Here is a 56,335-nt window from a genome sequence, read left to right on the forward strand (position 1 = left end):
CGCTGTTCGTGAATCCCGGATTCACCTCGCACATCGAGGGTGTCTCGGACGCGGAGAGCCGGGGACTGCTCGACGCCTTCTACGCGCATCTGACCAAGCCCGAACACATCGTTCGGCATCGGTGGCGTCTCGGCGACGTGGTGCTGTGGGACAACCGCTCGACCGCTCATTACGCGAACCGCGACTACACCGAACGACGACGGATGCACCGGGTGACGTTGCGTGGCGACGTACCGGTCGGGGTGTGCTGACTGCGAGTGCGGCGAGTCGAGACCTCCGACGGGAGGTCGGGTATTCAACCAAGTGGTTGACAAGGGCGCGACAACGGCGTGTACTTGTAATCAACCATTTGGTTGAATACGGAGGTGGGCGCAGATGTCCGACGAGCTGTCGATGGTGTTCTCGGCGTTGGCCGACCCGACGCGGCGGGACATCGTCGCACGGCTGGCGGTCGCCGACGCGACCGTCGGCGAGCTCGCCGAACCGTACGACGTCAGCGTTCAAGCGGTCTCCAAGCACCTGAAGGTGCTGGAGGACGCCGGCCTCGTGACCCGGTCGCGCGACGCCCAGCGGCGTCCGGTGCACCTGGAGGCCGAGGTCTTCGACCTGATGACCAAATGGATCGAGCGATACCGACGCCGTGCCGAGGCGCGGTATCAACGGCTCGACGCGGTCCTCGCGCAGATGACCGACGACGAGACCGCGACAGTCATCGAGTCAGAAGGGAACGCATCATGAACACCGACACCTATGCCGAGGCCACGATCGAAGCAGACCCGGCGCTACCGATCATCCGTATCGTCCGCGACTTCCGCGCGACGCCCGCCCAATTGGCGAAGGCGCACCTCGACCCGGATCTGTTCATGCGCTGGGTCGGTCCCGACGCGATCACCTCGCGCAGCCTCGTGTGGGACGCGCGGAGCGGCGGCGAATGGCGCTACGTGTCCGAGCACGACGGCCAGGAGTTCGGCTTCCGCGGCTGCTTCCACACGGTCGCCGACGACCGCATCGTGCAGACGTTCACATTCGAGGGGATGCCCGACGACGTCTCGCTCGAGACTCTGCGGTTCGTCGATCTCGGCGACGGCCGCACTCGGCTCGAGGCGCAGTCGCTGTGCGACTCGATCGAGTCGCGGGACGCCTGGCTGCGGTCGGGGATGGAGGTCGGGGTCCACGAGGGCTACGCCAAACTCGACCGCCTGCTGGCCGACGGCGAGGTCGCGGCATGACCGGATTGGCGGCGCTCGCGCCGGGCCGCAGACACCAGGTCATCGCGGCCGGGTTCGCGGGCGAGGTGACCGCGACCCCCGACTGGGACGCGCCCGCACCGGTCGACGGCTGGACTGCGCGCGATGTGGTCGCGCACCTGGTCCAGTGGTTTCCGGCGTTCCTGTCCGACGGCGGGGTGAGATTCGAGCCGGTCACCATCGGGTCTGATCCGGTCGCGGCCTGGGCCGCGCATTCCGACCGGGTGCAAGGTCTGTTCGACCGGGGCGACGCCGAGTTCTCCCACCCGATGGTCGGGACGATGCCGCTCGCCGACGCGGTCGACCGGTTCTACACGTCCGACGTCTTCATGCACACGTGGGATCTCGCGCAGGCGAGCGGCCGACGTCCGCCGCTGGATCCCGAGTACGCCGAGCAGTTGCTCGGCGGGCTCGCCGGGATGGAGGACATCCTGCGATCGTCGGGCCAGTACGGTCCGGCCTTTCCCGCGCCGGCGGACGCCGACTCCGTCGTCCGTCTCGCCGCCTTCATCGGCCGAGATCCGGCGTTTGGAGCGGAGCGACAGGTCGAGCCGACGTCCGAGGCCGAAGGCCGAGGCGTCGGTCGAGACCAGGTGACGTGACGCCCCAGTCAGGTTGAGCGTCGTAGGTCTCGATGCGCCTCGTCACTGAAGTTCCTCGCCTTACTCGACCAGCCTGAAAACCTGAAAAGACTCCTCTCGCCGCTGCATTCCTCGGCTCAGCCGAGTGTCAGTCCGCCGCCCACTCCGGGTCCCGCCCCGCCCAGCCGATGAGGCGCGTCGTCGCGTCGCCGCCTTCGGGCACGCTCACAGCGGCGGCGAAGACGCCGGGACGGCGCGTCACCTCGTCCGGGACGCCGTCGAACACGCCGTTGATGAAGACGATCGCGTCGTCGGGAAAGCCGACCGTCCGACCGGTCGCCGCGGCGATGTCCCAGCCGTGCAGATACAGGTCGACCGCCGGGAACGACAATCCGTCGCGCACGGTGCGACGACCGGCGGGACTGTCGACCTCTCGGTCGAGATCGGTGGCACCGGTGAGCGCATCGCGCGCCTCCGTCGCTCTGGCAGACCACCAGGCCGCCGGGTCGCCCTCGACCGCCGACGACGGCGGATCGTGCCGGGTGAAATCGAGCTCGCCGCCGCGCAGGATCCGGGCGCCGACCGATGCCGCCTCGCCGACGTGGCCGAGGACGTCGAGCGCGGTCCAGCCGTCGCACGGCGACGGTGCGGCCCAGCGGTCCGCGGGTACCGCCTCGACGATCTCCGAGAAGAAGGACAGTCCGTTGTCGTAGGCGTCGAGTGCGTTCCAAGTCATCACGGTGCTCCAATCCGAAGGTGTGGAGTCGACGTTAGAGGCGGGCTATGACAATTCGTCGCGGTTCCACAGCCGTCTCCCTATTCCAGGTAGCGTGGAACACGTGGCTGTCACCGATATCGACACTCCTGCACCGGCTCTCAAGACCGTCGGCGAACTGCGCGCCTCCGGACATGTGGAACGCGAGATCCGCGACGAGATCCGCAACAATCTGCTCGCCGCCCTCCGCGCGGGCGACGATCCGTGGGCCGGCATCGTCGGCTTCGACGACACCGTGATCCCGCAGCTCGAACGGGCTCTCATCGCCGGACACGACGTGGTGATGCTCGGTGAACGAGGCCAGGGCAAGACCCGGCTGCTGCGGACCCTCGCCGGACTGCTCGATGAGTGGACTCCGGTGATCGACGGCTCGGAGCTCGACGAGCACCCGTACAACCCGATCCTGCCCGCGTCGATCCGGCGGGCCGCCGAACTCGGCGACGACCTGCCGATCGGATGGCGGCACCGCAGTGAACGGTACAGCGAGAAGCTCGCGACCCCCGACACCTCGGTGGCCGACCTGGTCGGCGACATCGATCCGATGAAGGTCGCCGAGGGTCGGAGCCTCGGCGACCCCGAGACCATCGCGTTCGGTCTCATCCCGCGGGCGCATCGCGGGATCATCGCGATCAACGAGCTGCCCGACCTCGCCGAACGCATCCAGGTGTCGATGCTGAACGTGATGGAGGAGCGCGACATCCAGGTCCGCGGCTACAGCCTCCGACTGCCGCTCGACGTCCTCGTCGCAGCGAGCGCGAATCCCGAGGACTACACCAACCGCGGCCGGATCATCACCCCGCTCAAGGACCGCTTCGGTGCCGAGATCCGCACGCACTATCCGCTCGATCTCGAGGACGAGGTGGACGTCATCGAGCAGGAGGCCGACCTGGTCGCGTCGGTGCCGTCGTACCTGATCGAGGTGCTGGCCCGGTTCACCCGATACGCCCGCGAGCACCCGTCGATCGACCAGCGCTCGGGCGTCTCCGCACGCTTCTCCATCGCGGGAGCGGAGACGGTCGCCGCGGCCGCCCTGCACCGGTCCGCGGTGGCGGGGGAAGAGTTCCCCGTCGCTCGGCCGGTCGACCTGCAGTCGGTCATCGAGGTGCTGCGCGGCAAGATCGAGTTCGAGTCCGGTGAAGAGGGTCGCGAGCTGGAGATCCTCGACTATCTGCTGCGCAAGTCCGTCGCCGACACCGTGCGCGCTCACCTCGGCGGTGTCGACATGCGACCGCTCGTCACCGCACTGGAGGCGGGCGAGGAGGTGCTGACCGGCGATCGCGTCCCGGCCGGCGACGTGCTGACCGCGCTCGGCGACGACGGCGACGTCTCCGACGTCATCGACGACATCGCCGACCGGCTGGACGCGACCGAGGATGCCGAACGCGCGAGCGCCGCCGAACTCGCGCTCGAGGGTCTGTACCTCGCACGCCGGATCGGCAAGGACACCGACGAGTACGGCCGCACCACATATCTCGTGGAACAAGCCGAAGACGATGACGCGTAGGCGCTTTCACCGTTCCTCCTACCGGCGCTACACCGGCGGGCCGGATCCGCTCGCGCCGCCGGTCGACCTCCGCGAGGCGTTGGAGGCCATCGGCGACGACGTGATGTCGGGGTCGTCGCCCGATCGTGCGCTGCGCGAGTTCCTGCGCCGCGGCAGCGAGAACATGCGCGGCCTCGACCGGTTGGCCGAGATGGCGAATCGGCGACGTCGCGAACTGCTCCGCAACCGGAACCTCGACGGCACGTTCGACGAGATCCGCGAACTGCTCGACTCCGCGGTCCTCAACGAGCGCAAGCAACTCGCGCGAGACCTCGACGACGACGCACGCTTCGCCGAGATGCAGATCGAGAACCTGCCGCCGTCGACCGCCCAGGCGGTCCGTGAACTGGCCGATTACGACTGGCGCAGCCCAGACGCGCGCGCCGACTACGAGAAGATCTCCGACCTGCTGGGCCGTGAGGTCCTCGATCAACGGTTCGCCGGGATGAAGGAGGCACTCGAAGGCGCCACCGATGAGGACCGGCAGCGCATCTCCGAGATGCTCGACGACCTCAACGACCTCCTCGCCGCCCACAACCGCGGCGAGGACACCACCGATCAGTTCGCCGAGTTCATGGACAAGCACGGGGAGTTCTTCCCGGAGAACCCGCAGAACACCGAGGAGCTCGTCGATTCGCTCGCGCAGCGGTCCGCGGCCGCACAGCAGTTCTTCAACTCGCTGACGCCGGAGCAGCAGGCCGAGCTCGCGGAGCTCTCACAGCAGGCCTTCGGTTCGCCTCAACTGATGTCGCAGCTGTCGCAGATGGACGACGCGCTGCGTCAGGCCCGGCCCGATCTGGACTGGAACGGGGGACAGGAGTTCTCCGGCGGTCAGCCGATGGGTCTCGGCGAGGGCGCGGCCGCGCTGCGCGACATCGCCGAGCTCGAGAACCTGGCCGAGCAGCTGTCGCAGGGCTACGCCGGAGCCCAGCTCGAGGATGTCGACATCGACGCCCTGGCCCGACAGCTCGGCGACGAGGCGGCGGCCGACGCCCGCACGCTCGCCGAACTGGATCGCGCGATGCGCGAGGAGGGCTTCTTCGACCGCACGCCCGACGGCCAGACCCGCCTCAGTCCCAAGGCGATGCGCAGGCTCGGTCAGGCGATCCTGCGGGACATCGCTCAGCAATTGTCGTCGCGCGGCGGCGACCGCCAGACCGACCTCGCGGGACGGTTGGGTGAGCCGACCGGCAGCAGCCGCGAATGGCAGTTCGGCGACACGCAGCCCTGGAACGTCACCCGCACCGTCACCAATGCCGTGCTCCGGACCGTCGCGGAGGATCCGTCCGCGGCGGCCGGTCTGGCCGCGGGATCCGGCGTGCGTATCGACGTCGGGGACATCGAGGTCATCGAGACCGAGGCGCGGACCCAGGCCGCTGTGGTCCTGCTCGTCGACACCTCCTTCTCGATGGTGATGGAGGGGCGCTGGACGCCGATGAAGCGGACCGCACTGGCGTTGAACCAGCTGATCGCGACGCGGTTCCGGGCCGACGAACTGCACCTCATCGAGTTCGGCAGGCTGGCCCGCGACACCACCGTCGACAAGCTCACGGCTCTGGAGCCGCGGATGGAGCAGGGCACCAACCTGCATCACGCGCTCCTGTTGGCGCAGCGACACCTGCGTCGATTCCCGAATGCGCAGCCGGTGGTCCTGATCGTGACGGACGGTGAGCCGACCGCGCACCTGGAGTCCGACGGTGAGGAGTTCTTCTTCTACCCGCCGCATCCGCGGACCATCGGCCTCACCGTCTCCGAGCTCGATCACCTCTCGCGGATGGGAACTCAGATCACCTTCTTCCGCCTCGGCGAGGACCCCGGGCTGGCCCGGTTCATCGATCAGATCGCACGGCGGATCGGCGGCCGCGTCGTCGCGCCTGAGCTCGACGGCCTCGGTGCCGCGGTCGTCGGTGACTACCTGCGGGCACGACGCGCGAGGTGAGCGACGCCCTTCGCCGTACCGGGGTCGTCGTCGGCACGGTCGCGCTGGTCGGCGCGGTCGGTGCTCTCGCGATGCGTTACTGGCCGGGTTCGCACACGGTCACGATCGCCGCGGCATCGGTGTCGCCGATCGTGCTGCTGGTCGGGTGTGCGGTGGCCGTCACGGCGTTCGCGGCGGTGCGCGCGTGGATCGGATTCGGCGTCGCGGTCGTGGTCGCCGCGGCGGGCGTCGCAGTCCAGGCGCCTCTCTACCTCGCCGACGACCGGTCGATCGAGCGGCCGCTGACCGTGGTCAGCGCCAACATCCAACTCGGCACCGGAGACGTCGACGACCTCGCGGAGCTCGTCCGCACGAGGGACGTCGACGTGCTGGCCGTTCAGGAGATCACGCCGGAGGCCGCCCTCCGGATCCGGCAGACGTCGATCGCGGAGGACCTGCCCCACGACTTCGTCCGACCGGCCGCACTCGCGTACGGCACCGCCGTCTACAGCAGGCATCCGTTGTCGCAGACGGCCGTCCTGGAGGGCTTCGCACTCACCACGCTGACCGCCGTCGCGACCGTCCCCGGGCACGGCGAGGTCCAGGTGTTCGCCGTGCATCCGGTGCCGCCCACACACCCTGAGGACTGGGCTGAGGAACTCGACCGCATCGGGGCCGCCCTGTCGTCGGTGCCGTCGACTCGATCGGTGGTCGCGCTCGGTGACTTCAACGCCACCACCGACCACGTCCAGTTCCGTCGTCTGCTGTCCGGCGGATACCGCGACGCGGGCGAAGCCGCGGGCGCCGGGTGGCTGCCGACCTATCCGACCGACAAGCGGTATCCGCCGCTGGTCGGCATCGACCACATCGTCGTGCGGGGCCTGACGGCGACCGAGGTCAGCTCGCACGAGATCTCAGGCGCCGATCATCGCGCGATCCTCGCCGAGATCGGGTGACGCGGCGATGGGTTTCACGCGCGACGAATTGCTGAGCTTCACCGACGCCACGGTCCCCGACCTGATCGGGCACGACTGCCGGCTGCTGATCTCCGGAATCAACCCCGGACTGTGGACGGCGGCGACCGGAGCGCATTTCGCCAGACCCGGGAACCGCTTCTATCCGGCGCTGTTCGCCGCGGGCGTCACCGACCACCTGATCGACGCGTCGGGCGGGATGGCGGACGTCGATCGGCAGGCGTTGTTCGACGCCGGCGTCGGAATCACCAACGTCGTCGCCCGGGCCACCGCCAAGGCGTCGGATCTGACTCGCGACGAACTGCTCCGGGGCGGCGTCGAACTCGAGAGGACGGTGAACCGGGTGCGTCCGCGCGTCCTCGCGATCCTCGGCGTCACCGCGTATCGAGCGGCGTTCGGCCGCCGGACCGCGACCGTCGGCCCGCAGCCCGAGAAGCTCGGCGGTGCCGAACTGTGGGTGCTGCCCAACCCGAGCGGGCTCAACGCGCACGAGACGGTCGAAACACTGGCCGCCGCGTACCGGCGCGCCGCCGACGCCGCCGGAGTGCCGGATCTGCGTCGCCGGTGAGATGCCGCATCTTTCACTACTCTTGTGCAGATGAGCGACATCGAGCCCAGTTCGTCCCGTTCGCCGCGGCCCGCCGCGGGCGACGCCGCCGCGATCCTGGTCAGCGACGCCGACCGCGAGCGCACCCATTCGTATCTGTCGGCGGCGATGACGATGGGCGTCCTGACGCCCGAGGAGTACAGCCATCGCGCGGGCGACGCCTCGGTCGCGCGGACCCGATCCGACCTCGACGCGCTGACTCGCGATCTGCCGCTGGACCAACTCCGGTCCGTGGCCGCCGACGCGGAGTTCGGGGAGACGACGGTCAGCGAGTCGGGCGCCCAGCCGGTCACCGGCGCGTCCGGCTTCTTCGGTGGCACGGAAGTCGGCGGCGGTGCGGTGGTCGGCGACCGGCTGAAGGCCACCGCGCTGATGGGCGGGGTGGCGCTCGACTTGCGCAACGTCGAATACACGGCACCGGTGCTGACCATCAAGTGCAAGGCGATCATGGGCGGCATCGACATCACCGTTCCGCCGGACGTGACGGTCGAGGTGCACGGCCGCGGCGTGTTCGGCGGCTTCGACGGCAGCGCGGCCGGTTCCGGCGGCGAGGGTGCGCCGCGTGTGGTGATCAAGGGCTTCTCGCTGATGGGCGGCGTGCACGTCCAGCGTCGGGGCCGTGCTGAGAGCCTGGGGCCGCGCCGGGCGCGTTAGCGTGGGCGCCCGACCCGCTTATGCCAGTGTCGCCGCCACCAGCGCGATCACCGGGATCGAGAGCAGCGTGGTGATCAGCGCGGAGTCACGGGCCAGCACCTCGCCGCGCTGATATCTCGTCGCGTAGACCAGGACGTTCTGGGCCGTCGGGAGCGCGGCGATCACCACCTGCGCGAACAGTGCGTGCCCGGTCATGCCGAACCCCCACCGGGCGAGCGCATACGCGACGGCCGGCATCACTGCCATCTTCATCACCGAGGCGAGGGCGATGTCGCGCCGGGGGCTCTCGCCCTTCTTGAACACCGCGACGCCGGTCAACGTGAGGCCGAAGGTCAGCAGCGCCAGCGGCACCGACGCCTGGCCGAGCATGTCCAGCGGTTCCATCACCGCCTGCGGCGGGGTCCAGCCGACGAGGGAGATCACGAGTCCGATCACGCCGCCGACCAGAATCGGGTTCTTGAGCGGGGTCAGCACGGTCCGCAGGGTCGACGTGCGGCGCGGGCCCGACAGCGCCGTCAGATCGAGGGTGGCCAGGGCGACGGGGGAGTAGAAGACGATCTGGAACAGCAGGAGCGGCGCGATGAACGACGCGTCGTCGAGCACGAAGATCGCGATCGGCAGACCCAGGTTCACGCTGTTGACGTACGACGACGAGAGTGCCCCGATCACGATCTCCGGAATGCCGCGGCGCAGCCACAGCCAGGCGATGAGTGCGTACGCTCCGCCGACGATGAGCGCCGAGGCAGAGGCCACCGCGAGGGTGGAGGAGAAGATGACCGACAGGTCGCTGGTCGCGAGCGAGTGAATGAGCAGCGCGGGCGTGCAGACGAAGAAGACGACGCGCGCCAGCACCGACGACGCGTGCTCGCCGAGACTCCCCGTCCGCCCCAGGACGTAGCCGAGGGCGACCACGAGGAAGATGACGGTGAACCCCGAGATGACGCCAGACACCAGTCGGATTATGCCCGCGGCGTCCGCCGTTTCCACATCCGGCGGCCCAGGGCCCACTCCCGCGTTTTGCATAGGACACCCCGCGACGGCTAATCTGGTCTGGTTGTGTGCCGCGGTCGCTAGCCGTGGTGGCAAGGCGATCAGCGGGTCAGGCGGGTCGGGATGAAGCCCGAACCCACCCGCACCAGGTAGAGAAGGGCTGGAACCATGGCAGTACCCAAGCGCCGGATGTCGCGGGCCAATACCCGCAGCCGTCGTTCGCAGTGGAAGGCGGAGAACGTCACGCTGCAGGAAGAGAAGATCAACGGCGTTTCGCAGCGCATCCCGCGCCGCCTGGTGAAGGCAGCGAAGCTCGGTCTGGTCGACCTCGACCGTCGCTGAGCGACCAGCGCAGAAAAACGTACAACGGCTGTGGCCGGCGAGAAATCGCCGGCCACAGCCGTTTCTGCATTCCCCGTCCGCACGACGAGCCGGGACCGTGATCCGGCACGCGCGGGTCACGGTGCGGTCTCGAACCAGCTGTCCGGTTCGCTTCCGGACGACGGTCCGCGCTAGGTTGGCGCCAGTTCGAGACTCGAAGTGATACGAAACCAGTGCGAATTCTGTCAGGGATGTGATCGTTGCTGTGGCGACCCGATCGGGGACCGTGCGGTCCGGTGATGATGAGACCGGCCGGGTACGCGTCAACAAGACCGTCTTCATCGGATCCAGCGTCGGCATCATCGGGATCATCCTCTGGGCGCTGATCGATCAGGACGGCGCTGACCGGATCATCGGCAGCGCGGTGGGGTGGGTGTCACGCGAACTCGGGTGGTTCTACATCCTGCTGGCGGCGGGCGTTCTCGCCTTCGTGATCTGGGCGGCCGTCTCGAAGGTCGGGCAGGTGAAGCTCGGCCCCGACCACTCCAAGCCGACGTACAGCATCTTCTCGTGGACGGCGATGCTCTTCGCCGCGGGCATCGGCATCGACCTGATGTTCTTCTCGGTGTCCGAACCGGTGACGCAGCGGGCGATGCCGCCGATCGGCGAGGGCGGGACGCTCGAGGCGACGCGGCAGGCGGTCGTGTGGACACTCTTCCACTACGGGCTGATCGGGTGGGGTCTGTACGCGCTGATCGGGATGGCGCTGGCCTACTTCTCGTACCGGTACAACCAGCCGCTGAGCCTGCGGTCGGCGCTGCAGCCGATCTTCGGCGACCGCGTGAAGGGGCTGCTCGGCGACACCGTCGACATCGCAGCGCTGCTCGGCGCGATCTTCGGTCTGGCGACCAGTCTCGGCATCGGTGTCGCACAGCTCAACGTCGGGCTCGACGACCTGTTCGGCATCGCCGAGAGCACCTGGGCACAGGCGGGGCTGATCGCGGTCGCGGTCGGCGTCGCGATCGCATCGGCGGTCTCCGGGGTCGACAAGGGTGTGAAGCGGTTGTCGGAGGCCAACGTGATCATCGCGATCGGCCTGATGCTGTTCGTGCTGATCGCCGGCTCGACCACGTTCCTGATGAACGGCCTGGTGCAGAACGTCGGTGACTTCACCTCGCGCTTCCCGGTCATGGCGCTGGACACCATGGCCTACGACCGCCCCGACCAGTGGATGACGGACTGGACGCTGTTCTTCTGGGCGTGGTGGATCGCGTGGGCGCCGTTCGTGGGCCTGTTCCTGGCGCGGATCTCCCGCGGCCGCACCATTCGGCAGTTCGTCGCGGGGACGCTGATCGTGCCGTTCCTGTTCATCCTGACGTGGATCTCGATCTTCGGGAACAGCGCGCTCGACGTGGTGCTCGGCGGGAACAAGGAGTTCGAGCAGACGGCGATCGACAAGCCGGAGCGGGCGTTCTACGCGCTGCTCCACGAGTATCCGGGCGCGCCGGTGCTGGTGATCATCGCCACGTTCACCGGCCTGCTCTTCTACATCACGAGTGCCGATTCGGGCGCGCTCGTGATGTCGCATTTCACCTCGCGGATCACCGACAACGAGTCGGACGGGCCGCGGTGGGTCCGCGTCTTCTGGGCGTCGGCCACCGGACTGTTGACGCTGGCGATGCTGATGATCGGCGGCATCTCCACGCTGCAGCAGGCGACGGTGATCATGGGACTGCCGTTCGCCGTCGTCGTGCTGTTGATGATGCTCGGGCTGTTCCGGGCGTTCCAGGTGGAGGCCAACTGGGTCGACTCCCGTCGCAGCGCCCTGAGTCGGGCGCTCTCGCATCGGTCGTCGGGCGGGACGTCGCTCAACTGGCGGCAGCGGGTGGCGCGAGCGGTGCGATATCCGGACGTCGACGACGTCCGCCGGTTCACCGACCTGGTGGTCGAGCCCGCCCTGCGCGAGGTGGCGGCCGAATTGCGCGGCGCCGGCATGGACGCGTCCGTGGGTTCGACGCATGTGGACGCCTACGACGTCGACGCGTACCACCTGGACGTGCAATTCAACGGCAAGAAGCCGTTCCACTACCAGGTGTTCCCGACCCGGCATCCGACGCCGGTGTTCGGGCTCAACCCCGAGACGTCGGAGCGGTTCTACCGCCTCGAGGTGTTCACCGCGCAGGGCAGTGAGGGCTTCGACGTCTACGGCTTCACCAAGGAGCAGATCAGCTCCAACGTGCTCGACCACTACGAGCGCCACATCGAATACCTGCACTCGGTCGGCGACTCGGAGTCCGAGCCCGTCGAATCGGAGGCGACATTGGACTGGTCGGCAGACTTCGAAGAGGACCTGCCGGAGGAGGAGACGATCCGTGAACCCTGAAACCCTGTTCATCGACGGCCGGTGGGCGGCCGCGGCCGACGGCGGCACGCGCGAGATCCGCTGCCCGGCCGACGGCTCGCTGGTCGCGACGGTCAGCGAGGCGACCGCGGACGACACCGTGCGCGCGATCGAAGCCGCTCGGCGGGCCTTCGACGACCGTCGCTGGGCATCGGTCCCGACGCCGGAGCGCTGTGCGCTGCTGAGCCGGGTCGCCGCGACCATCCGCGAACGGCGGGAGGAGTGGGCCCGCGCCGAGGCGCTCGATACCGGCAAGCGGATCGTGGAGGCGCGCCTGGACATGGACGACATCGCCGCCTGCTTCGACTACTTCGCGAACATCGGTGCGCAGGACGCCGGGCGCCTGGTCGACGCCGGGTCGGCGAACGTCGTGAGCCGCGTCCAATACGAGCCGGTGGGTGTGTGCGGCCTGATCACGCCGTGGAACTACCCGCTGCTGCAGGCCGCCTGGAAGATCGCGCCCGCGCTGGCGGCCGGCTGCTCGTTCGTGCTCAAGCCCGCCGAGCTGACGCCGCACACGGCGATCCTCACGGTCGCGCTGCTGAAGGAACTGGGTCTGCCGGACGGCGTCGCGAATCTCGTCACCGGTGCGGGTGCGGTCGCCGGGGCACCGCTGTCGTCGCACCCGGACGTCGACCTCGTCTCGTTCACCGGCGGTCTGGTCACCGGCCGCGTGATCGCGGCGAGCGCCGCCCCGACCGTCAAGAAGGTCGCACTCGAACTCGGCGGCAAGAACCCCAATGTGATCTTCGCCGACGCCGACTTCGACGCCGCGCTCGACAACGCGCTCAACGCCGCGTTCGTGCATTCCGGACAGGTGTGCTCGGCCGGTGCGCGGCTGGTCGTGCAGGATTCGATCGCCGAGGAGTTCGTCGACGCGCTCGTCGAGCGGGCCCGGCACATCGTGCTCGGTGGACCCTTCGACGAGGCCGCGGAGACCGGCCCGCTGATCTCGGCGGCGCACCGGGACAAGGTGCACGCGTACGTGAACGCCGGTGTCGCCGAAGGCGCGCGGCTCCGCTGCGGCGGCGAGTTCGCCACCGGCCGGTCCGGCGAGTCGGACCTGGATGCGGGCTTCTACTACCTGCCGACCGTGCTCGACCAGGTCCGGCAGGGCATGTCGGTGGTCGTCGACGAGGCGTTCGGCCCGGTGGTCACCGTCGAGACGTTCACCGACGAGGACGACGCCGTCCGGATCGCGAACGACACGATCTACGGGCTCGCGGGCGCCGTCTGGACGCAGGACGCGGGCAAGGCGCAGCGGATCGCGAATCGCCTGCGCCACGGCACCGTCTGGATCAACGACTTCCACCCGTACCTCCCGCAGGCGGAGTGGGGCGGCTTCGGACAGTCGGGCGTCGGCCGAGAACTCGGTCCGACCGGGCTCGACGAGTACCGCGAGGCCAAGCACGTCTACCAGAACATCGCACCGGCGGTCACCGGATGGTTCGCCGACCGTCGCGAACCGGAACAGGAAGGCTGATGAGCACAGTGTCCGAGGCACAGGTCAGGGAGTTCGACTACGTCGTCGTCGGCGGCGGATCGGGAGGATGCGCCGTCGCCGCGCGGCTGTCGGAGGACCCGTCGGTGTCCGTGGCGTTGATCGAGGCCGGGCCGGACGACCGCGGCATCCCCGAGGTGCTGCGCCTGGACCGGTGGATGGAACTCCTCGAGTCGGGCTACGACTGGGACTACCCGATCGAACCTCAGGCCAACGGCAACTCGTTCATGAGACACGCCCGCGCCAAGGTGCTCGGCGGCTGCTCGTCGCACAATTCGTGCATCGCGTTCTGGCCGCCGGCCGAGGACCTCGACTCCTGGGAGCGCGAGTACGGCGCCACCGGCTGGAACGCGGCCGCGATGTGGCCGGTCCTCAAGCGGCTGGAGACGAATGAGGACGCCGGCCCGGACGCTCCGCATCACGGTGACCGCGGGCCGGTGAACCTGATGAACGTTCCGCCGACCGACCCCTGCGGGGTCGCGGTGCTCGCCGCGGCCGCCGAGTACGGCATCCCGACCACCCGCTTCAACACCGGGACCACGGTGCGCAGCGGCGCCAACTTCTTCCAGATCAACTCGAAGCGGGACGGAACGCGTTCGTCTTCGTCGGTGTCGTACATCCATCCGATCGCCGACCGCGAGAACTTCACCCTGCTGACCGGACTGCGCGCCAAGAAGCTGCTGTTCGACGGGCTGCGGTGCGTCGGCGTCGAGGTGGTCGACAATCAGTTCGGCAGGGCGCAGACCATCCGCGCGGGGCGTGAGGTGGTCCTGTCCGCCGGAGCCATCGACACACCCAAGTTGCTGATGCTGTCGGGCATCGGTCCCGCTGAGCACCTCGCGGGACGCGGGGTGAACGTGCTGCTCGACTCGCCGGGCGTCGGCAGCAACCTGCAGGATCACCCGGAGGGCGTGATCTCGTGGGAGGCCAAGCAGCCGATGGTCAGCGAGTCGACGCAGTGGTGGGAGATCGGGATCTTCGACACCGTCGACGCCGGCCTCGACCGGCCGGACCTGATGATGCACTACGGCAGCGTGCCGTTCGACATGCACACCCTGCGCCGCGGCTACCCGACGTCGGAGAACTCGTTCTGCCTGACGCCGAACGTGACTCATGCGCGGTCGCGCGGCACGGTGCGGCTCGCCTCGCGCGACTTCCGCGACAAGCCGCATGTGGATCCGCGGTACTTCACCGATCCCGAGGGCTACGACATGCGGATCATGACCGAGGGCATCCGCCGCGCTCGGGAGATCGTCGCGCAGCCCGCGATGGCGGAGTGGGCCGGGCGGGAACTCTTTCCCGGGCCGGACCATCTCAGCGACGACGAGCTCGCGGCGTACATCAGCCGGACTCACAACACCGTGTATCACCCGGTCGGCACGGCCGCGATGGGTTCCGCCGACGACGCCCCGGTCGACGCACAGCTGCGGGTGAAGGGCGTCGACGGTCTGCGCGTCGCCGACGCCTCGGTGTTCCCCGAACACCTCTCGGTGAACCCCAACATCACGGTGATGATGATCGGGGAACGGTGCGCGGACCTGGTGAAGGGCGCGCGCTGATCTCGCCCGGGGCTACTGCGCGATCAGCTTGTTGACGCCGCGGTTCAGCACGTTCGGAATGAACTTCGCGGCATTGCCGAGCACCGTGGTCTGGATGCCGACGGAGTAGCTCGTCCGGCTCAGGAGGCGATCGGCGATGGTCGGGTGGACCGACTCCCACACCTTGTCCGCCACCTGTTCCGGGGTGATCCGGACGCCGAGGGTCTTGGTCGACTTCGCGTCGTTGTCGGCGAGTGCAGTCTTCGCCCAGAGTGGCCAGATGCTCACGACGCGGATGTCGTCGGGCGCCCACTCCAACTCCAGGGCCTCGGTGAGTCCCGCGACGTAGAACTTGGTCGCACTGTAGGTCGCGATGCCCGGCTGGCCGTAGATCGCCGATGCCGACGCGATGTTCACCAGATGAGATCCGGGCGTGGCCTTGAGGTAGGGGTGGGCGGCCTGCGCGCCCAGCGTGACGCCGAGGGCGTCGATGTCGATCTGGGCCTTGATCGCGTCGGCGGAGATCTCCGTCAGCGGTCCGGCGACGAGGATGCCCGCGTTGTTGTCGAGGACGTCGAGTCGGCCGTCGGTGTGCGCGGTGAAGTCGGCCAGCGCCTTCGACCACTGCTCGGGGTCGCGGACGTCGAGGGTTCCGGTGATGAATTCGGGGTTCTCGGTGGCGACGGTCGCCACCGCCTCGGCGCTGACGTCGTAGACGCCGACCGTCCAGCCTTCGGCCGCGAATTGCTTCGCCGTCGCCAGGCCGATGCCTGCTGCGCCGCCGGAAATGAAGATCGAAGGCATATGCTCTCCCCGCTCTGGCCTGCGAGGATGACCTCGCAGCTGATGTTACTTCTCAGTAGGGACTCTAGTCCGTATACACCCTCCGAGGCGAGTGTTACCGTGACAATGATTGTTGTTACAAAAGGCAATGGAACGGTTTACCGGAGGTCTGTGATGACTGCAGCGATCGAACGAGACGACGCCGAGGCGAACATCGTCAGCATGAAGGATGTGGGCACCGAGCAGGTCTCGGAACGCCTGCTCAGGTCCGCCGCGCGACTCTCGCGGAACGCGATGACCGAGATCGACTGGTCGCTGCCGATGGATCCGGAGAAGTACGGTTGCAGCCCGGAGTGGTCGTCGCTCTACGGCACCGACTACTGGAACGAACTCACCGACGAGCAGCGGGTGAATCTGACCCGCCACGAGTTCGCGTCCATCATGTGCATCGGCATCTGGTTCGAGATGATCCTGAATGAGATGGTCCTGCGCGACCAGTACGTCGGTGACTATCACTCCTCGGAGTTCCAGTTCGCGCTCGTCGAGATCGCCGACGAGTGCAGGCACTCGCAGATGTTCGCGAAGGCGTCGGAGAAGATGGTCGGCACGTCGTACCACCCGCATCCGAAGGTTGCGAAGCTCGGGAAGGCGTTCAAGGTCCTCGCCGGCAGCGAGGTCGCGTACGCGGGCATCCTGGTCGCCGAGGAAGTGCTCGACGTCTTCCAGCGCGGCTGCATGCGCGACGAGCGCGTGCTGCCGTTCGTCCGCACCGTCAACGAGATCCACGTGCTCGAGGAATCGCGGCACATGAAGTTCGCACGCGAGCAGGTGCGTGAATCGGTCGCCGACATCGGCTGGTTCCGCAGGCAGTTCAGCGCCCTCTCGGTAGCCGCCGGCGCGTACCTGATCGTCACCAGCCTGATTCAGCCGCAGGCCTACGCCGACGCGGGCCTCGACGTCCCTCGCGCGATGGCCGAACGTCGCGAGAACAGCCACTTCCATTCGATGATCCGCAGCAGCTGCGGACATCTCATGGAGTTCCTCGACGAGGTCGGGCTCCTGACCAAGCCCGCGATGCGCTACTACCGCAAAGCCCACATGTTGTAGGCCCGGGGTGATCGCCAGGTTGATCGAGGACGCGACCCCCGACGTTGATCGAGGAAGCACCCCCCGAGGTTGATCGAGTAAGCGACCGAGCGCAGCGAGGACGCGCATCGAGATCTCCCAGGTCAGCCACGGTCTCGATGCGCCTCGTCACTTCGTTCCTCGGCTTACTCGACCAGCCTGGGGGAGACCCGCACCATTCCAGAAAGGCACTCAGTTGTCCTTCGTCATCACTCAGTCCTGTTGCAGCGACGCCGGATGCGTCTCGGTGTGTCCGGTGAACTGCATTCACCCGACGCCGGAGGAGCGCGGATTCGGCACCTCCGACATCCTGCACATCGATCCGGAGGCCTGCATCGACTGCGGCGCGTGCGCGGATGCGTGCCCGGTCGACGCGATCTTCCCGGCCGATCGGCTGTCCGCCCGCGACCAGATCTTCGTCGAGATCAACGCGGGGTACTACCGAGATCACCCCGACATCTCGTCCGGGTGGTCGGGGGTCGTGTACCCGGAGATCCCGCGCCTGCCCCACGACCTCCGCATCGCGATCGTCGGCACCGGACCCTCGGGCGGGTACACCCTCCGCACGGTGCTGAACCGGACGGATGCCTCGGTGACGGTGTTCGACAAGCTGCCCACCCCGGGTGGACTGGTCCGCGCGGGCGTCGCCCCCGACCATCCGAGCACCAAGGACGTCATGAAGACCTTCGACATCCTGTACCGCGACCCGCGCGTCACGATGGCGACCAACGTCGAGATCGGCCCCGACGTCGACGCCGGTCAGATCACGCCTGGTGAGCTCGCGCAGCACTTCGACGCCGTCTTCTACGCGGTGGGCGCGGCAGACGCCCGGCGTCTCGACATCCCCGGCGAGGACCTGCCCGGCAGCACTTCGGCCACGGACCTGGTCGCCTGGTACAACGCCGTGCCGGGTGCGCAGGGTCCGACCATTCCGGTCGACGGCAGCGGTCGTGCGGTGATCGTCGGCACCGGCAATGTGGCGCTCGACGTCGCGCGGATCCTCGTCTCACCGCCGGAGTCGCTGGCGACCACCGACATCGCCGACCGGGCGCTGACCCTGCTGCGCAGGCAGGACATCCACGAAGTGGTGCTCCTCGGCAGGCGTGGACAGGACGCGGCCGCCTACACGGCGGCGGAGTACCGCGCCCTGTCGGTGATCCCGGGAGTCGAGGTCGTGGTGCACGACCGCGCGACCGCCGCCGCATCAGATCTGACGGCCCCCGCAGCGCCCGGTCGGCGGCGGATCGTGTTCCTGTTCGACACCGTCGTCGACGCCGTGATCGGCGACGACGCGCTGCGGTCCGTCGCGGTGACGACGGACGGCCGGTCGCACCGCATCGTCGCGGACCTGCTGGTGCGCTCGATCGGCTACCGATCGGCTCCGATCGGCGGACTCCCGTTCGACGATGCCGCCGGCCGGTTTCCGGTGCGCGACGGGCGGATCGTGGACGCGGCGGGCGAGCCGGTCGTCGGTGCTTACGCCGTCGGCTGGGCGGCGCGCGGATCCACCGGCGGCATCGGAGCCAACAAGTTGAACGCCGTCCAGACGGTGGAGACCTTCATCGGCGACGCGGAGGCAGGCCTGACTCGGGCGACCGGGACCGCGGCGGCGTTCACCGAACTGCTGCGGCGCAGGCAGCGCCGGTCGCTCGGGTACCGCGGGATCGCGGCGATCGACCGTCGCGAGCGCGAACTCGGAGCACGTCAAGGACGTCCGCGGGTCAAGTTCACCGAGGTGGGCGAGATGCTCGCGGCGGCGGGCCGGAGGCGTCGCTGAGCTCGGCGGATTTGCGCCGAACGGCGTGTTCGCTCAGTCGAATCTCAGTTGTGGATATAAGACTGTAACCATGCGCATCCTGGTGGTGGACGACGATCGTGCGGTCCGCGAATCGCTCCGACGGTCGCTCAGCTTCAACGGATACACGGTGGAGACGGCGGGCGACGGACTCGAAGCTCTCGAGAAGGTGATCGCGGAGCGGCCCGATCTGATGGTCCTCGACGTGATGATGCCGAGACTCGACGGGCTCGAGGTGTGCCGTCGACTCCGTTCGGCGGGCGACGATCTGCCGATCCTCGTGCTCACCGCCCGCGACTCGGTGTCCGAGCGCGTCAGCGGCCTCGACGCCGGTGCCGACGACTACCTGCCCAAGCCGTTCGCGCTGGAGGAACTGCTGGCACGACTGCGGTCACTGCTGCGGCGTACCACCCGCGACGAGGAGGAGTCCGAAGCCGTCTCTTTCGCCGACCTCACGCTCGACCCGGTGACGCGCGAGGTGACCCGCGGGGAGCGGCAGATCAGCCTGACCCGCACCGAGTTCGCGTTGCTCGAGATGCTGATGAGCAACCCGAAGCGCGTGCTGACCCGCAGCCGCATCCTGGAAGAGGTGTGGGGATACGACTTCCCGACCTCCGGCAACGCGCTCGAGGTCTACATCGGCTACCTGCGGCGCAAGACCGAAGCCGACGGCGAGCCTCGCCTGATCCACACCGTCCGCGGCGTCGGATACGTGCTGCGCGAGGGCACTCCGTAGCCGATGCGTGGTCCATTCCGGCTGACGCGCGCGGTCTCCCTGCGCCGCCGCGTCGCGCTTCTGGCCGCCGCGGTGGTGCTCCTGTCGGCGGTTCTGATGGCGGGCGCGGCGTACTTCGTGGTCTCCCGGTCGATGTACAACGACGTGGACACCCAATTGGTCGCCCGCGCCGACGGGCTCACCGCCCTGGCCAAGCTCGGCCGGCTGAGCAACGGTCCCGAGGCGCTGGTCGCGGGCACGGTGTTCTCGACCTCCATCTCCATCGCGCTGGTCGAGAAGGACGGGCACGCGATCATGGTCGGCGACGTGCCCTTCGGCGACCCGGAGAAGGATGTCGCGAAATCGACGAACCCGCCGGGAAAGCTGAATCAGAGCCTGCGCACCACCGGGAACCATCGGGTGCTCGCGCGCAAGCTGTCCGACGGCAGCACGCTGATCCTCGCGCAGTCGCTGGACCGGACCGACGCCGTCCTCGGCCGGCTGGCGTCGGTGCTCTTCATCGTCGGCGGCGCGGGCGTCGCGTTCGCGGCGATCGCGGGCACGGCGGTCGCGCGGACGGGCCTGCGGCCGGTCACCAGACTCACCGCCGCGGCCGAGCGCGTCGCCCGGACTCAGGACCTGACGCCGATCCCGGTCACCGGTAAGGATGAGCTCGCACGACTCACCGAGAGCTTCAACACCATGCTCGGCGCGCTCGCCGAGTCGCGCGACAAGCAGGCGCGACTGGTGGCCGACGCCGGTCACGAACTCAAGACGCCGCTGACCTCGCTCCGCACCAACTTGGAACTGCTGATCGCGTCGTCCGCGCCGGGCGCACCGCCGGTGCCCGCCGCCGACATGGTGGAACTGCGCTCGGACGTGATGGCCCAGATCGAGGAGCTCTCGACTCTGGTCGGCGACCTCGTGGACCTGGCCCGCGACGACGCCCTCGAGGCCGTCCACCAGGAGGTGGATCTCGAGGAGGTGATCGATGCGGCGCTCGAACGCGTGCGACGGCGCCGCGCGGACATCGACTTCGACGTCGAGACCACGCCGTGGTTCGTGTTCGGTGAGCAGCACGGGCTCGCCCGCGCGGTGCTGAACGTCCTCGACAACGCCGCCAAGTGGAGCCCGCCCGGCCGCGCCGTGCACATCCGGCTGCAACAGGTGGGGCCGGCGAGCGCGGAGCTCACCGTCGCCGACGCGGGGCCGGGGATCGCACCGGAGGACCGCGAGATGGTCTTCGAACGCTTCTACCGAGCGGACTCCACGCGGTCGATGCCGGGTTCGGGTCTCGGACTCGCGATCGTGCGGCAGGTGGTCACGCGGGTCGGCGGTTCGGTGGTCGCGGAGGGATCGGACGAGGGCGGTGCCCTGATTCGCATGCGAATCCCCGGACTGCCGCACCATACTGAGCCCGATCCGATCGTCGTCCGGCGCTGACGATCACTCACAGGTACTTGGCAGGAACCTCGCAGCGATCAGGCAACGGGGTCTGAACAGCTTCACAGAATGGTGCAATACGCTGAATCGCATGACCAACGGCGAACACCCCGGCAACGACGATTGGCGGCAGGTCCCCGGAGCCCCGAACCAGCCTCCGACCGGCGGATTCCCCGCCAATCCCTATGGGCCGCCCAGCAATGCGTCGGGCCCGCCGAGCGGGCAGTTCGCCGCGGCGAATCCCAACCCTCCGCAGCCGGGCGCGGGCACGCCGTCGCACGGTCAGCACGCGACCCCCGAGCAGCCGTCGACGCCGTACTACACCGGTGCTCCGAGCGGGCCGGGATCGACGGGACAGTTCGCGGCGGCAGGCTACGGCACGCAGCCGTTCCCGGGCGGCGACCCGGTGAACCCGGCGGTGCAACCGCCCGCCCCGCAGCAGCCGAAGAAGGGCGGCGCGGGCAAGAAGTTCATCGTCGGCGCCGCGGCCGTCGCGCTCCTCGCCGGCGGTGCGGGCGGCGCGATCGGCGCCAGCCTCGCTAACGGGTCGGACAACGATTCGTCGACGTCGAACGTCGCGGCCTCCGGCCCGACGGACACCGCGCAGCCGCCGGCGGCGCCCGGCTCGGTGCAGTCGACCTCCGCGGCGGTGCTGCCGTCAGTCGTGTCGATCACCGTCGAGGTCGGCAACCAGGTGGGCTCCGGCTCCGGCGTCATCCTCAGCGACGACGGCGTCATCCTCACCAACAACCACGTGATCAGTGCAGGCGGCGGCAAGCCCGCGGACAAGATCCTGGTCAGCTTCAACGACGGCACGCGCGCGATGGCCAAGGTCCTCGGTACCGACCCGACGTCCGACATCGCCGTCATCCAGGCCGACAAGACCGGGCTGAAGCCGATCACGGTCGGCTCGTCGGCGAACCTGTCGGTCGGCCAGGAGGTGATCGCGGTCGGCTCACCCCTCGGTCTCGAAGGCACCGTCACCACCGGCATCATCAGTTCGCTGAACCGCCCGGTCTCGACCACCGGTGCCGATGGATCGGTCGAGTCCGTGATGGATGCGATCCAGACCGACGCCGCGATCAATCCCGGCAACTCCGGCGGCGCCCTGGTGAACGGCAACGGCGCGCTCATCGGCATCAACAGTGCGATCGCGACGGTCAACGGCGCCTCTGAGCAGCAGCAGTCGGGCAGCATCGGCCTCGGTTTCGCCATTCCGGTGGACCAGGCGATGCGGATCGCGAACACCCTGCGCACCGGCGGCAAGGTGCAGCAGGCGAGCCTGGGAGTGAACGTCCGGCCGAGCAGTGATGTCACCCAGCCCGGCGCGCAGGTGGTGAACGTCGTCAGCGGCGGCGCCGCGGATCAGGCCGGCATCCCCAAGGGGGCGGTCATCACGCAGGTCGACGACCGCAAGATCGCGTCGTCGGATGCGCTGGTCGCCGCTATCCGTTCCTACGCTCCGGGGGATACGGTGAAGATCACGTACGTGATCGACGGGCAGACCAAGACCGCAGACGTGAAGCTGGGGGCCAGCTGACCGGACCGGTGACCGCGCTCGAGCGGACGCCGGTGACAGGACCACAGAAGTGCGCCGCGACGGCGGCGTGTCGAGGAAGGTTGGATCATGATTGACGCCGCAGAAGCCGAAGCCGACGCCGCAGTCCAGGGCATCGTGACGCCGCGGGCACTGGTTGTCGTAATCGACGACCGCGCCGTCGGCGGGGAGGATCACGATCTGCTCGGTCCGCTGGTGACCGAGCTTCTCGAGGAGGCCGACTTCCACGTCGACGCGACCACCACGGTCTCGGGCGACGAAGTGGAGATCCGGAACGCGATCAACACCGCGGTGATCGGCGGTGTGGACCTGGTGGTCTCCGTCGGCGGTGTAGGCGTCGGCCCGCGCGACGTGACACCGGAGGCGGCCGAGCCGCTGCTGGACCGTCGTCTCGCGGGCATCGAGGAGGCCATCCGCAGCTCGGGTCTGTCCGCGGGGGCCACCGACGCGGGACTCTCGCGCGGACTCGCGGGCATCTCGGGCCAGACGGTGGTGGTGAACCTCGCCGATTCCCGCGCCGCGGTACGCGACGGCATGGCCACCCTGATCCCGATGGCGCATCACATCATCGCGGCGATCAGTGAATTCTGATCGACCCGACTCGGAGCGACCGGAGTCTGGGCGATCCGAGGAGAGCTGGCGCCGAAAGCGCAGGCTCGACGCCGTTTTCGGTGACGATCTCCCGGAGATCGTCACCGATCCCGGCGAGTCCTCGCATGCCGGTCGCGGGCGTGACTGGTACGAGCAGAACCGCCCCCCGCACCACGGCTAGACAACTGTCCGAACCATAACTCGCAGGTCATCGCCACCCGAACTCGTCGGTAAGTGACCCTTCTCACGGACAACCGGACAATTCACTTTCTCGCCGAGCGTCCTTCATACGACTGGGTTAATCTAAGCCGCGGCTGAGAAAATATAATCCGCCGCACAGTCTTAACCGGCCGTGATGCCGGTCACGTGAAGGGTGATCCGTGTGAAGTTCAGTGGAGTCGGCAAGCGCCGCCTTGCAGCCGCGGCTGCAGTGGCGCTGACCGCCGTTACCGGAGCAGTTGTTGGAGCAGGCGCCGCAGACGCGTTGCCGAATGGACACACCAAGGCCGTCGGCGTCGACGGTCAGGTCGTGAACATCTCGCGCACCGGCGAGAGCAGCCGCACCATGCCGTCGCTCGCCGCCAACGGCGCGGGCCGCGCCGCTGCCGTCTCCGGCACCTACAGCACCTCGCTGAGCAAGGGCACCGGCATCATGACCGTCGGCTACCTGGTCGGCTGCCAGGTCAACCTGACCGGATTCACCGGCTCGCTCGGTGCGTCGATCGACCTCACCGGCGCGAGCCTGAGCGGTGGCCTCACGGTGCCGCTGGCTCCGGGCCAGGTCGTCTTCGCCAAGACCGACAAGATCAACCTCAAGAAGGGGAAGGGCACTGTCATGGTCGACAGCTTCTCCCTCGACGTGCAGCAGTGCGGCGGCTACGCATCCGCGCGCTCGGTGGTCCAGGTCGTCGCGGCTGACGGCTACGACGCCCAGGAGAAGTCCCTGTCCGGCAAGAGTGGCTACGTGCAGGCCAACCTGTACGGCGCCCCGTTCAGCCTCGGCTGACCCCAGTCCACGTCTTAGCGAGGTAGAACAATGAACAAGCGTGTAGTCCGCGGTCTCACCGCGTCCGCAGCCATCGCCGGCGCCGTCGTCGTCGGCGCCACCGTCGCCGCACCGGCCAACGCCGTGTCGCTGCCCGGTGCATCGAAGACCAAGACGCTGCCCGAGGGCACCGTCACCATCAAGCTCTACGACGAGTCGGCCACGGTCAGCAAGGCCGTCACCAGCACCCCGCTCTCGCGCGAGGTCATGGTGTCCGGCAAGGTTCGAGTGACCACCACCGGCGGTGTCAAGGGCGGCAGCGTGACGGCCGGTTACATCGTCGGCTGCCAGGTCAACTTCGGTGCCGACATGGGTGCCAAGGGCGGCATCACTCAGAGCTTCACGCCGAAGGCCGGAACCACGACCCTGCCCGACGCTGCACCGAGTGTCGGCGGCAACGGCGGCATCAAGCTCGCCCCGGGTCAGGCCAAGTACGCGCCGATCGTCCGTTCGGTCGTCGACGACACCGAGACCAACTCCTTCACCTTCAAGAACGCCCAGGGCGGCGTCGCGTACAGCCAGGAGCGCTTCGGCGTCGACGGCTGCGCGGGCTACGCCCAGGCGCGCGCCAAGGTGACCGTCCGCGTCGCGACCGACACCTACGTCGGCAACGTGACCCTGTACGGTCAGCCGTTCAGCATCGGCTGACACTGAGCAACGAGAAGGGCCGCGACCTCCAGGAGGTCGCGGCCCTTCTCGTGTGTCTGCCTCACGCCGGCGGAAAGTGCAGTATCCGCGTAACTCGCCGTCAGAAGCTGGATTCAGAACCCAGCTTCTGACGGTGAGCTACGCGGATGGGCCGGTGAGCGGATCGGTGCGGAGGGTCGAGTCGCTCAGCGGCGGAAGTCGTCGATCAGTCCGCCGAGCTCGGCGAAGAGATCGTGGTTGAGGCGGAAGGCCACGCGGACCTCGTCGACGATCCGGGCGCGGTCGTCGGCGCTGAGCGTTTCGCCGATCGCGTCGAGGCGAGCGCGGTAGCCGTCCTTATACGGCTTCGTCGCGACGTCGAGATCGAAGGCGTACATGGCGATGCCCTCGCCGTCGAGCTCGAAAGCGCGGTCGAGGATCCGGCCGATGGCCTGACCGCCGGACAGATCGCCGAGGTAGCGGGTGTAGTGATGGGCCACCACGAGGCCACCCCACGACGCGGCCTCCGCGAGCCGGGCGGCATACGCGTCGGCGGCGACCGAATCGAGCGGCCGGACCTCGGCTCCGGTGCGCGCGCTCCAATGCGCGAGATCGGCGTCGATGGCGACGACTCGCTCGAGCGCCGGATCGTGGACCAAGGCGACCTGCGCATCGTCGGCGAGCGCGCGAGACGCCTGCTCGAGGGCGTCGTAGACGACGCGCAGGCGCTGCAGGTAGGCGATGTATCCGGCTTCGTTGATGCGGCCGGCGAGCAGTTCGGCCATGAACTCGGAGTTCTCGGCCTGCTCGTGCTCGATCATCGACCCCTTCTTCATCTCCTCCGACAAGTGCAGATCAGCGACGAGGTCGGGTGATGCGGTGGTCGTCATAGCGGCCCCTTCAAATATCGTCGGAAAGGCAAGCCTAACGTAACAATAAGGTGGGCGTACGCGCGAGTCGGAATGCTCAGAAACGACGAACGGCGCCACCTGGGTGGCGCCGTTCGTGGGAGATCGAGGATCAGCGAGAATGCCGCGGGTGGTCGCCCGGATGCTGTCCGGGGGGCGGCGGGTACTGGCCCGGCGCGTACTGTCCCGGCGGCAGGCTGCCCGGCGGCGGGTAGTCGCCCGGAGCCGGATTCGGCGTCGGGAAACCTCCGGTCGGGGGACCCGACGGCGGTGTGAATCCCTGCTGGCCCGGCGCCTGCCCGTGCTGCGGGTAGCCCTGCGGCGGCGGACCCTGCTGCGCCTGCGGCGGGATGCTCATCGTCTGCGTGCGGTCGCCGTACCCGGGCGACGGAGGCCCGGCCGGGGCCGCGGCTTCGCGCGCCGCCCGCTCAGCGGCTTCCCGCTCGGCATTGGCTCGATCCGCGGCCTCCCGCTCGGCGGCCTCGCGTTCGGCCCGCTCGGCGGCTTCCTTCTCGGCCTCGGCGGCAGCACGCTTGGCGGCCTCGCGCTCTTCGGCCTCGGGATCGAGAGCATTGCGGATCTGAGTCAGCAGAACGATCTGCTCATCGGGATCCTCTTCGCCGTCTTCGAGCTTCCGGAGTTCCTGCAACTTGTTGTAGGGAACCACGATCAGGAAATAGACCACCGCGGCGACGATGACGAAATTGATCACTGCCGAGATCACGGCGCCGAAGTCCAGGAAGGTCGCCGGATCGTCGGCCTTGATCGGGAATCCGAATCCACAGATCTGCGCTGGTCCGCTGACGGAGCCTTCCGCGGCGGGCGCTGCAGAGGGGCAGTCGCCGCTCGGAATGGTGGCGAGAAGCGGATTGATGATCTTCTCGGTGAATGCGGTGACGATCGCGGTGAAGGCGGCGCCGATGATCACGGCGGTGGCCAGTTCGACCACATTTCCACGCATTATGAAATCTTTGAAGCCCTTAAGCACGCGAGTCCCCTCTGATTTGAGTGCCTATTGCCGTGCGCTGAGTCTAAACCACATATCAAGGATTCGTGTGGTGGAACAGGCCCATTCGGTCGTGGTCAGTGCAGTACGAGGGCCAGGGCCATCCCTAATCCGGTGGCCGCGACTTCATGCGCCGACTGTTCATTCATGGCGAGGAGAATCGGGCTCGACGCCCCGCCGATCCCTCTGTTCGAGACGGCGGACGGGGTCGCCGCGACCACCGCTCCGCGTGCCAGAACCGCCGCATCCGCATCGAGGACGTCGACCGTGTCACCTTGCCGGACGAGCGTCGCGACCGACTCGTCCGCCGGCCGGACCGGTACCAGTCGCGCCGTGCTCGAACCGGTCAGCTGGGCGGCGAGACGAGAGGTCAGGAGCCTTGTCTCCGTGATGATCTCACCCCTCGTCACCGGGCCGGTGAGGCGTTGGCCGACAGCCTTTCCGGTGTCTCTCAGGGCGCTCGCCGGGACTGTCGCGGCGGGCATCGGGACCGAGGTCAGATCATCTGCAGTGAGCACCGTCCCCGGGCGCAGATCTGCGGCCGCGGTCAGCACGCGAGGGGCGTCCGGCCTGCGGTGCGAGTACACCACCGAGGCTGTTGCCGCGATCACCAGCAGTAGCGCCATGAGGCGTCGGGCACGTACCGACCGAAACCGTCCGCCGGCGAGCACGGATCGAAGACGAGACGGGAGCGTCGGCGAGAGGCTGCGAGCGCGACGGGGAAGTGGCATGCGATCAGCGTGGACGGCTCGTCGCCGATGAAGTCCGGGAATGCGACGGTTGTGGATGAATTGCCGCGATTGGTCCGAATTCCCCAGATCTCGGCGTCTGCAAGGATGTTGTTCATGCGCGACGACGAGGACCCCACAGAAATCGAAACGGTGTCGGACGCCGAATCCGCATCGTCGCGGAACGCCGGATGGCGCGGATGGATCAGCGGCGATATCCAGGGCGGCGCGATCCTCTTGGTCGCCGCGATCCTCGGATTCGTACTCGCGAACTCGCCCTGGCGCGAGGGATATCACTCGATGCTGGAGACGGTGGTCGGACCGTCGTCGATTCACCTCGATCTGACGATCGCGGAGTGGGCCGCCGACGGTCTGCTGGCGATCTTCTTCTTCGTGGTCGGTCTGGAGCTGAAGCACGAATTCGTCGCGGGCAGTCTGCGCAATCCGCGACGGGCGGGCGTCCCCATCGCCGCCGCGGTGGGCGGGATGGTGGTTCCGGCGCTCATCTTCGTCGCGATCGTCGCCCCGAGTGATCCGGAGGCCCTGCGTGGCTGGGCCACCCCGACGGCCACCGACATCGCCTTCGCTCTCGCGGTCTTCGCCGTGTTCGGGCGCGGGCTGCCCGCCGCGCTGCGCGTGTTCCTGATGACCCTCGCGGTGGTCGACGACCTCCTCGGCATCATCGTGATCGCGACGGTCTATACCGACACCATCGACTTCGTGATGCTCGCGGCCGGACTCGTGTCCGTCCTGCTGTTCGGCTTCGTCGCCCGGGCGCAACGGACACGGTGGTGGGTCCTGCTTCCGCTCGCATTGCTCGCGTGGGCGTTCGTGCACGCCTCGGGAGTCCATTCGACGGTCGCCGGGGTGCTGCTCGGATTCATGGTGCCCGCGGTCGCGATGTCGGGGGAGCGCAGTCCGCGCACCGAGACCTTCGGGGAGACGATCGCACCGATCTCCGCGGGCGTCGCCCTGCCGCTGTTCGCGTTCGCGTCGGCGGGCGTCACCGTCATCGGCGTCGGCAACATCGTGCAACCGGTCAGCATCGGCGTCTTCTGCGGCCTCGTGTTCGGCAAGGTGATCGGTGTCGTGACGACGACGTTCCTGGTCACGAAGCTGACCCCGCTGCAGCTGGCGGACGGTGTCACCCTCCGGAGTCTGCTCCCCGTCGGGTTGCTCACGGGTATCGGCTTCACCGTTGCGCTGCTGATCGCGGAGCTCTCGTTCTCGGATGCGTCCGGTCTGCCCGCCGACCATCAGCCCGCGGCCAAGGTCGGCATCCTCCTGGGATCGCTGGTCGCTGCCGTGCTCGGCGCGGGTCTGCTCCGGTGGGATGTGCGGCAGGGCGGGCGAGCCGACGAGGTCGCGGTGGAGCTTCCCGAGTAGCGCCGACTGGCACTCGGAATTATTGAGTGCCATTTTCGGTTTACACTGGACGACGAGTTCTACACCTTCGGAGGTTCCTGTGCCCACCTACAGCTACGCGTGCACCGAGTGCGACAACAAGTTCGACATCCAGCAGGCGTTCTCGGACGACTCGCTGACCGAGTGCCCGCAGTGCAGTGGTCGGCTGCGCAAGCTCTTCAACTCGGTGGGCATCGTCTTCAAGGGCAGTGGCTTCTACCGCACCGACTCACGGTCGGGCAGCTCGGTGGCGGCGAAATCCTCCGGCGACTCCGGCTCCTCGTCCTCGTCGAGTGACTCCTCGACGTCGAGCGCACCGGCCGCCGCGGCGCCGGCGGCGACCCCGGCCTGACCGCGGCGCATCACCCGGGCGCACCACGGCCTAACCGACGCGGACGAATCCGCTTCCCGGAGTCAGCACCCAATCCATCGGCACGTCGTTGACCTCGTGCGGGACGCCGTCGTCGAAGAGCTCGTCGTCGTGCACCACCGCGACCACCGGAGCATCGACGGACGCCAGCGTGCGGTCGTAGTAACCGGCACCCCGACCGAGCCGCGCACCTGTCCGATCGGCCGCGACCGCGGGGACCAGGATCAGATCCGCATCGTGCAGGACGTCTGGATCGAGCCGGTATCCCTGCGGCTCCAGCAGCCCCCAACGACCTTCGGCGAGCGAGGCCTCGCCGCGGTACTCGCCCCAGAGCAGGCGCGCCGGTTCCCCCTCGGGAACGATGGGCAACAGGACCCGCAGGTCTCGATCGAGCAGGGCGTCGAGCATCGCGGTCCCCCCGGGTTCCGCGCGGGTCGCGACATACGCGGCGACGGTGCCGCCGGGATCGATCTCGAGCGGCAGGCGATACATCCACTCGGCCAGTTCCGCGTTGCATTGGGCGAGGACGAACGGCGACATCCGAGAGCGGGCCTCGAGGACGCGGCGTCGCATTCCGGACTTTTCTTCGCTCATAGCTCCCTTTCAGAGACTCAGGTCCGATCCTGCCAGAAACGGCCACTACGCTGAGGGCCATGTCTGACACCACCGCGCGTACTTCCGGCCGGCGATCCGTCACTCTCCCGCCGCCCCCGATTCCGGAGACCGCGGTCGTCCCCGCGGCCGGCCTCGGCACGCGGTTCCTGCCTGCGACCAAGACAGTGCCGAAGGAACTCCTGCCGATCGTCGACACTCCGGGAATCGAGCTCGTCGCCGAGGAGGCGAAGTCGGCGGGCGCGGAGCGGCTGCTGATCGTCACCTCGCCGGGCAAGGACGGAGTGGTCGCGCACTTCGTCGAGGACCTGGTGCTCGAACGCCGGCTGGTCAAGCGCGGTAAGGAATCGATGCTGGCGAAGGTGCGGAACGCGCCGTCGCTGATGGACGTCGCGTCCGTGGTTCAGGAACGACCGCTCGGTCTGGGCCACGCGGTCGGCTGTGTGGAACCGGAACTGCGGGACGACGAGGACGCCATCGCCGTGCTGTTGCCCGACGACCTCGTGCTGCCCGGCGGCACGCTGGGCCGGATGGCGGCCGCGCGTGCCGAGTACGGCGGGAGCGTGCTGTGCGCCATCGCGGTCCCCGACGACAAGATCAGCGCCTACGGTGTGTTCGACGTCGAGGACGTGGAGGGGCACGCACGTGTCCGCCGCGTCCGCGGGATGGTCGAGAAGCCGCCCGCCGACCAGGCGCCGTCGAACCTCGCGGCCGCCGGCCGTTACATCCTGGATCGGAAGATCTGCTGGCATCGAGGTCAGCGGGTCTGCGATCAGGTCCGCACGAGTCTCACGCCCATGTAGACGAGCGAACTCCAGCTCACCGACGCCATCGCGCTGCTGATCGAGTGGGGCGAGCCGGTGCACGTGGTGATTCACGAGGGCACTCGGCACGACCTCGGCAATCCTGGCGGCTACCTGAAGGCGGCGGTCGACTTCGCTCTCGACCGCGACGACTACGGCCCGGAACTGCGGGAATGGTTGACCCAGCGCCTCGCTGAAGACTGAGTGTTCCGCCCTGCTCCGCGCGCCTGCGGGCGTGCGACGAAGTGGGCCGTTAGCCTCGACATGCGTGTTGTCCGGTGCAGGCATGCGGACGGCACGCAGCCAGTGCGACGACCCCGGGGGACGTGAGGAGAACTATGCGCTCGGTCGAGGACCATTTGAGCCTCGTGACGGCTTCGGTGGTCGCGCCGCGACCGGTGCAGGTGGCCATCTCCGAGGCTCAGGGCCTGCTGTGCGCGGAGGAGGTCGTCACCTCCGATCCGCTGCCGGGCTTCGATCAGGCGGCCGTCGACGGCTATGCGGTCCGGGCGGTCGACGTCGTGCTCGCCGGGGCCGATGCACCGGAGGACATGGACTCGCTCGACGCCGACGGCGTCGACGTGCGCGAACTCGACGACTCGGGCAGGCTCGTCGTGCACATGCCGGTGGTCGGCGAGGTGGCCGCGGGGTCGCGGACGCCGACCCGCCTTCAGCCCGGTCAGGCCGTCCGAGTGGAGACCGGTGCGCCGATGCCGACGCTCGCCGACGCCGTGGTTCCGCTGCGCTGGACCGACGGCGGCGACGCGCGGGTGATGATCGGGCACGCCGTCGAGAGCGGCGACTACGTCCGCCACACCGGCGACGATGTGCGGCCGGGCGACGTGGCGGTCCGTGCCGGCTCGGTGATCGGACCCGCCCAGGTGGGACTGCTGGCAGCGGTCGGCCGGTCGCGAGTGCTGGTCCATCCGCGGCCGCGCGTGTCGGTGATCTCGGTCGGCAACGAACTGGTCGACATCGACCGCAGTCCCGGTGCCGGGCAGGTCTACGACATCAACAGCTATTCGCTGGCGGCCGCGGCGCGCGACGCCGGCGCCGACGTCCACCGGGTCGGCATCGCCGAGCGCGATCCCGACCGTCTGCGCGAGGCCGTCGAGGCACAGCTGATCCGTTCCGAGATCGTGGTGATCTGCGGGTCGATCGGCGGCGAGGCGTCGCTGGCGATCAGCGCCGCGCTCGCGGACCTCGGCGATCTGGACATCGGCCGCGTCGGCATGCATCCGGGTTCGGTGCAGGGCTTCGGCCGCCTCGGCCGCGACGAGATCCCGACCTTCCTGCTGCCGGCCAATCCGGTGAGCGCGCTCGTCACCTTCGAGGTGATGGTGCGCCCGCTGATCCGCATCGCGCTCGGCAAGCGGCAGCCGATGCGCCGCACGGTGACCGCACGGACCATCGGTCCGATCCTGTCCGTCGAAGGACGACGCGGCTACCTGCGCGGACAGCTGATGCGCGACGAGCGTTCGGGCGACTACCTGGTGCAGGTGATCGGTGAATCCGAGACGGGGACATCGCATCTGCTGGCCGAACTCGCCGAGGCGAACTGCCTCATCATGGTCGATGAGGACGTCGAGGAACTGCGCACCGGCGACCACGTCGACGTCATGTTCTTGGCGCAGCGCGGATAGGGGCGCGGGCGGTCCCCTTACAATCGCCTGTGTGCTGAGGTGGTTGATCGATTCGCCCCGGAGCCCTGGGTGGCCGGCGGATCTGGGGCCCGTGCGGGTCAATGCAGGCGTGGTCCGTATCCGTGCCATCCGAATGCGGGATGCGTCCGAGTGGAGTCGGCTGCGGATCAAGAATCAGAACCAGCTGTTGCCGTGGGAGCCGACCGGCCAGGGGCCGTGGGACGCCCGACACCAGCCGTCGTCGTGGGCGCCGATGTTCTCGCTGCTGAAGTCGGAGGCCAAGCGCGGCACCGTGCTTCCGTTCGTCATCGAGGTCGACGGGCGGTATGCGGGGCAGCTCACGATCGGCAACGTCCAACGCGGCGCGGTCCGCAGCGCGTGGATCGGATACTGGGTCGACGACGACGTCGCGGGCGGCGGTGTGGCGTCGGCGGCCGTCGCGCTGGGAGTGGATCACGCGTTCGGCCCGGTGGGTCTGCATCGGCTGGATGCGACGGTTCAGCCCGAAAACCACGCCTCGCAGGCGGTCCTGCGGAAGGTCGGATTCCGCGAGGAGGGCCTGCTGAAGCGCTATATGGACGTCAACGCCCGATGGCGCGACCACATGCTGTTCGCGCTCACCGTCGACGAGCTCTCGGGCAGCGCCGTCGACACGCTCATCAGGGCCGGCCGGGCGTACGCGGTCTGACGGGCTGATCGTTCTCTGAGAATCCCGGACCGCCTCGGCGCGCCTGTTACGCGTGTGGCGTGAGTGTTCCTAACCTGTTGAGTGGAACACTGTCGCTCGACCATCGGAAGGGACTGCCGAATGATGCCGACATCTGTGCTGTGGGTGACGCTGATCGGGGTATGGCTGTTCGTGCTGGTCCCCATGGTGTTGCGCGGTCGGCCGCAGGCGCGGAAGACGACGGAGGCCGCGGCCAACACCCGGCTGGTCCACCGCGGCGGGTCGGGACGAAAGACCGCTACGCGCACCGCCACTCGAGCCCGCGTCGCACAGCGCGCCGCGGCCAACGCGGACGAACAGGCCGCCGCGCGCAAGGCCGAGGCCGAGCGAGCAGCCGCCGAGGTCGAGACCGACACGGACACCGAGACCGAGGACGAGACCGCGCCGACCCTCGATGCCGAGTTGATCGACGACGTGGACGCGAGCGCCGATGCCGATGACGTCACCGATGATGTGTCGGACGCCGACGACGTGCTCGACGTCGAGGTCGAGGAGACCGACGATGCCGTCGAGGTCGAGGATGCCGGCGATGCGGAGATCGACGACGTCGACGAGGTCGATGAGGTCGTCGCGGAAGACGACACCGAGGAGATCGCGACGCTCGCCGTCGACGACGACACCGTCTCAGCACTCGAGATGACCGACCAGATCCCGGTGGTCGAGGACGAGGTGGTCGATCTCGACGAAGCCCAGGCCGCGCGTGCCGCCGATCAGATCCCGGTCGACGTCGAAGACGACGAGTACGACGACGCCGCCGAGTACGAGGACGCGGAGGAGTACGAGTTCGACGACGAGGCCGAGTACGACGCCGAGTACGAGTACGACGAGCACGCTGACGTCGACGAGGAAACCGAGACGGACAGCATTCTCGAGGACCAGGACGAAGACGCGCCGACGGCACGCGAACTGCGCGGTCGCGGCGGGTACGGCCCCGACCACACCGCAGAGCGTGAGCGGATGCAGTACCGCGGACGCCAGCGCATGGTTCTCGTGCTCCTGACGCTGACCGTCGCCGCGATCGCGTCGGCATTCCTGGTCCGACCAGGGGGTGCGATCGCCGCCGTCGCGATGGTCGCGGTGTTCGGCGCGTATCTGGTGCTGCTGCGGAAGACTGTGCGCGAAGAGCAGGTCCGCCAGGCTCAGCGTCTGGCGAGGCGGCGGCGCCAGCACGAAGAGGACGTGCGTCTGGCGAGTCGGCAGTCGGCGCCGACGTACATCGAGCCGCCTGCTCGGCTGCGCCGCCCGGGCGGGGCCGTGGTACTGGAGATCGACGACGAGGATCCGGTGTTCGATCACCTGCCGACCTACGACTTCGCCTACGAAGCCGGTTTCGATCGGGATCAGGACGATTACGACGTCGCCGACTACCGCCGCACCGCGGTCTAGGTCTAACCCCTGCCCGCACCACCCACCGAGAATTAGGCTGGAGACATGAGCGACGACGACCAGTGGTACTTCGACCTCGCCTCGGGAGACGTGACCCAGGGCAAGGTCGGCAATGTGTTCAATCGGATGGGGCCGTATCCCGACGAAGCGACGGCACGCCGGGCGCTCGACATCGCCGCCGCGCGCAATGCGGCAGCGGACTCCGATGACGAGGACGACTGAACGGGTGATCGACTGTGTGAAGGCGTGAGGCCGGCCGGACGATGTCCGGCCGGCCTCACGCGTTCTGGTCGTCGAGCGAGGCGACGGGCGTCACCGTCTCCGGATGCGCGACGATCCACTCCCGGCAGAGCCGAGCGGCGTGCCGGAGTGCGATCACCTCGCCGAGATAGCTCGCGGCGCCGCCGACGAACGGGATCCACCCGAGCAGGCCGAGCAGTCGCGGCGATCCGGGTCGTCGGCCGAGAGCGCGCGACAGGTTCAGCAGTGTGCGGCCCAGCGACCACAGGCGGACCACGAACGAGCCGTCTCCCGACGAGGTGAGCGGCTCGACCGAATCGCCGGACGAGGCCGGTAGATCGTCGAGGTCGCGGTCGAACAAGATCGACGCGAGCATCGCGACACCGGCCTCGCGCGAGGTCACTCCGTACTCACGGGCCACCGCCCGCAGAACCAGGGCCTGACTGCCGAACCCGAGATAGTCGGACATCGGAAGCTTCTTGGTCCATGCGCCGAACACGCTCGGGAACGCGACGCCGCCGGTGGTGATCAGACCGATGCGGGACACCCACCAGTCGGCGCGGTCCCGCATCGGCAGTTCGTCCCATCCGGCGGTGCCCGGCCAGTCGAGGACGTTCAGGACACCGGCGGCCACCAGCCCGGTGCGGTCCAGGCAGTTCCGTGGGCTCGCCGGCGCGAACGTCCGGGCCTTGAGGCTCAGCGGGTCGGAGTCGGCGAGCACGTCGAGCATCGGGTCGATCGTGGCGACGGCCCGATCGAGGATCTGCGCGACGTCGGCGTCGGTGAGCGTCATGGCGCCGAGCGTAGTGCCTCGCGACCTGCGGCGCTGCTCGCCGCTACTGGCTCGGCTGGGTGTCCTCGGACGGCACGCTGTACGAGCAGTCCGCCGTCGCGGCCGGGCCGCGGCTGGTCTGGGTGTTGCGGACCTCGCCGTTGACCACGATCTCGCAGGTGATCGTCTGATCCGATGCGGCCTCGAAGTCGTTGGTGGCGGTCAGACTTGCGAGCTTGCCGAAGCCCTTCAGCGTGACCTCCTTCTCCCAGGGGAGCTGCGCGGCCGTGTCCTGCGCGATGTTGAAGTCCTGGTCGCTGTAGGTGACCGAACCGTTGCCCGAACCCTTCACTCGGTACGTCACGGTGGCGGTGCTGTTCGACGCCTTGTCGATCTCGTTCGCGACCCCGCCGACCATCGCGGCGCAGCCGCCGACGATCGCGAGGAAGACGATCACCAGGCCGCCGACGATCCACGGCCACTTCTTGCGCCTCTTCGCCGGCTGCTGGGGCGGGTACGGCTGAGCGTACGGATTGGGCTGACCGGGGTACTGCTGCGCCGGATCGGGCTGAGCGGAATTGGGCTGCTGCGGGGTGGTCATGTCGACTCCTATGGCTGTGGTGATGGCTGAGGGGTTCGAAGCCCCTCAGTCGGACATCACGGACAGTAGGCGGCGGGTACGACAGAAACGGTCGACCGGGTGAGGTGCGTTAGTCCGTTCGGCCGACGAAAGAGGGTCGTCTGAACGGATGAAAGTTCAATCGCCCTCGCCAACGACGAAATCTGTTGGCGCGAGCGATGATTCGCCACTCAGTGGTGGATCGAGTCGGATCGCAGGACGTCGACCGACACCTCGACGGCGGGGACGTCGCCGCGGTTCTCCAGCCAGTGCGAGGTGTTCCGGTCCTCCGGCCAGCCGAGCCCGGGGCCGTAATCGGTGTCGACGCCGTCGCGGTGGTCGGTGATGACGCCGGACAGCACGTACACCGTTCCCGGCCGTCCACGGTGGTCGTGCAGCGGTCCGTAGACGGCGCCCGGCGCCAGGGTGATCAGGCGCGTCCGCAGTTGGTAGCCCTCCATACCGGGGATCTCTGCTCCGAGGTCGATGGCCGCGAGTAGTTCTGCGGTCACGCCGTGGCTGTCGGGCACCGGTTGGTCGTCGTCCATCAGTCCTCCGAAGCGAGGCGGCCCGCCGAGTCGAACTGTCGACTCGCCGGTTCCACGAGCCCGTACGGGCGTACTCGAAATCATCCTCTTGCGACGCGCACGCGGCAACGACTGCGGCTGCGGGTTCCGGTGGGTGGGAGGAGGAGTGTCGGATCGGCTCGATGGCGGGCACGGTGGGACCGTGGCTGAACAATCGGGATCGATGTTGGCAGGACGGCGTGCCGTCGTCTTCGGAGGCGCCGAGGGGATAGGTCGGGCGATCGTGGAAGCCTTTGCGGCGCAAGGCGCTTCGGTGCTGTCCGTAGACGTGCAGGAGTCTCCGGGCGGGTCGTCGCAGGTGAGGAGTCTGATCTGGGATGTTCGTGACGAGCGGTTGCCCGCGGAGATCCTTGACTTCGACCCGGACATCGCGGTCAACAACGTCGGGCACTTCATTCGGCCGCCGACGTCGTTCGTCGATGCGGATCCGTCGGAGTGGGCACGACTGCACGACATCAACTTCGGGTACGCGCTGCGCACCACTCACGCGCTGCTGCCCGCGATGATCCGCGCCCGTCGCGGCGCCGTCATCAACCTGACCTCGGTGGAAGCGCATCGCGCGATTCCCGGACACACCGTGTACAGCGCGTACAAGGCCGCGCTGATGCAGTTCACGCGGTCGGTGGCCGCGGAGGTCGGGCATTACGGCGTCCGGGTGAACGCGATCGCCCCGGACCTCATCGAGACCCCGCAAGTGCCGTACGCCGACCTGGTCCCGCGCGAACACGAGCACATGTGGGAACGGTGGTCGCCGCTCGGTGGTCCCGGGCAGCCCGTCGACGTCGCCGGTGCGGCCGTGTTCCTGGCGTCGGATCTCTCCAGGTTCACCACCGGAACCACCGTGCACGTCGGCGGGGGCACGGAGGTCGCGGGCGGATGGTTCCGCCGCGGCGACGGCGGCTGGACCAATCGACCACTGAATCCCTGACGGAAGGAGAATGCTGATGACAACGCTGAGTCTGATCGTGCCGAACTTCGGCGACACGCTGGCCGCCGATGACTTCGGAGCGCTGATCGACATGTGTGTGGCTGCGGAGGAGGCCGGATTCGACCGCGTGATCCTCACCGAGCACGTGGTGATGGGGTCGCAAACCGGAGACTACGGGTGGGGGACGTTCCCGACCGGCCCGGACGCCCCGTGGCTCGATCCGCTGACCGCGCTGGCCATGGTCGCCGCCCGGACCACGACGTTGCGCCTGGGCACCGGCATCGTGATCGGTGCGCTGCGCGGTGGCGCCAACCTCGCCAAGACGGCCGCAACGCTGCATCTGCTGTCCGGCGGCCGCGTCGATCTGGGTGTCGGGACCGGCTGGCAGGCTCGCGAGTACGAGGCCGTCGGCCTGTCGTTCGCCGACCGCGGGCGCCTGCTCGACGACACGCTCGCCGTGTGCCGGGCGCTGTGGTCGGAGGCGCCCGCCGCCGTCGATCGTCCGGGGATCCAGTTCTCGGACGTCTACTGCAATCCGCGGCCGACCGCGGACGCGCCGCTCCCGATCTGGGTGTCGGGGACGCTGACCGGTCCGGTGCGTCGCAGGCTGGTCCAGTGGGGCGACGGATGGATTCCGATCATGACCGCCACTGACGACGACATCGCTGCGGGCGTCGAACTGCTGAAGTCGGACTTCGCGGCCGCCGGGCGCGACCCGGAGACCCTTCAGGTGCGTGGCCGACTGATTGTCGGCCGTACCGAGGACAAGCAGCTGGACCTCGAGCTGTGTGCGAAGCGCTTCGCCGCGCAGCGTGACCTCGGCGCGACCGACGTCGCGGTGGCTCTCCAGGGCATCGACCGCGACCCCGCGACCGCCCGCACGAAGCTCGCCGAGTTCGCCTCGGCGATGAAGGCCGGAGTCTGAGCTTTAGTTCGAGCGCAGAAACAGAACGTGCGATGAGTTCGCGCCCTGGGCGGGCGCGAACTCATCGCACGTTCTGTTTCTGCGGCCGATTCGGCTCAGTAGCTGCGGGCGAAGCCCAGCACGTTGCTGACGTAATCCATCGAGTTGTTGTAGCGCAGCACCGCCTGGCTCCGGCCGGCGTCGGTCGCCAGGTCGAGGTTGTCGTCGCACAGGTAGCGAGCCGTCGTCAGGGCGGCGTCGTACAGGTTCTGCGGGTCGGCCTTGCCGTCGCCGTTGCCGTCGGCCGCGTAGTGCTGCCACGTGGCGGGGAGGAACTGCGTCGGTCCCACGGCGCGGTCGTAGACGGGGTCGCCGTCGAGGCGGCCGCCGTCGGTGTCGGTGATGACCTCGTTGCCGCCGAGCGAGCCGTCGAGTACCGGGCCGTAGATCGGATGACGGAGCTGACCGTTCGCGTCGGCGTCGCCGAAGTTGGCGTGCTGCGACTCGACGCGGCCGATGCCGCCGATCAGCTTCCAGTCGATGTGGCAGCCGGGGGCGGTCTTGGCCATCGAGTCAGCCGCGGCCTTGTACGCCTTGAAGTTGATCTCCGGGACCACGCCGGTCGTGACCGAGGCCGGGAGGGCCGGAGCCGGCGCGACGGCCGGTGCCTTGGCCGCGACCGGGCGGACGGGGGTCTCGGTGGTCGACGGGGCGGACTTCGCGTCGGCGTGCACCGGAGTGGGGTCGGCGGCGACGCGGTCCGGCGAGCTGGAGGTCACGCCCAGCAGTGCGCCGGTGACCGGTACGAGACCGGCCGCGACGAACAGGGCAGACTTCAACGACTTGCGATTCGGATGCATGGGGAAAGACCTTGATATCGGGGAGTTCGGCTTGCGCTCGACAATTCTTCGCACATGGGCGACCGGGCCTCGTGGCCTCACCTGTTCGAGGACTGCCGACGAACGTACATGAGTTCGTACCAATACCGTTACGATGTCGTTATCAAAGACCTATGGTGCTCTGTAGTGGCACGGTGCTATTGCAGGTCAGCGGGGCGATCGGGATGTGCCTGTGAGTTGAGACACGAAAGCGCTGGTCGTGACCGTTTTGGTGGAGTTGGGTGCGACGTGCGGTGTCACCGGCCTGGGGTTCCGTGCGGACTCTGACGCGGTGGCCTGGCGGGTGCTCGCAGGCCTCGCCGACGGCGTCCCAGTGCGTCACCCTGCGCCAGCGGAGGTTCAGTCAGGGCGGGACGGTGCCTGTCGAGGCCCCGAGGCAACGGTTGGGATTCGTCTCGTGAAACGACGAAGGCCCAGGTCTGAGAAATCCTCTGACCTGGGCCTATCTGGTGGAGCTAGGGAGAATCGAACTCCCGACCTACTCGATGCGAACGAGTCGCGCTACCAACTGCGCCATAGCCCCGGGGCGTCGTGCTGACGACCGAGGAACAGTCTAACAGCACACGAACGCCGGTACGCAAAGCCCCTGCGGTGAGGGGTGCGTACCGGCGCCGGATGGTGGCCTACTTGCCGAAACCGAAGGTGATGGCGACGTGGAGCAGGTCGCCGCCGAAGACGGTGAAGTCGTTGAAGAACTGGGTGAGAGCGGGGAACATGTGTTCGCCTTTCGGTAGGGGTTGGCCGCATCGGGCGATGCCAGAAAAGCGTTACACAAGACGCCGAATCGGTATCTTCGAGCGATGTCGAATCACATTCGTAGGCGGAACGTGTTGGCGGACACAGTGTCTCGTGTGCATGAAAGTTCCCGGGGTTGACCTGCGGGTTTGCTGTGAGGTGGCGGTCTTTCGGCTGCGTCATCGGGGGCCGGACACGTGAAGTTAACCTAGCCTCACTTGGCGTTAACTCCGAGGTACTCGGCGAACTCTAGAGGAAAGATCGAGAGTGGCCGTCGGGTGGACGGGAGATGCGCGCTCCGATCGTGCCGGATCACTCGCAGGCGACGCCGTCTCCGTCACGGTCGAGCTTGCTCGAGTACCCGGGCTGCCCCCGCAGCAGCGGCGCGGCGCCCGCGGCGCGCACCGCGGAGCAGTTCTTGTAGTAGACGTCACTCGGAGCGGCAGGCGCGGGCTGTTCGACGAGCGGCGCGCGAGTGGTGGCGGGCGGGGTGTACGCCGGTGGCGTGGTCGTCGGAGTGTCGACGGCGGGCTCCTCGGTCGTCGGGGTGCCGCCGCATGAGCTGAGCACTCGCTGCATCGCGCTCTTCTCCGCAGCGGTCACCCACAGGCGATACGCGGCCTTCACAGCGATCTGACGTGAGACGTAGGTGCATCGGTAGGACTTGTTCGGCGGCAGCCAGGTGGCGGCGTCGCCATCACTCTTCCGCTGGTTGGTGGGGCCGTCGACGGCCTGGAGGTTCCGCGGGTCGTTGGCGAGGTCGGTGCGCTCCTCGGTCGAGAGCAACTGTGCGCCCTTCTGCCACGCGTCGGAGAGCGCGACGAGGTGATCGATCTGGACGGCCGAGGAGGTCCGTTCGCCACGCTGAAAGGGAATGGTCCGGCCGGTGTACGCGTCCTGCAGCGTGCCGGTGAGCACGACGCAGTTGCGGGTACGGGCCTTGTACGTCACGCCGGTGAGGTCGCGGGTGAGGATGTCGTTGCGGGTGTCGCATCCGTTGTGCCCGCCCCCGACGTTCACGTCATCGGTCCACGCCTGGCCGAACAGCGAGCGACTGTAGCCGGTCTTCGGGGCGCGGCCCTTCACTGCGAGCGTGTCGAGCTCGGCCAGCGCTGCGGCGGCGTCGCCGGACGGTGCCGCGGGGGCGGCCTCGGTGGCGACAGAGGTACTCGGCCAGGTGAGGTCGCCTCGATCGCTCGCGGCATCGACGCTGGTGGTGGACGGCTCCGCCGGTGTCGACGACCCGGCGTCGCAGCCCCCGATCAGAGTCGCGGCCAAGACGGCGACGGCACTCGCGCCGAGCCTGGTCGCAGTGCCGGATGAGTTGAACAATCGGTGACGCGCTCGCATACCGCCATCATCGCACCGCCCTCCGACAATTCCGGCGCTGGAGTAGCGTGACCGTGTGACCCGCATCTCAACTGATTCTCCTGTCGTCTCGACCACCGGCGGACGCGTCCGCGGAACGTCCGACGGTGCCGTCTCCGCGTTCCTCGGCATCCCCTACGCCGCGCCGCCGGTCGGTCCGCTGGCGTTCGCCGCGCCGGCTCCGCACGAGCCGTGGGACGACGTCCTGGATGCGACGTCGTACGGCCCGACGGCGCCGCAGGTGGGCTATCCGGCGCCGATCGCGGCACTGCTCGACAATGTGATCGAGCTCGGGGACGACTACCTGAACCTGAACGTATGGACGCCGGACCCGGATGCGGCGGACCTGCCGGTGATGGTCTGGATCCACGGCGGCGCGTTCTCGCGCGGGTCCAACCGGATCGAGATCTACGCGGGCGACACCTTTGCGCGCGATGGCGTGGTCTGCGTCGGGGTCAACTACCGACTGGGCGTCCCGGGCTTCGGGGCACTGCCCGACGCCCCGGACAACCGCGGACTGCTCGATCAGATCGCCGCCCTGGAATGGGTGCGCGACAACATCTCGGCGTTCGGCGGCGACCCCGGCAACGTGACGATCTTCGGGGAGTCCGCCGGGGCGATGAGCGTCGCCTCGTTGCTGTCGTCGCCGCGCGCCGTCGGTCTCTTCCGCCACGCCGCAATGGAGAGCGGCAACGGCATCACGGCGGCCGACGTCGACGACGCCCGGAAGGTGACGGCGAAGCTCGCCGAGAAGCTCGGCGTCGACCACACGGCGGCGGCCCTGGGCCGGGTCCCGATGCCCGACCTGCTGAAGGCGCAGACCGAGGTGGTCCTGGAGTTCACGATGAACCCGGACCCGGAGATCTGGGGCAAGACCGTCGCAGACATCGGCCTCGGCATCATGAGCACCTTCCCGGTACTCGACGGCGACGTTCTGCCCGACATCCCCCAGAACCGGATCGCCGACGGCGCCGGGGCGGACGTGCCGCTCCTGGCCGGATGGAACGCGACCGAGTTCCGGTTCTTCTTCGCCCCGACCGGAGTCGTGGCCGGGGCGACGCCGGAGGCGGCTCGCGGCATGCTCGGACGTGCGGGCATGCCGACCGACCTGCTCGATCAGCGACTGGCCGACGGGGTGAGCGCGGGCGATGCGCTCTGCGAGGCGGTGACCGCGATCGCCTTCGCCGACCCGACGCGTGCCCTGGCCGAGCTCCGGCCGGACTCTCCGACGTATCTGTACGAGTTCGGGTGGGAGAGCCCGGTTGCGGACATCCGGGCCGGCCATGCGGTGGAACTGCCGTTCGTGTTCGACCACCTCGATGCGGCGCACTCGCTCACCGGACCGGAACCGGACCAGTCGGTCGCCGACGAGATGCACTCCGCCTGGGTGCGGTTCGCGAAGACCGGCGATCCGGGATGGGCTGCGCACCGCGCCGGAGCCGAACCCCGTCCGTTCGGATAGGTCGCGACGCCAGCGGAGGCCGACGCGCGGTCAGCGGCCGGGCAGAACCAGGGACACCAGGTTCAGCGTCTCGTCCAGCAGTCCGTCGACGATCGCCTCCGCCTGACCTCGGGCGTCGATGTCGGGACCACGGTCGACGTACGGCGTCACCTCCCGCCCCGCGACGACCGCGGCGATGTTGCGCAAGGCCCCGGACGCGGGGTCGTCGAGGTAGCCCGAATGCGCGTGCCGGCCTTCGACCACCGTGCCGTCCGCATACCGGCCGGTGTCGAGCCGCGTCACACCGGGCGCGGTGTCGGGGTCGCCGCCGTGCACCGGCGCGCCGAGCACCTGGGCGTAGTGGATCGGATCGCCCGGAGGGGTCAGCGAGTACCGCTGGACCTCCGGATTCGCGTTCTTCCATGGCCCGGACTCGACGCCCGTGCCGGCGGACGAGGCGTAGACGATGCGGTCGGCGCGGATCCCGAGCTGCTCCGCGGTCCCGACCACCGAGCCGCCGTAGGAATGGCCGATGAGCGTCGTCTTCAAGGTCAGCCCGGACACCGCCAGCTGCTGGTCGAGTGCACCGGTGAAGTCGACCAGCCGGGGCGCCAGGCGGTGGGCGGCTCCGGGGTCGAAGGCGGTGTTCTCGAAGGGAGTCAGGTCCGTGTCGATCAGCTCCTGAGGGAGGTCGCCGTCGGCGTAGACGATCACCGGGGCACCGCTGGCCCGCGACAGTCCGACCGCGCGTCGGCGGTAGTCGTCGACGCTGTGCAGCCCGGTGCCGGTGCCGGGGACCAGCACGGCCACACCGGTGGCGTCCGGACCGAGATCGCCGACCATCTCGATGAAATGACCGTTGCCCTCGTCGCGGAATCCGAGGATGGACCGCGGCGCCTTCCGCCCGGGATGCCGTGGGTCGTCTGCCGGGGCCAGCAGCTCGCGAAGCCGGCCTGCCTTCTCTCCGCCGCCCCGGCCCGCCTGGATCTCGACGGTGAGCGCGTCCCGGATGCTGCGCGTGTTCGCCGCCGCCCGGTCGGCGAAGTCGATGCCGTTCAGATTCCCGATCACGTCGGGCGCCGCCTCGATCAGGTCGCGGCGCTGGGCATCGTTCAACGATGCCCAGTAGCGCGCGATCATCTCAGGCGGCAGCAGCTTCAGCAGGAAGGTCGCATCGGCGGCGTCGACGTACTCACCGTTGGGCAGCGGGACCAGGCTGCCTGAGCCGTCGAGTTGCCGGACCAGGGCGTCGAGGCTCGTTCCGAGTGAGACATCTGCCGCGTCCGCCTCGTCGAGCAGACCGGTGATCCGATCGGTCAGATAGGCCGCGTCCGCCCGCCGGCTGGGATCAGGGTGCGTGACGGCGCCGTCGTCGCCGACATCGAATCCGGAGGTCTGTGCGGCTGCCAGCTGACTCGCGATCCGGTCGCGAATCGCAGCGAGCCGCGCGTGGCCGTCCCGGGTCGTTCTGGCGATGTCGAGCAGGGTCCGCTCGAGTCGGTGCAGCGCCGTCGTCTCGGCGTCGACGCGCTTATCCGCGGCCTGCCGGGTGACGCCCCGCCATGTCGGATCGAGGTCCGACGACCGCCGGATCGAATCGGAGGTGTTCGCGACGCGTTCGCCGCCGGTGTCGAAACGGGTCGCTGCGGCCAGCATCTCGTCCAGTGGCCAGCCGAGTACCTCGGCGACGCCGGTCATGCCGATCGCCGCAGGGCGGCGAGTGCGGCCGCGCATGCCCGATCGGATTCGACCGTCGCGGTGTTGAACCGCTCGATGGCGCCTGCCGATTCGTCGAGCCGTCTGGCCGTCGAATCGGTGATCGCGCGCACCGCCGTCGCGCAGGCGGCGAGGGCCGCCGTCGAGAGGCCGCCGCGGACGGCGAGATCGCCGACCTCGCAATCGAGGCCGGCGATCTCATCGCTGCAGTGCCGCCAGCGGGCGACGATGCTGTTCAGTTGTTCCGGTGTGATGCCGAAATCCATGGCGACCTCCGAATGACCCGAGAAACTCTCTTCATTCGTTGGACGCACGGCGAGCCAATCGGGCTCCGGCGTTGTCCACAGGCACCCGCAATCGCGTCGGCCCTCAGACCGACACGGGTGCGCCTCCCGGGCGGGGGAGGGCACCGGCCTCGGCGTCGGCGAGCAGATTCGCCACCGTCTCGCCGGAGTCGGTCTTGTTGGTGCCGATGAAACCCGACGGACCGCGCTTGATCCAGCCGGTGACATACAGTCCCGGAATCGGCTCGCCGTCGTTCACGACGCGACCCGCGACGTGCGCAACGGTGCCCTTGTCGTCGTCGAACGGCAGTCCGGGAACCGGGCGCCCGCGGTAGCCGATGGCGGTCAGGACGAGGCCCGCCTCGATCACCGACTTCTCCTCGGTGCCGGTCTTGACGAACTCGACACCGGACGCGTGTTCGGAACCGAGGACCTTGACGGGGGTCTGCCCGAACGCGAGGCGGATGAACGGTTCGGCCGGTCGCGGTCGCTGGGAGATCTCCCGGAGGAGTTCCACCTTGGCCGCGATCGTCGGATCCGTGATGCCTGCGACATCGACGCCGTCGAGTTCGGCGGGATCGACCCACACGCGGGCACCGCCGTCGGCGAGGCCGATCAGCTCGGGGAGCGTGAACGCGGCGTGCTCGGGTCCGCGTCGGGCGACGACCACCACTTCGCGGATCTGGGACCCGCGCAGCGCGGCGAGCGCCGTCGGATCGATCGTGGTCGAGGCGAGCCGGTCGGTGTCGGCGGTGAAGATGCGGGCGACGTCGAGAGCGACGTTGCCGTTGCCGATCACCACCGCACGCTCGGTCGAGAGCACCGGCGCGGCGTACGCGAAGTCGGGATGACCGTTGTACCAGCCGACCACCGACGTGGCGCTCTGGACACCGTCGAGGTCGACACCCGGGATCTGCAGCGGACGATCGGTCGGGGCGCCGCCGGCCCACAGCACGGCGTGATGCGTGCTCCGGAGTTCCTCGAGCGTGATGTCACGGCCGATCTCGGTGTTCAGCAGGATCTGAATGTTGGGGTGCCGGGCGACCTCGTTGAAGAGGTTGGTCACCGTCCGCGTCGACTCGTGATCGGGTGCGACGCCGAAACGTGCCAGGCCGAACGGCTCGCGGAGTCGCTCGTACACCGTGACCTTCACCTGACGATGCTTCAGGAGCTCGTCGGCGGCGTACATGGCCGACGGACCCGATCCGACGATCGCGATCCGGAGCTCGTCGGGCGCCTGACCGCGAAGAGCGACGGGCTTGACGATCGGCGCCATCGGGAGCCGCCACTCGGTGCGGACCGGGAACCGGGTGTCGGACTGTTCGACGCCGGGGTAGTGGCCCGCATTGACGTCGGCGAACCGGGCGGCCTCGTCGGACAGCCGGTGACCCGGGACGATCGCGCCGACCGGGCACGCGCTGACGCATGCGCCGCAGTCGACGCAGGTCGACGGGTCGATGTAGAGCATCTCCGAGATGCCGAAGTCCGGCTCGTCAGGAGTGGGATGAATGCAGTTGACCGGGCATGCGTAGACGCACGAGGCGTCGCCGCAGCAAGCCTGGGTGATGACGTGGGGCACTGTTGTCCGTCTTCAGCTCGCGTTGTAGGTGGGTTCGCTGCGGTAGCGCGACGACCGGCCGTCGATGCCCATGGCCCGCCACACCTGGCGTGACGCGGGATTCATCAGACCGCACTGTTCGGCGAGCATGCGGACGTCGCCGAAGACGCCGGACAGGAAGACCTGCGACTGCTCCGAACCCCAGAAGATGTCCTTCATGACGCTCGAGGTGTGATCGTCGTCGTGCCACGGACCAGTTGGTGGACCAACGGTCCGAGAGCAGTCGTCCTACGACGATCGCACTGCACAGCACGCGCATGACGATCGGCATGGCGATCGAGAGGGCGAACTTGGTCAGGCGGCCCTTCGCGGGGATCGTGGCGCGCAGGTGGTTGTGCGCGAACGAGATGTGGCGGGCCTCCTCGGCCACGTGCAGCTCCATCACCGCGGACATCGCCGGGTGCAGTTCCTCGCGGGCCCGGAGGAAGTCTTTCTGGATGTGGTCGATCGGCTCCTCGCCGGCGAGGACGCCGAAGAAGAAGATGGTCGGCCAGAAGGTCGAGAACAGCGGGATGATCGGCGAGGTCCGGCGCAGCCACCAGCGCATGCCCTTGGTCTCCATGCCGATGCGGTTCACCAGCTCCTGGAACATGAGGGTGTGGTTGCACTCCTCCTTGGCCTCATGGGTGGTGTAGCGGAAGCGCTTGTCGCCGTTCGGCAGGCGGTCGGCGTACTGCATGAGACCGCGGATCAGGATCGACTCGAACTGCAGACCGACCTTCGCCACGTTGGCCTGACGCCACATGCCGATCTTGATCTGCTTCTCCCGGGGGAGGCTCTGGTACCACGGGTGGCGACCGATCGGATCCACCTTGTACGACAGGATCCAGCGCGGATCGTTCGGGACGACGGCCATGTGCGGCGCATCCCAGTCGATGTCGATGTAGGGATCGAAATTGCGTCGGACCGAAGCGGACGCGAGGTCTTCCAGGACCTGCGTGTAGTCGGTGGCCGAATCCTGCTTGGCAGGCGGTGTGTACGTGGTGGGCCGGGGCTGCGTGGACGTCATTGTCTTCTCCTGACTTGCGTCTGACTCGCGTCGGTGGACGAGGGCCGCCGAAGTAGAACCTGTTGTCACAAGCGTCGCATCGCACTCGGATCTTGTCAATGCTCGATGGCACAGTCAGTGTGGACACATCTGGGTGTCCTGGCTCACAGTGCGGCGGACCGTGGACAATGGCCCCGTGGAGATAGTCGGAATCGTCGTCGTGTGCGTCCTGGCCGTCGCCGGTGCCAACCAGTTGGCGCCCCGAGTGCGGATCGCCGCGCCGTTGCTGCTCGTCGGCTTCGGCGTCGCGGTCAGCTACCTCCCGGGTGTGCCGCCGATCTCGGTGGATCCGGAGATCATTCTGATCGGGGTGCTGCCGCCGCTGTTGTACGCCGCGGCCGTCGCACTGCCCGCGATGGACTTCAAGCGCGACTTCCAGGCGATCAGCGGACTGTCGATCGTGCTGGTCGTCATCAGCGCGCTGCTGCTCGGGCTCTTCTTCATGTGGATCCTGCCGGACGCCGACTATGCGACCGGCGTTGCGCTCGGCGCCATCCTCAGCCCCACCGATGCCGTGGCGACGACCACCGTCAAACGCGTGGGCGCACCGCAGCGACTCGTCACGGTGCTCTCGGGCGAGAGTCTCTTCAACGACGCGAGCGCGCTGGTGGTGCTGCGCGCGGCGATCGCGGCGATGGCGACGAGCGTCTCGCTGTTCGGCGTGGCCGTCTCGTTCGCCTGGGCGGTCGTCGCCGCGGTGGTCGTGGGAGCGGCAGTGGGCTGGGTCTTCATCGTCGCTCGCGCCCGGATCTCCAACGCCGCGGTCGCCACCGCGGTCTCGTTCACCGCGCCGTACATCGCGTACGTGCCCGCCGAGGTGATGGGCGCGTCCGGTCTGGTCGCGGCGGTCGCCGCCGGCCTGGTGACCGGCCGCGGTTCGGTGCGACGGCTGACCGCCGCGCACCGGCAGTCCGACCAGCAGACGTGGCGCACCGTCGAACTCCTCCTGGAGGGTGGAGTGTTCCTGCTGATGGGACTGGAACTGAAGGCACTGGTGACCGACGTGCGCGACAGTCACGAGACGGTGTGGCACGCCGTCTGGCCCGCGGCCATCGCCTTCGTGCTGCTGATCGTCATTCGGTGGGCCTTCGTGATGACCCTTGTCGCGGGTATCTCGCGGCGCGCGCGACGGGTGATCGCGCGCGAGCCGATGCTGGCGGAGATGCAGGACAAGCTCGGTGATCCCGATGCGGCCGCCGATCGGATGACCAGGCGATTCCAGCGGAGCATCGACCGCAGGCTGGCCGACATCGAGTACTACCGGACGGAGTCGATGGGATTCCGTGAGGGCTACGTCGTGGTGTGGGCGGGCATGCGTGGCGTGGTGACGCTGGCCGCCGCGCAGACGCTGCCCGCCGACACCCCGTATCGATCGCTGCTCATCCTGGTCGCCTTCGTGGTCGCGACCGGCTCACTGATGATTCAGGGCACCACGCTCGGCGCGTTCATCAAGTGGATGAAGCTGCCGGACCAGCGGGAGGCGGCCGCCCAGGAGCGGCGTCGACTGAATCGGGAGATGGCGTCGATCAGTTACGAGGTGCTCGCCGACCCGTCGGTCTGCGGGACGGACGGTCTGCTGGCGCGCAGCGTGGAGCAGGTCCGCGAACTCGAGGCCTCGGACGACGACGAGTTCGAGGGAGACGTGCTCGACCGCAGGCTCCGGAACGCGGTGGAGATGCGCCGGGTGCGGCGGGTGATCATCGACCGGCAGCGGGCCGAACTGATCGACCTGCGCGATCGCGGGGCGTACAGCTCGGAGTCGCTCACCGTCGCGCTCGCGCGGCTCGACGCCGAGGAGATCAGCCTCGACGCCCAGGGCAGCCGATGACCGTCAGTCGACGATGACGCTCGGCAGTGCGCCGGTGAACCACAGCAGTGACAGCGCCAGCAGGAACCATGTCGCGCCCTGCCACACCTGCCAGCGGCCGCCCGACTTCCAGTTCCGGTAGGTGCGGACCATCGCCGCGACCGTGCCCAGGATGACGACGATCGGCGCGGCGAGCACGAGGATCTCGTTGGTCCGGCCGGAGGTGGTCATCGCCGCGATGAGCACCACGATGCCGCACGCCACAGTCACGCAGACGTGAGTGGCCGCATCGCGGATCTCACGGGGGGCGGTGGTGGTCGACATGTGGAGAACTCCTCGAGTGCGGTCGGAAACAGGTCGTTTGACCTCTATTGTACGGATCGACACACCCGGACCTCGTACCGATGCGGTGGCCGCGGTCATGGTGAACAATGGGATTTGAGGCTTAGTACGGAAGCCGTCACGAGGGCTCCGGGCCGGTGTGAAGGAGAGCAGTCGCAAATGAGCTTGATTCTGGTCGGCGTAGACGGATCGCCCGAATCGACGAATGCGGTTCGGTGGGCGGCGTCCGCGGCTGCGATCGAGGACCTCGACCTGAAGATCGTCGCCGCATACAGCTCAACCACCAGTGACTACGCGCCCGGCCTCGTCATCCCGCAGGACGTGATCGACGCGATTCGCAGCGAAGCCACCGGGTTCGTGCAGGAGGCCGCGGCCGCCGCCCGCGAGGTGGCGCCCGACGTGAAGCTGAACGGCTCGATCGTGGAGGGCGACGCGGCTCGAGTGCTGCTCGAGCTCGGCGAGAATGCACAGGTCACCGTGCTCGGAACCCGTGGTCTCAGCAGCGTCAAGGGCCTGTTCCTCGGTTCGGTCAGCACCAGTGTGGCCGCGCACTCGAAGGGCCGCGTGGTGATCGTGCCCGGCGGCGCGCTCGGCGGCGACGGACCCGTCGTGGTGGGCGTCGACGACTCCAAGATCAGCGATCCGGCCGTTGCCGAGGCCTACCGCCAGGCCGACCTCCGCAACAAGAAGCTGGTCGCCGTACACACCTGGACGCCGCTCGACGCCGACGCATTGCACGGCTTCGGTCTGGACGAGCAGGAGATCGACGAGATGTCGCAGCAGGCCGTCGAGGCGGTCGCCGAGCGCATGGCCGGTTACAGCCAGGACTATCCGGACGTCGAGGTCGAGCGGGTGGTCGTGCCCGAGGAGCCGGCCAAGGCGATCCTCGACGCCGCGGGCGACGACGCGTCGCTGATCGTGATGGGCAGCCGCGGCCGTGGCGGTTTCACCGGACTGCTGCTCGGCTCGCGCAGCCAGAAGGTGCTGCATCACGCGCACGTCCCGGTGATGATCGCGCGCCACTGAGAACAGGTCTCGATCAGCGGTGTTCGTGGGGACCACCCGGTGGTCACCACGAACACCGCTGATGTTTGCGGGGACGTGACGGGGCCGGCCACGGGCCTGTCGATAATCTGAGACCACAATGAAGAACCTCCCCCGTGGACTGTGGATCCTGCTGATCGCGAACGCCGTGATCGCGCTCGGATTCGGTCTCATCGCACCGGCCCTGCCGATCTTCGCCAAGACCTTCGACGTCTCGTCGGCGGCTGCAGGCTTCGTGGTGTCGGCGTTCGCGCTGATGCGTCTGCTGTTCGCGCCCGCGGGCGGTCGTCTGGTCACGATCCTCGGCGAGCGCAAGATCTACCTGACCGGACTGCTGATCGTCGCGCTCAGCACCGCGGCGTGCGCCTTCGCACAGAGTTACTGGCAACTGCTGGTGTTCCGCGCGGCGGGCGGCATCGGGTCCACCATGTTCACGGTGTCGGCGATGGCACTTCTCATCCGACTGTCGCCGCAGGAGGTCCGCGGTCGGGCGTCGGGCTACTTCTCGGCCGGTTTCCTGGTCGGCAACCTCACCGGTCCGCTGATCGGCGCGGCCCTGGTGGACTTCGGGCTCCGACTGCCGTTCGTGGTCTACGCGATCGCCCTCCTCATCGCGACGGTGGTGGTCGCGACGTTCATGCCGCCGCCGCCCGAGGCGGTGCCTGCGCCGGGAGGCGACTCCGACGACTCGGGTCTGCTCGCGGCGCCGTCGTTCCTCTCCTCGCTGAAGCTCCGCGAGTACCGCGCCATCCTGACCTCCAATTTCGCGCAGGGCTGGGCGTCGATGGGGGTGCGCGTCGCGCTGGTGCCGATCTTCGTCCAGGACGGCCTCGGTTACGGCACCGCGTGGGCGGGCATCATTCTGGCCTGTTACGCGGCGGGCAACATGATCGCGATCCTGGTGTCCGGCAGACTGTCGGACCGCTACGGGCGACGGCCGGTGATGATCCCCGGGCTCGTCGTAGCTGCGGCGGGCACGCTGGCGCTCGGCTACTCGCCGGGCATCTGGGTCGCACTCGGGTTGACGGCGGTCGCCGGTCTGGGATCGGGCCTGTTCGCCCCCACCCACCAGGCGGCTCTCGGCGACATGCTGGCGGGTCGGCGTCGCGGCGGTTCGGCACTGGCCGCCTACGGCATGGCCTCCGACCTCGGCGCGGTGTCGGGACCGATCGTCACCGGGGTGATCGCGGACACCGTCGGCTTCGGCCCGGCGTTCCTGGTGACCGGCGGGGTGGTCGTGCTCGCGCTCGTGATGTGGCTCGTGGTGCCGCGCGAGATCACGACCAGCTCGGCAACCAGATCTGCTGACCCCATTCGACGTTAGAGATCGGGGCGCCGATCAGGATCGGCCAGAGCCACACGAAGTTCGCGATCACCAGCGCGACGTAGACCGAGACCACGAGCACGCTGATCAGCCGTCTCTCCGAGCCGGCGCCGCGGGGCGCCGCGCTCAGCAGGTCCCCGCAGGCCAGGGCCAGCCCCATCACCAGGAAGGGTGCCATCGCGGTGGCGTAGAAGAAGTACATCTGACGATCGATGTCACCGAACCACGGCAGGACCGCCGCTCCGTAGGCGACGAGGACCGCCGCGTAGCGCCAGTCCCGGCGCGAGACGATCCGCCACAGTCCCCACGCGATCATCGGCAGCGCCAGCCACCAGAGGGCGGGGGTGCCGATCAGCATCTGGGCGCGGACGCAGTCCGACCCGCCGCACTGGTCGGGACCGTAGGAGATCGCGTACAGCATCGGTCGCAGACCCATCGGCCACGTCCACGGCTTCGACTCCCACGGATGATGGTTGCCCGCGGCATTCGTGAGGCCGGCGTGGAACTCGAGGATGCCCGACTCGTAGTACCAGAACGACCGCGCCGCCGCGGGCACCCAGGAGAACGGTCCGTCGGTGCCGACCTTCTCGCCGACGACGTAACGGAACACCGACGTCTCCGACGAGAACCACGGCGCGAAGCTCGCGAGATAGATGAGGAAGGGCATCAAGCCGAGCGAGGCCGCGGACGGGATCACGTCGCGGCGCAGCACCCCGGCCCACGGGCGCTGCACGTGATACGCCCGGCGCGCGGCGACGTCGAATCCGAGCGAGAGGAGGGTGAAGAAGATGACGAAGTAGGCGCCCGACCACTTCACCCCGCATGCCAGGCCGAGCATCACCCCCGCGGTGAAGCGGTACCAGCGGAACCCGAACCGCGGGCCGAACGGCGAGTCGTCGATCCGTCCCTGCTGCCAGACACGGTGCATCCGCTCGCGCATCTGGTCGCGGTCGGCGATCAACGCGGCGAAGGCGAGCAGGATGAACAGGATCTGAAAGATGTCGAGCATGCCCATCCGGGACTGGACGAACAGCACGCCCTCGCAGATCGCGAAGACGCCCGCGATGGCGCCGATCAGGGTCGAGCGACTCATTCGCCGGACCGCCAGGTACACCGCGAGCACGATGATCACTCCCGACACCGCGGACATGAACCGCCAGCCCATCGGGTTGTAGCCGAACATCCACTCGCCGGCCGCCAGGATCCACTTGCCGATCGGCGGATGGACGACGAGGCCGTATGCCGGGTTGTCCTCGATGAAGTTGTCGCCGGTCAGGACCTGCCAGCCCTGCGGGACGTAGTGCTTCTCGTCGAAGACCGGTGTGCCGCTGTCGGTCGGATTCTGCAGATCCCAGAACCGGGTGGCGACCGCGATGAGGACCAGGATCGCGCCGACCACCGTGCCGCGCAGGCGGTCGGTGGCACCGAATACCGGTTCGGGGACCTGCGGACCGGGCGCCGTGCCGAGGTCTTCGGTGAGCGCGCGGTCTTCGACTGTCGCACGGTCGATCATGGCGGCGGGGGTCACCTGTGCGATGGTAGCCGGATCAGTAGTCTGAGTCGGTGACCAGTAGTGACCCGGGGACGGGCGGACCCGAGCCGAAGACCAGCGGAAGCGGCGCGGGGCGGTTGGTCCTGGCCGGGACACCGATGGGACAGGCGGGTGATGCGTCGCCGCGACTCCGCGAGGCCCTGGGATCGGCGGACATCGTCGCCGCGGAGGACACCCGACGCACCCGGGCGCTCGCCACCGCGCTCGACGTCGAGATCACCGGCCGCCTGCTCAGCTACTACGACCAGGTCGAGGCCGCACGCACGCCCGGACTCGTCGAGGCGATCAGCGGCGGCGCGACGGTGCTCCTCGTGACCGATGCCGGGATGCCGTCGGTCAGCGACCCCGGATACCGGCTCGTCGTCGCCTGCGCGGACGCCGACCTGCCCATCACCTGCCTGCCGGGCCCGTCGGCCGTCACTACCGCGCTGGCGCTGTCGGCGATGCCGTCGGAGCGGTTCTGCTTCGACGGGTTCGCACCGCGCAAACGGGGCGCGAGGCAGGACTGGCTGGCTGAGCTGCGGACCCAGCCCCGCACGGTCGTCTTCTTCGAATCCCCGCACCGGCTGGCGCAGACCCTCGCCGACGCCGCAGCGGTGCTCGGACCGGACCGGCGCGCCGCCGTCTGCCGTGAGCTCACCAAGACGTACGAGGAGGTACGGCGCGGCGGGCTGGCAGAGCTCGCCGACTGGGCCGCGGGCGGCGTCAAGGGAGAGATCACCGTCGTCGTCGCCGGGGCGGCCGCGATCGACGAGAACGTCGGCATCGACGACGTCGTCGAGCGCGCGCAGCGTCTCGCGGACGACGGAATGCGGCTCAAGGACGCCTGTGCGCAGGCCGCGACGGGCACGCCCTTCTCGCGCCGGGACGTCTATCAGGCGGTGCTCGCCGCGCGCCACGAGTGACGGCCGCCCCGTGACCGCACTCGACAGGACGATCCGTGGCCTCGCGCCCGCCTACTTCTCCATGGTCATGGCGACGGGCATCGTGTCGATCGCGGTGAACGTGGAGGGCCTGCATCGATTGTCGGCGGTGCTGATGTGGGTCGCGGGCATCGCGTACGTCGTCCTGATCCTGCTGAATGCCGTGCGTCTGGTCCGGTATCGGCACGCGGTGGCGACCGACCTGCGGATCCCGCAGCGGACGTTCGGCTTCTTCACCCTGGTCGCGGCAACCGGCGTGCTCGGCGCCCGGCTGGTGCAGGACGGCTACCTCACGGCCGCGTCGATCCTCCTCGTCGTGACCGCACTGCTGTGGCTGGTGCTCGGCTACGCGCTGCCGCCGCTGGCGTTCACCGCACGCGAGGGGATGTCGCAGCTGGAGCGTGCCGACGGCACGTGGTTCCTATGGGTGGTCGCGACGCAGTCGGTCGCCGTCCTCGCCGCCGCGATCCAGCCGCACGTCACCGTCGGCCAGGCCGAGCTCGCGCTGCTCGCGGTGCTGTGCTGGGCGGTGGGCGTCTTTCTGTACGTGGCGGTCGCGCTGTTCGTCGCCTCCCGGATCTTCATGCACCATCCCGCACCCGACCAACTCGGCGGCGCCTACTGGATCGCGATGGGCGCGACGGCGATCACCGTGGTCGCGGGTGCGAACATCGGGGCGATGGCCGACGTCCCGGTGCTGAGCACGGTACGCGGCACCATCGAGGCCGGGTCGGTGTTGTTCTGGGCGTTCGGCACCTGGCTGATCCCGCCGCTGGTCTTCGCCGGGTATTGGCGTCATGTCCGGCACCGGGTTCCGCTCCGCTACGACGTCTCGCTGTGGGCGATCGTGTTCCCGCTGGCGATGTACGGCGTCGGCTGCCACCAGATCGGTTCGGTCAACGATCTGCCGCTGCTCGAGAATCTCGGGCTGGTCGAGATCTGGATCGCGATCGTCGCCTGGGTGCTGACCTTCTGCGGTTTCGTCGCCTCGCTGGTCGGCCGGCGTCCGCGGCTGATGCCGAGGCGCGCTCCGAGCCGGCCCTGACGACACCCGCATCATCGGCGAGGATCGAAGCCGACGATCGAGGACGCCTTGTCCAGGCACTCGTGCCACTCCGCTTCGGGGGAGGAGTCGATGGTGATCCCGCCGCCGACGCCGAGCGTGAGGGCCCCGTCCGGCGTCGCGGACACGGTGCGGATCGCGACGTTCAGGTCGAGCAGTCCGTCCGGACCGGCGATTCCGACCGCGCCGCAGTAGACGCCGCGGGCGTGCTCCTCCCAGCCGGCGAGCAGGTCGGCGGCGCGGATCTTGGGCGTCCCGGTCACCGATGCGGGCGGGAACGTGGCATCGAGCAGTTCGTCGTTGCCGACCGCGGCCGGCAGGTCCGCCGCCACCGTCGACACCAGATGCCAGACGCCGGGTGCGCCGACGACGGTCAGCAGGTCGGGCACCGTCACCGATCCGGTCCGTGCGACGCGGCCGAGGTCGTTGCGTACGAGGTCGACGATCATCACGTTCTCCGCGACGTCCTTGGTGGAGGCCGCCAGGTGTGCGGGATCGGCGCTCGCGGGCAGCGTCCCCTTGATCGGCGACGACGTCACCCGACCGCCGCGGCGATCGAGGAACGACTCCGGACTGAAGCTGGCGATCGATCCCCAGTCACCCGCCAGCCACGCGGATTTGGCCGGCGCGGTCGCGGCGGCGATGTCGGTGAAGAAGTCCAACGGACGGCCATCGAGGCGCCCGTCGAACCGAGTGCACACGCAGGCCTGATAGACCTCGCCCGCGGCGATCGCCTCGAGACACCTTTGAACCGCGGAGATGTGGCGGTCGCGGTCCGGGACCGTCCACTCCGCGTGCCAGG

At 68.6% G+C, this 56,335-nt stretch carries 54 protein-coding genes, 1 tRNA gene and 2 pseudogenes (2 of these 57 cut by a window edge); 36 read left to right on the plus strand and 21 right to left on the minus strand.

Annotated features, from left to right (window positions below):
- The 4 genes from SCNU_RS12220 to SCNU_RS12235 all read left to right on the plus strand — a co-directional run.
- Positions 1-251: the final stretch of a TauD/TfdA dioxygenase family protein gene (locus SCNU_RS12220; RefSeq protein WP_009679692.1), read on the plus strand. It extends 619 nt beyond the left edge of the window; the window shows 251 of its 870 coding nt (coding positions 620-870); its start codon lies off the left edge, out of view; it ends in the stop codon at positions 249-251.
- A gap of 124 nt (positions 252-375) precedes the next feature.
- Positions 376-738 (plus strand): ArsR/SmtB family transcription factor, encoded by a 363-nt coding sequence (locus SCNU_RS12225; protein ID WP_009679693.1) that lies wholly within the window; start codon positions 376-378, stop codon positions 736-738.
- A complete protein-coding gene (locus SCNU_RS12230; RefSeq protein WP_009679694.1) occupies positions 735-1,229 on the plus strand; it encodes an SRPBCC domain-containing protein in 495 nt (164 codons plus the stop codon). Before SCNU_RS12225 ends, SCNU_RS12230 begins: the two co-directional genes overlap by 4 nt.
- Positions 1,226-1,849, plus strand: coding sequence for a TIGR03086 family metal-binding protein (locus SCNU_RS12235; RefSeq protein ID WP_009679695.1), 624 nt, complete (start codon positions 1,226-1,228; stop codon positions 1,847-1,849). The genes SCNU_RS12230 and SCNU_RS12235 overlap by 4 nt, the downstream gene beginning before the upstream one ends.
- A gap of 127 nt (positions 1,850-1,976) precedes the next feature.
- Here SCNU_RS12235 and SCNU_RS12240 read toward each other — a convergent pair whose 3' ends face one another.
- On the minus strand, positions 1,977-2,564 hold the full coding sequence (locus tag SCNU_RS12240; protein WP_009679696.1) for a TIGR03086 family metal-binding protein: 588 nt from the start codon (positions 2,562-2,564) through the stop codon (positions 1,977-1,979).
- 103 nt (positions 2,565-2,667) lie between these two features.
- Here SCNU_RS12240 and SCNU_RS12245 point away from each other — a divergent pair, with 103 nt between their 5' ends.
- From SCNU_RS12245 to SCNU_RS12265, 5 genes are read left to right on the plus strand one after another with little or no spacing between them, the layout of a single operon-like run.
- Entirely contained in the window at positions 2,668-4,107 is a 1,440-nt protein-coding gene (locus SCNU_RS12245; protein ID WP_009679697.1) for a sigma 54-interacting transcriptional regulator, read from the plus strand.
- Positions 4,097-6,085 carry a vWA domain-containing protein gene (locus SCNU_RS12250; RefSeq protein ID WP_009679698.1) on the plus strand — a complete coding sequence of 663 codons (1,989 nt, stop codon included), beginning with the start codon at positions 4,097-4,099 and terminating at the stop codon, positions 6,083-6,085. Before SCNU_RS12245 ends, SCNU_RS12250 begins: the two co-directional genes overlap by 11 nt.
- Complete coding sequence (locus SCNU_RS12255) at positions 6,082-7,020, plus strand: endonuclease/exonuclease/phosphatase family protein (protein ID WP_009679699.1); 939 nt, start codon at positions 6,082-6,084, stop codon at positions 7,018-7,020. The genes SCNU_RS12250 and SCNU_RS12255 overlap by 4 nt, the downstream gene beginning before the upstream one ends.
- A 7-nt stretch (positions 7,021-7,027) precedes the next feature.
- Positions 7,028-7,606, plus strand: a complete 579-nt coding sequence (locus SCNU_RS12260; protein ID WP_009679700.1) for a mismatch-specific DNA-glycosylase — start codon at positions 7,028-7,030, stop codon at positions 7,604-7,606.
- A gap of 30 nt (positions 7,607-7,636) precedes the next feature.
- On the plus strand, positions 7,637-8,299 hold the full coding sequence (locus SCNU_RS12265; RefSeq protein ID WP_040518367.1) for a DUF1707 SHOCT-like domain-containing protein: 663 nt from the start codon (positions 7,637-7,639) through the stop codon (positions 8,297-8,299).
- An 18-nt stretch (positions 8,300-8,317) separates the two neighbouring features.
- On the opposite strand, the gene SCNU_RS12270 is transcribed toward SCNU_RS12265, so the two are convergent.
- A complete protein-coding gene (locus SCNU_RS12270; RefSeq protein WP_009679702.1) occupies positions 8,318-9,250 on the minus strand; it encodes an AEC family transporter in 933 nt (310 codons plus the stop codon).
- Between the two features lie 207 nt (positions 9,251-9,457).
- Here SCNU_RS12270 and rpmF point away from each other — a divergent pair, with 207 nt between their 5' ends.
- From rpmF to SCNU_RS12290, 4 genes are all read left to right on the plus strand, one after another.
- Positions 9,458-9,631 carry a 50S ribosomal protein L32 gene (gene rpmF, locus SCNU_RS12275; RefSeq protein WP_009679703.1) on the plus strand — a complete coding sequence of 58 codons (174 nt, stop codon included), beginning with the start codon at positions 9,458-9,460 and terminating at the stop codon, positions 9,629-9,631.
- A 244-nt stretch (positions 9,632-9,875) separates the two neighbouring features.
- Positions 9,876-11,993: a choline BCCT transporter BetT gene (gene betT / locus SCNU_RS12280; protein ID WP_009679704.1), complete on the plus strand. Its 2,118-nt coding sequence runs from the start codon at positions 9,876-9,878 to the stop codon at positions 11,991-11,993.
- Positions 11,983-13,494, plus strand: a complete 1,512-nt coding sequence (locus SCNU_RS12285) for an aldehyde dehydrogenase family protein (RefSeq protein WP_009679705.1) — start codon at positions 11,983-11,985, stop codon at positions 13,492-13,494. The genes betT and SCNU_RS12285 overlap by 11 nt, the downstream gene beginning before the upstream one ends.
- Positions 13,494-15,071 (plus strand): GMC family oxidoreductase, encoded by a 1,578-nt coding sequence (locus tag SCNU_RS12290; RefSeq protein ID WP_009679706.1) that lies wholly within the window; start codon positions 13,494-13,496, stop codon positions 15,069-15,071. The genes SCNU_RS12285 and SCNU_RS12290 overlap by 1 nt, the downstream gene beginning before the upstream one ends.
- Positions 15,072-15,083: 12 nt before the next feature.
- Here SCNU_RS12290 and SCNU_RS12295 read toward each other — a convergent pair whose 3' ends face one another.
- Positions 15,084-15,854 (minus strand): SDR family oxidoreductase, encoded by a 771-nt coding sequence (locus SCNU_RS12295; RefSeq protein WP_009679707.1) that lies wholly within the window; start codon positions 15,852-15,854, stop codon positions 15,084-15,086.
- Positions 15,855-16,007: 153 nt separating this feature from the next.
- On the opposite strand from SCNU_RS12295, the gene SCNU_RS12300 reads away from it, so the two are divergent.
- The 8 genes from SCNU_RS12300 (at position 16,008) to SCNU_RS12335 (ending at position 24,753) form a co-directional block, all read left to right on the plus strand.
- Positions 16,008-16,940 (plus strand): AurF N-oxygenase family protein, encoded by a 933-nt coding sequence (locus tag SCNU_RS12300; RefSeq protein ID WP_009679708.1) that lies wholly within the window; start codon positions 16,008-16,010, stop codon positions 16,938-16,940.
- A gap of 214 nt (positions 16,941-17,154) precedes the next feature.
- The gene (locus tag SCNU_RS12305) at positions 17,155-18,735 is read left to right on the plus strand and encodes an FAD-dependent oxidoreductase (RefSeq protein WP_040518326.1); all 1,581 of its coding nucleotides are present in this window, start codon (positions 17,155-17,157) and stop codon (positions 18,733-18,735) included.
- Between the two features lie 70 nt (positions 18,736-18,805).
- Entirely contained in the window at positions 18,806-19,489 is a 684-nt protein-coding gene (locus SCNU_RS12310; RefSeq protein ID WP_009679710.1) for a response regulator transcription factor, read from the plus strand.
- Between the two features lie 3 nt (positions 19,490-19,492).
- Positions 19,493-20,911, plus strand: coding sequence for a HAMP domain-containing sensor histidine kinase (locus tag SCNU_RS12315; RefSeq protein WP_009679711.1), 1,419 nt, complete (start codon positions 19,493-19,495; stop codon positions 20,909-20,911).
- Positions 20,912-21,002: 91 nt separating this feature from the next.
- Entirely contained in the window at positions 21,003-22,451 is a 1,449-nt protein-coding gene (locus tag SCNU_RS12320; RefSeq protein ID WP_009679712.1) for a S1C family serine protease, read from the plus strand.
- An 87-nt stretch (positions 22,452-22,538) separates the two neighbouring features.
- A complete protein-coding gene (locus SCNU_RS12325; protein ID WP_009679713.1) occupies positions 22,539-23,060 on the plus strand; it encodes a MogA/MoaB family molybdenum cofactor biosynthesis protein in 522 nt (173 codons plus the stop codon).
- A 382-nt stretch (positions 23,061-23,442) separates the two neighbouring features.
- Positions 23,443-24,066: an MspA family porin gene (locus SCNU_RS12330; RefSeq protein ID WP_040518369.1), complete on the plus strand. Its 624-nt coding sequence runs from the start codon at positions 23,443-23,445 to the stop codon at positions 24,064-24,066.
- 30 nt (positions 24,067-24,096) lie between these two features.
- Entirely contained in the window at positions 24,097-24,753 is a 657-nt protein-coding gene (locus SCNU_RS12335; RefSeq protein ID WP_009679715.1) for an MspA family porin, read from the plus strand.
- 185 nt (positions 24,754-24,938) lie between these two features.
- Here SCNU_RS12335 and SCNU_RS12340 read toward each other — a convergent pair whose 3' ends face one another.
- From SCNU_RS12340 to SCNU_RS20855, 4 genes are all read right to left on the minus strand, one after another.
- A complete protein-coding gene (locus tag SCNU_RS12340; RefSeq protein ID WP_009679716.1) occupies positions 24,939-25,622 on the minus strand; it encodes a biliverdin-producing heme oxygenase in 684 nt (227 codons plus the stop codon).
- Between the two features lie 130 nt (positions 25,623-25,752).
- Entirely contained in the window at positions 25,753-26,628 is an 876-nt protein-coding gene (locus SCNU_RS12345; RefSeq protein ID WP_040518327.1) for a large conductance mechanosensitive channel protein MscL, read from the minus strand.
- Positions 26,629-26,723: 95 nt separating this feature from the next.
- On the minus strand, positions 26,724-27,272 hold the full coding sequence (locus SCNU_RS12350) for an SAF domain-containing protein (RefSeq protein ID WP_009679718.1): 549 nt from the start codon (positions 27,270-27,272) through the stop codon (positions 26,724-26,726).
- A complete protein-coding gene (locus SCNU_RS20855) occupies positions 27,254-27,493 on the minus strand; it encodes a hypothetical protein (RefSeq protein WP_009679719.1) in 240 nt (79 codons plus the stop codon). Before SCNU_RS20855 ends, SCNU_RS12350 begins: the two co-directional genes overlap by 19 nt.
- On the opposite strand from SCNU_RS20855, the gene nhaA reads away from it, so the two are divergent.
- Both nhaA and SCNU_RS12360 read left to right on the plus strand, forming a co-directional pair.
- Positions 27,492-28,760 carry a Na+/H+ antiporter NhaA gene (gene nhaA / locus SCNU_RS12355; RefSeq protein WP_009679720.1) on the plus strand — a complete coding sequence of 423 codons (1,269 nt, stop codon included), beginning with the start codon at positions 27,492-27,494 and terminating at the stop codon, positions 28,758-28,760. The two genes, SCNU_RS20855 and nhaA, sit on opposite strands and share 2 nt — an antisense overlap.
- A gap of 79 nt (positions 28,761-28,839) precedes the next feature.
- A complete protein-coding gene (locus tag SCNU_RS12360) occupies positions 28,840-29,130 on the plus strand; it encodes an FmdB family zinc ribbon protein (RefSeq protein ID WP_009679721.1) in 291 nt (96 codons plus the stop codon).
- A 30-nt stretch (positions 29,131-29,160) separates the two neighbouring features.
- Here SCNU_RS12360 and SCNU_RS12365 read toward each other — a convergent pair whose 3' ends face one another.
- Entirely contained in the window at positions 29,161-29,742 is a 582-nt protein-coding gene (locus tag SCNU_RS12365) for a 5-formyltetrahydrofolate cyclo-ligase (RefSeq protein ID WP_040518329.1), read from the minus strand.
- A gap of 59 nt (positions 29,743-29,801) precedes the next feature.
- On the opposite strand from SCNU_RS12365, the pseudogene SCNU_RS12370 reads away from it, so the two are divergent.
- From SCNU_RS12370 to SCNU_RS20635, 5 genes and pseudogenes are all read left to right on the plus strand, one after another.
- A pseudogene (locus SCNU_RS12370) lies at positions 29,802-30,767 on the plus strand (UTP--glucose-1-phosphate uridylyltransferase).
- Between the two features lie 134 nt (positions 30,768-30,901).
- Positions 30,902-32,206, plus strand: a complete 1,305-nt coding sequence (gene glp / locus SCNU_RS12375; RefSeq protein ID WP_009679723.1) for a molybdotransferase-like divisome protein Glp — start codon at positions 30,902-30,904, stop codon at positions 32,204-32,206.
- Positions 32,207-32,237: 31 nt separating this feature from the next.
- Complete coding sequence (locus SCNU_RS12380; protein WP_083812599.1) at positions 32,238-32,894, plus strand: GNAT family N-acetyltransferase; 657 nt, start codon at positions 32,238-32,240, stop codon at positions 32,892-32,894.
- 120 nt (positions 32,895-33,014) lie between these two features.
- A complete protein-coding gene (locus SCNU_RS12385; protein WP_238526437.1) occupies positions 33,015-34,319 on the plus strand; it encodes a gephyrin-like molybdotransferase receptor GlpR in 1,305 nt (434 codons plus the stop codon).
- Positions 34,320-34,364: 45 nt separating this feature from the next.
- Positions 34,365-34,541 (plus strand): hypothetical protein, encoded by a 177-nt coding sequence (locus SCNU_RS20635; protein WP_009679726.1) that lies wholly within the window; start codon positions 34,365-34,367, stop codon positions 34,539-34,541.
- A 55-nt stretch (positions 34,542-34,596) separates the two neighbouring features.
- Here SCNU_RS20635 and SCNU_RS12390 read toward each other — a convergent pair whose 3' ends face one another.
- From SCNU_RS12390 to SCNU_RS12400, 3 genes are all read right to left on the minus strand, one after another.
- Positions 34,597-35,352: a hypothetical protein gene (locus SCNU_RS12390; protein ID WP_009679727.1), complete on the minus strand. Its 756-nt coding sequence runs from the start codon at positions 35,350-35,352 to the stop codon at positions 34,597-34,599.
- Between the two features lie 43 nt (positions 35,353-35,395).
- Complete coding sequence (locus tag SCNU_RS12395) at positions 35,396-35,932, minus strand: MmpS family transport accessory protein (RefSeq protein ID WP_009679728.1); 537 nt, start codon at positions 35,930-35,932, stop codon at positions 35,396-35,398.
- Between the two features lie 209 nt (positions 35,933-36,141).
- A complete protein-coding gene (locus SCNU_RS12400; RefSeq protein WP_009679729.1) occupies positions 36,142-36,498 on the minus strand; it encodes a cupin domain-containing protein in 357 nt (118 codons plus the stop codon).
- 202 nt (positions 36,499-36,700) lie between these two features.
- On the opposite strand from SCNU_RS12400, the gene SCNU_RS12405 reads away from it, so the two are divergent.
- Both SCNU_RS12405 and SCNU_RS12410 read left to right on the plus strand, forming a co-directional pair.
- Positions 36,701-37,465: an SDR family NAD(P)-dependent oxidoreductase gene (locus SCNU_RS12405; RefSeq protein ID WP_050792817.1), complete on the plus strand. Its 765-nt coding sequence runs from the start codon at positions 36,701-36,703 to the stop codon at positions 37,463-37,465.
- 10 nt (positions 37,466-37,475) lie between these two features.
- The gene (locus SCNU_RS12410) at positions 37,476-38,390 is read left to right on the plus strand and encodes a TIGR03619 family F420-dependent LLM class oxidoreductase (RefSeq protein WP_009679731.1); all 915 of its coding nucleotides are present in this window, start codon (positions 37,476-37,478) and stop codon (positions 38,388-38,390) included.
- Between the two features lie 95 nt (positions 38,391-38,485).
- Here the strand turns inward: SCNU_RS12410 and SCNU_RS12415 are convergent, their stop codons facing one another.
- From SCNU_RS12415 to SCNU_RS12425, 3 genes are all read right to left on the minus strand, one after another.
- Positions 38,486-39,229, minus strand: a complete 744-nt coding sequence (locus SCNU_RS12415) for a lytic transglycosylase domain-containing protein (protein WP_009679732.1) — start codon at positions 39,227-39,229, stop codon at positions 38,486-38,488.
- A gap of 486 nt (positions 39,230-39,715) precedes the next feature.
- Positions 39,716-39,791, minus strand: a tRNA-Ala gene (locus tag SCNU_RS12420).
- A gap of 524 nt (positions 39,792-40,315) precedes the next feature.
- Positions 40,316-41,353 (minus strand): GmrSD restriction endonuclease domain-containing protein, encoded by a 1,038-nt coding sequence (locus SCNU_RS12425; RefSeq protein WP_009679734.1) that lies wholly within the window; start codon positions 41,351-41,353, stop codon positions 40,316-40,318.
- Positions 41,354-41,408: 55 nt separating this feature from the next.
- Here SCNU_RS12425 and SCNU_RS12430 point away from each other — a divergent pair, with 55 nt between their 5' ends.
- Positions 41,409-42,833, plus strand: coding sequence for a carboxylesterase/lipase family protein (locus SCNU_RS12430; RefSeq protein ID WP_009679735.1), 1,425 nt, complete (start codon positions 41,409-41,411; stop codon positions 42,831-42,833).
- A gap of 30 nt (positions 42,834-42,863) precedes the next feature.
- On the opposite strand, the gene SCNU_RS12435 is transcribed toward SCNU_RS12430, so the two are convergent.
- From SCNU_RS12435 to SCNU_RS12450, 4 genes and pseudogenes are all read right to left on the minus strand, one after another.
- On the minus strand, positions 42,864-44,546 hold the full coding sequence (locus SCNU_RS12435) for an alpha/beta hydrolase (protein WP_009679736.1): 1,683 nt from the start codon (positions 44,544-44,546) through the stop codon (positions 42,864-42,866).
- Entirely contained in the window at positions 44,507-44,794 is a 288-nt protein-coding gene (locus SCNU_RS12440) for a hypothetical protein (RefSeq protein WP_009679737.1), read from the minus strand. The genes SCNU_RS12435 and SCNU_RS12440 overlap by 40 nt, the downstream gene beginning before the upstream one ends.
- Positions 44,795-44,897: 103 nt before the next feature.
- Positions 44,898-46,391 carry an FAD-dependent oxidoreductase gene (locus tag SCNU_RS12445; RefSeq protein WP_040518332.1) on the minus strand — a complete coding sequence of 498 codons (1,494 nt, stop codon included), beginning with the start codon at positions 46,389-46,391 and terminating at the stop codon, positions 44,898-44,900.
- Positions 46,392-46,403: 12 nt separating this feature from the next.
- Positions 46,404-47,439, minus strand: a pseudogene (locus SCNU_RS12450) (AurF N-oxygenase family protein).
- A 175-nt stretch (positions 47,440-47,614) separates the two neighbouring features.
- Here SCNU_RS12450 and SCNU_RS12455 point away from each other — a divergent pair.
- On the plus strand, positions 47,615-49,306 hold the full coding sequence (locus SCNU_RS12455; protein WP_009679740.1) for a cation:proton antiporter: 1,692 nt from the start codon (positions 47,615-47,617) through the stop codon (positions 49,304-49,306).
- Positions 49,307-49,309: 3 nt separating this feature from the next.
- Here SCNU_RS12455 and SCNU_RS12460 read toward each other — a convergent pair whose 3' ends face one another.
- On the minus strand, positions 49,310-49,609 hold the full coding sequence (locus SCNU_RS12460) for a hypothetical protein (protein WP_009679741.1): 300 nt from the start codon (positions 49,607-49,609) through the stop codon (positions 49,310-49,312).
- 177 nt (positions 49,610-49,786) lie between these two features.
- On the opposite strand from SCNU_RS12460, the gene SCNU_RS12465 reads away from it, so the two are divergent.
- Complete coding sequence (locus SCNU_RS12465) at positions 49,787-50,653, plus strand: universal stress protein (RefSeq protein WP_009679742.1); 867 nt, start codon at positions 49,787-49,789, stop codon at positions 50,651-50,653.
- Between the two features lie 118 nt (positions 50,654-50,771).
- Positions 50,772-51,995: an MFS transporter gene (locus SCNU_RS12470; protein ID WP_009679743.1), complete on the plus strand. Its 1,224-nt coding sequence runs from the start codon at positions 50,772-50,774 to the stop codon at positions 51,993-51,995.
- Here the strand turns inward: SCNU_RS12470 and SCNU_RS12475 are convergent.
- On the minus strand, positions 51,949-53,508 hold the full coding sequence (locus SCNU_RS12475) for a dolichyl-phosphate-mannose--protein mannosyltransferase (RefSeq protein ID WP_050792821.1): 1,560 nt from the start codon (positions 53,506-53,508) through the stop codon (positions 51,949-51,951). The genes SCNU_RS12470 and SCNU_RS12475 overlap by 47 nt on opposite strands.
- Positions 53,509-53,558: 50 nt before the next feature.
- Between SCNU_RS12475 and rsmI the strand changes: the two genes are divergently transcribed.
- Both rsmI and SCNU_RS12485 read left to right on the plus strand, forming a co-directional pair.
- Positions 53,559-54,452: a 16S rRNA (cytidine(1402)-2'-O)-methyltransferase gene (gene rsmI / locus SCNU_RS12480; protein WP_040518333.1), complete on the plus strand. Its 894-nt coding sequence runs from the start codon at positions 53,559-53,561 to the stop codon at positions 54,450-54,452.
- A gap of 10 nt (positions 54,453-54,462) precedes the next feature.
- Positions 54,463-55,515 (plus strand): tellurite resistance/C4-dicarboxylate transporter family protein, encoded by a 1,053-nt coding sequence (locus tag SCNU_RS12485; RefSeq protein ID WP_009679746.1) that lies wholly within the window; start codon positions 54,463-54,465, stop codon positions 55,513-55,515.
- A gap of 11 nt (positions 55,516-55,526) precedes the next feature.
- Here the strand turns inward: SCNU_RS12485 and SCNU_RS12490 are convergent, their stop codons facing one another.
- A protein-coding gene (locus SCNU_RS12490) for an aminodeoxychorismate synthase component I (protein ID WP_009679747.1) crosses the window boundary here: on the minus strand, positions 55,527-56,335 show its 3' portion. The gene runs 355 nt beyond the window's last position; 809 of the gene's 1,164 nt are visible here — the last part of the coding sequence; its start codon lies off the right edge, out of view; it ends in the stop codon at positions 55,527-55,529.

The sequence above is a fragment of the Gordonia neofelifaecis NRRL B-59395 genome, from assembly GCF_000192435.1.
Taxonomy (GTDB): Bacteria; Actinomycetota; Actinomycetes; order Mycobacteriales; family Mycobacteriaceae; genus Gordonia; species Gordonia neofelifaecis.

Excerpts from the sequence above, each read along its gene's own strand:
- SCNU_RS12260 (WP_009679700.1), top strand. The coding sequence starts at position 7,028 with ATGGGTTTCACGCGCGACGAATTGCTGAGCTTCACCGACGCCACGGTC.
- SCNU_RS12320 (WP_009679712.1), top strand. The coding sequence starts at position 21,003 with ATGACCAACGGCGAACACCCCGGCAACGACGATTGGCGGCAGGTCCCC.
- SCNU_RS12410 (WP_009679731.1), top strand. The coding sequence starts at position 37,476 with ATGCTGATGACAACGCTGAGTCTGATCGTGCCGAACTTCGGCGACACG.
- SCNU_RS12365 (WP_040518329.1), bottom strand. The coding sequence starts at position 29,742 with ATGAGCGAAGAAAAGTCCGGAATGCGACGCCGCGTCCTCGAGGCCCGC.
- SCNU_RS12230 (WP_009679694.1), top strand. The coding sequence starts at position 735 with ATGAACACCGACACCTATGCCGAGGCCACGATCGAAGCAGACCCGGCG.
- SCNU_RS12395 (WP_009679728.1), bottom strand. The coding sequence starts at position 35,932 with ATGACCACCCCGCAGCAGCCCAATTCCGCTCAGCCCGATCCGGCGCAG.
- SCNU_RS20855 (WP_009679719.1), bottom strand. The coding sequence starts at position 27,493 with ATGAACAACATCCTTGCAGACGCCGAGATCTGGGGAATTCGGACCAAT.
- SCNU_RS12225 (WP_009679693.1), top strand. The coding sequence starts at position 376 with ATGTCCGACGAGCTGTCGATGGTGTTCTCGGCGTTGGCCGACCCGACG.
- SCNU_RS12300 (WP_009679708.1), top strand. The coding sequence starts at position 16,008 with ATGACTGCAGCGATCGAACGAGACGACGCCGAGGCGAACATCGTCAGC.
- SCNU_RS12235 (WP_009679695.1), top strand. The coding sequence starts at position 1,226 with ATGACCGGATTGGCGGCGCTCGCGCCGGGCCGCAGACACCAGGTCATC.
- SCNU_RS12310 (WP_009679710.1), top strand. The coding sequence starts at position 18,806 with ATGCGCATCCTGGTGGTGGACGACGATCGTGCGGTCCGCGAATCGCTC.
- SCNU_RS12460 (WP_009679741.1), bottom strand. The coding sequence starts at position 49,609 with ATGTCGACCACCACCGCCCCCCGTGAGATCCGCGATGCGGCCACTCAC.
- SCNU_RS12240 (WP_009679696.1), bottom strand. The coding sequence starts at position 2,564 with ATGACTTGGAACGCACTCGACGCCTACGACAACGGACTGTCCTTCTTC.
- SCNU_RS12295 (WP_009679707.1), bottom strand. The coding sequence starts at position 15,854 with ATGCCTTCGATCTTCATTTCCGGCGGCGCAGCAGGCATCGGCCTGGCG.
- SCNU_RS12405 (WP_050792817.1), top strand. The coding sequence starts at position 36,701 with ATGTTGGCAGGACGGCGTGCCGTCGTCTTCGGAGGCGCCGAGGGGATA.
- SCNU_RS12465 (WP_009679742.1), top strand. The coding sequence starts at position 49,787 with ATGAGCTTGATTCTGGTCGGCGTAGACGGATCGCCCGAATCGACGAAT.
- rpmF (WP_009679703.1), top strand. The coding sequence starts at position 9,458 with ATGGCAGTACCCAAGCGCCGGATGTCGCGGGCCAATACCCGCAGCCGT.
- SCNU_RS20635 (WP_009679726.1), top strand. The coding sequence starts at position 34,365 with ATGAGCGACGACGACCAGTGGTACTTCGACCTCGCCTCGGGAGACGTG.
- SCNU_RS12390 (WP_009679727.1), bottom strand. The coding sequence starts at position 35,352 with ATGACGCTCACCGACGCCGACGTCGCGCAGATCCTCGATCGGGCCGTC.
- SCNU_RS12385 (WP_238526437.1), top strand. The coding sequence starts at position 33,015 with ATGATGCCGACATCTGTGCTGTGGGTGACGCTGATCGGGGTATGGCTG.
- SCNU_RS12415 (WP_009679732.1), bottom strand. The coding sequence starts at position 39,229 with ATGCATCCGAATCGCAAGTCGTTGAAGTCTGCCCTGTTCGTCGCGGCC.
- SCNU_RS12335 (WP_009679715.1), top strand. The coding sequence starts at position 24,097 with ATGAACAAGCGTGTAGTCCGCGGTCTCACCGCGTCCGCAGCCATCGCC.
- SCNU_RS12265 (WP_040518367.1), top strand. The coding sequence starts at position 7,637 with ATGAGCGACATCGAGCCCAGTTCGTCCCGTTCGCCGCGGCCCGCCGCG.
- SCNU_RS12315 (WP_009679711.1), top strand. The coding sequence starts at position 19,493 with ATGCGTGGTCCATTCCGGCTGACGCGCGCGGTCTCCCTGCGCCGCCGC.
- SCNU_RS12290 (WP_009679706.1), top strand. The coding sequence starts at position 13,494 with ATGAGCACAGTGTCCGAGGCACAGGTCAGGGAGTTCGACTACGTCGTC.
- SCNU_RS12350 (WP_009679718.1), bottom strand. The coding sequence starts at position 27,272 with ATGGCGCTACTGCTGGTGATCGCGGCAACAGCCTCGGTGGTGTACTCG.
- SCNU_RS12325 (WP_009679713.1), top strand. The coding sequence starts at position 22,539 with ATGATTGACGCCGCAGAAGCCGAAGCCGACGCCGCAGTCCAGGGCATC.
- nhaA (WP_009679720.1), top strand. The coding sequence starts at position 27,492 with ATGCGCGACGACGAGGACCCCACAGAAATCGAAACGGTGTCGGACGCC.
- SCNU_RS12435 (WP_009679736.1), bottom strand. The coding sequence starts at position 44,546 with ATGCGCGGCCGCACTCGCCGCCCTGCGGCGATCGGCATGACCGGCGTC.
- SCNU_RS12440 (WP_009679737.1), bottom strand. The coding sequence starts at position 44,794 with ATGGATTTCGGCATCACACCGGAACAACTGAACAGCATCGTCGCCCGC.
- SCNU_RS12470 (WP_009679743.1), top strand. The coding sequence starts at position 50,772 with ATGAAGAACCTCCCCCGTGGACTGTGGATCCTGCTGATCGCGAACGCC.
- SCNU_RS12475 (WP_050792821.1), bottom strand. The coding sequence starts at position 53,508 with ATGATCGACCGTGCGACAGTCGAAGACCGCGCGCTCACCGAAGACCTC.
- SCNU_RS12425 (WP_009679734.1), bottom strand. The coding sequence starts at position 41,353 with ATGCGAGCGCGTCACCGATTGTTCAACTCATCCGGCACTGCGACCAGG.
- SCNU_RS12400 (WP_009679729.1), bottom strand. The coding sequence starts at position 36,498 with ATGGACGACGACCAACCGGTGCCCGACAGCCACGGCGTGACCGCAGAA.
- SCNU_RS12340 (WP_009679716.1), bottom strand. The coding sequence starts at position 25,622 with ATGACGACCACCGCATCACCCGACCTCGTCGCTGATCTGCACTTGTCG.
- glp (WP_009679723.1), top strand. The coding sequence starts at position 30,902 with ATGCGCTCGGTCGAGGACCATTTGAGCCTCGTGACGGCTTCGGTGGTC.
- SCNU_RS12250 (WP_009679698.1), top strand. The coding sequence starts at position 4,097 with ATGACGCGTAGGCGCTTTCACCGTTCCTCCTACCGGCGCTACACCGGC.